Origin of the sequence: Pasteurella dagmatis (assembly GCF_900186835.1) — a bacterium.
GTDB lineage: Bacteria > Pseudomonadota > Gammaproteobacteria > Enterobacterales > Pasteurellaceae > Pasteurella > Pasteurella dagmatis.
Map to the genome: position 1 here is coordinate 1,578,186 of NZ_LT906448.1, position 57,671 is coordinate 1,635,856.

The 57,671-nt window shown below is 38.4% G+C and carries 51 protein-coding genes (2 of these 51 cut by a window edge); 27 read left to right on the forward strand and 24 right to left on the reverse strand.

Going from position 1 to position 57,671, the window contains the following annotated elements:
• The 4 genes from hemW to CKV78_RS10635 all read left to right on the forward strand — a co-directional run.
• Window positions 1-681, forward strand: partial view of a radical SAM family heme chaperone HemW gene (gene hemW / locus CKV78_RS07110; protein ID WP_005763367.1) — the 3' portion only. It extends 474 nt beyond the left edge of the window; 681 of the gene's 1,155 nt are visible here — the last part of the coding sequence; the start codon falls outside the window, past its left edge; it ends in the stop codon at window positions 679-681.
• Window positions 682-809: 128 nt separating this feature from the next.
• Window positions 810-1,469: a ribose-5-phosphate isomerase RpiA gene (gene rpiA, locus CKV78_RS07115; RefSeq protein WP_005763369.1), complete on the forward strand. Its 660-nt coding sequence runs from the start codon at window positions 810-812 to the stop codon at window positions 1,467-1,469.
• Window positions 1,470-1,487: 18 nt separating this feature from the next.
• The gene (gene serA / locus CKV78_RS07120) at window positions 1,488-2,720 is read left to right on the forward strand and encodes a phosphoglycerate dehydrogenase (protein ID WP_005763370.1); all 1,233 of its coding nucleotides are present in this window, start codon (window positions 1,488-1,490) and stop codon (window positions 2,718-2,720) included.
• Window positions 2,721-2,822: 102 nt separating this feature from the next.
• Window positions 2,823-3,011 (forward strand): hypothetical protein, encoded by a 189-nt coding sequence (locus CKV78_RS10635; protein ID WP_005763371.1) that lies wholly within the window; start codon window positions 2,823-2,825, stop codon window positions 3,009-3,011.
• 705 nt (window positions 3,012-3,716) lie between these two features.
• Here the strand turns inward: CKV78_RS10635 and CKV78_RS07130 are convergent.
• The 5 genes from CKV78_RS07130 to CKV78_RS07150 form a co-directional block, all read right to left on the reverse strand.
• Window positions 3,717-5,330, reverse strand: coding sequence for a type I restriction-modification system subunit M (locus tag CKV78_RS07130; RefSeq protein WP_005763375.1), 1,614 nt, complete (start codon window positions 5,328-5,330; stop codon window positions 3,717-3,719).
• Window positions 5,327-6,523: an AAA family ATPase gene (locus CKV78_RS07135; RefSeq protein WP_005763376.1), complete on the reverse strand. Its 1,197-nt coding sequence runs from the start codon at window positions 6,521-6,523 to the stop codon at window positions 5,327-5,329. The genes CKV78_RS07130 and CKV78_RS07135 overlap by 4 nt, the downstream gene beginning before the upstream one ends.
• Window positions 6,524-6,530: 7 nt before the next feature.
• Window positions 6,531-7,151: a restriction endonuclease subunit S gene (locus CKV78_RS07140; RefSeq protein ID WP_005763377.1), complete on the reverse strand. Its 621-nt coding sequence runs from the start codon at window positions 7,149-7,151 to the stop codon at window positions 6,531-6,533.
• Window positions 7,120-7,863 carry a restriction endonuclease subunit S gene (locus tag CKV78_RS10675; RefSeq protein ID WP_095075297.1) on the reverse strand — a complete coding sequence of 248 codons (744 nt, stop codon included), beginning with the start codon at window positions 7,861-7,863 and terminating at the stop codon, window positions 7,120-7,122. The genes CKV78_RS07140 and CKV78_RS10675 overlap by 32 nt, the downstream gene beginning before the upstream one ends.
• Window positions 7,864-7,927: 64 nt before the next feature.
• Complete coding sequence (locus CKV78_RS07150; RefSeq protein WP_032855374.1) at window positions 7,928-10,888, reverse strand: type I restriction endonuclease subunit R; 2,961 nt, start codon at window positions 10,886-10,888, stop codon at window positions 7,928-7,930.
• Between the two features lie 562 nt (window positions 10,889-11,450).
• Between CKV78_RS07150 and CKV78_RS07160 the strand changes: the two genes are divergently transcribed.
• From CKV78_RS07160 to hemB, 17 genes are all read left to right on the forward strand, one after another.
• Complete coding sequence (locus CKV78_RS07160; RefSeq protein ID WP_005763381.1) at window positions 11,451-11,735, forward strand: hypothetical protein; 285 nt, start codon at window positions 11,451-11,453, stop codon at window positions 11,733-11,735.
• Window positions 11,736-11,993: 258 nt separating this feature from the next.
• On the forward strand, window positions 11,994-13,040 hold the full coding sequence (gene mltG / locus CKV78_RS07165) for an endolytic transglycosylase MltG (protein ID WP_005763382.1): 1,047 nt from the start codon (window positions 11,994-11,996) through the stop codon (window positions 13,038-13,040).
• A gap of 1 nt (window position 13,041) precedes the next feature.
• Complete coding sequence (gene tmk / locus CKV78_RS07170) at window positions 13,042-13,677, forward strand: dTMP kinase (RefSeq protein WP_032855375.1); 636 nt, start codon at window positions 13,042-13,044, stop codon at window positions 13,675-13,677.
• A 2-nt stretch (window positions 13,678-13,679) separates the two neighbouring features.
• Complete coding sequence (locus CKV78_RS07175) at window positions 13,680-14,660, forward strand: DNA polymerase III subunit delta' (RefSeq protein ID WP_005763384.1); 981 nt, start codon at window positions 13,680-13,682, stop codon at window positions 14,658-14,660.
• 2 nt (window positions 14,661-14,662) lie between these two features.
• Window positions 14,663-15,445 carry a YchF/TatD family DNA exonuclease gene (locus tag CKV78_RS07180; RefSeq protein WP_005763385.1) on the forward strand — a complete coding sequence of 261 codons (783 nt, stop codon included), beginning with the start codon at window positions 14,663-14,665 and terminating at the stop codon, window positions 15,443-15,445.
• A gap of 44 nt (window positions 15,446-15,489) precedes the next feature.
• Window positions 15,490-16,014, forward strand: coding sequence for a DUF1523 family protein (locus CKV78_RS07185; protein WP_005763386.1), 525 nt, complete (start codon window positions 15,490-15,492; stop codon window positions 16,012-16,014).
• 81 nt (window positions 16,015-16,095) lie between these two features.
• Window positions 16,096-17,403 carry a hemolysin family protein gene (locus CKV78_RS07190; RefSeq protein ID WP_005763387.1) on the forward strand — a complete coding sequence of 436 codons (1,308 nt, stop codon included), beginning with the start codon at window positions 16,096-16,098 and terminating at the stop codon, window positions 17,401-17,403.
• A gap of 162 nt (window positions 17,404-17,565) precedes the next feature.
• Entirely contained in the window at window positions 17,566-19,515 is a 1,950-nt protein-coding gene (locus CKV78_RS07195; protein WP_005763388.1) for an LTA synthase family protein, read from the forward strand.
• A gap of 174 nt (window positions 19,516-19,689) precedes the next feature.
• Window positions 19,690-20,877: a Na+/H+ antiporter NhaA gene (nhaA, locus tag CKV78_RS07200; protein WP_005763389.1), complete on the forward strand. Its 1,188-nt coding sequence runs from the start codon at window positions 19,690-19,692 to the stop codon at window positions 20,875-20,877.
• A gap of 205 nt (window positions 20,878-21,082) precedes the next feature.
• Complete coding sequence (ubiE, locus tag CKV78_RS07205) at window positions 21,083-21,898, forward strand: bifunctional demethylmenaquinone methyltransferase/2-methoxy-6-polyprenyl-1,4-benzoquinol methylase UbiE (RefSeq protein ID WP_005763390.1); 816 nt, start codon at window positions 21,083-21,085, stop codon at window positions 21,896-21,898.
• A 16-nt stretch (window positions 21,899-21,914) separates the two neighbouring features.
• Window positions 21,915-22,613, forward strand: coding sequence for a DUF4328 domain-containing protein (locus CKV78_RS07210; RefSeq protein ID WP_005763391.1), 699 nt, complete (start codon window positions 21,915-21,917; stop codon window positions 22,611-22,613).
• Window positions 22,613-23,251, forward strand: coding sequence for a ubiquinone biosynthesis accessory factor UbiJ (locus tag CKV78_RS07215; protein ID WP_005763393.1), 639 nt, complete (start codon window positions 22,613-22,615; stop codon window positions 23,249-23,251). The genes CKV78_RS07210 and CKV78_RS07215 overlap by 1 nt, the downstream gene beginning before the upstream one ends.
• A 24-nt stretch (window positions 23,252-23,275) precedes the next feature.
• A complete protein-coding gene (gene ubiB / locus CKV78_RS07220; protein ID WP_005763395.1) occupies window positions 23,276-24,871 on the forward strand; it encodes a ubiquinone biosynthesis regulatory protein kinase UbiB in 1,596 nt (531 codons plus the stop codon).
• A 103-nt stretch (window positions 24,872-24,974) separates the two neighbouring features.
• Complete coding sequence (tatA, locus tag CKV78_RS07225; protein ID WP_005763396.1) at window positions 24,975-25,199, forward strand: Sec-independent protein translocase subunit TatA; 225 nt, start codon at window positions 24,975-24,977, stop codon at window positions 25,197-25,199.
• Complete coding sequence (gene tatB, locus CKV78_RS07230; protein ID WP_005763397.1) at window positions 25,199-25,792, forward strand: Sec-independent protein translocase protein TatB; 594 nt, start codon at window positions 25,199-25,201, stop codon at window positions 25,790-25,792. Before tatA ends, tatB begins: the two co-directional genes overlap by 1 nt.
• Entirely contained in the window at window positions 25,792-26,532 is a 741-nt protein-coding gene (gene tatC, locus CKV78_RS07235; protein WP_005763399.1) for a twin-arginine translocase subunit TatC, read from the forward strand. The genes tatB and tatC overlap by 1 nt, the downstream gene beginning before the upstream one ends.
• Window positions 26,533-26,617: 85 nt before the next feature.
• Window positions 26,618-27,646, forward strand: coding sequence for a porphobilinogen synthase (gene hemB / locus CKV78_RS07240; protein ID WP_005763401.1), 1,029 nt, complete (start codon window positions 26,618-26,620; stop codon window positions 27,644-27,646).
• Window positions 27,647-27,742: 96 nt separating this feature from the next.
• On the opposite strand, the gene ruvX is transcribed toward hemB, so the two are convergent.
• Genes ruvX through rsmE form a run of 3 tightly spaced genes read right to left on the reverse strand, consistent with a single transcriptional unit; the run spans window position 27,743 to window position 29,477 of the window.
• A complete protein-coding gene (gene ruvX / locus CKV78_RS07245; RefSeq protein ID WP_005763402.1) occupies window positions 27,743-28,165 on the reverse strand; it encodes a Holliday junction resolvase RuvX in 423 nt (140 codons plus the stop codon).
• Window positions 28,165-28,722 (reverse strand): YqgE/AlgH family protein, encoded by a 558-nt coding sequence (locus CKV78_RS07250; protein ID WP_032855376.1) that lies wholly within the window; start codon window positions 28,720-28,722, stop codon window positions 28,165-28,167. Before CKV78_RS07250 ends, ruvX begins: the two co-directional genes overlap by 1 nt.
• A gap of 20 nt (window positions 28,723-28,742) precedes the next feature.
• The gene (gene rsmE / locus CKV78_RS07255; RefSeq protein WP_005763406.1) at window positions 28,743-29,477 is read right to left on the reverse strand and encodes a 16S rRNA (uracil(1498)-N(3))-methyltransferase; all 735 of its coding nucleotides are present in this window, start codon (window positions 29,475-29,477) and stop codon (window positions 28,743-28,745) included.
• Between the two features lie 215 nt (window positions 29,478-29,692).
• Between rsmE and CKV78_RS07260 the strand changes: the two genes are divergently transcribed.
• From CKV78_RS07260 to CKV78_RS07280, 5 genes are all read left to right on the forward strand, one after another.
• Complete coding sequence (locus tag CKV78_RS07260) at window positions 29,693-30,568, forward strand: pirin family protein (RefSeq protein WP_005763408.1); 876 nt, start codon at window positions 29,693-29,695, stop codon at window positions 30,566-30,568.
• A gap of 144 nt (window positions 30,569-30,712) precedes the next feature.
• Window positions 30,713-31,426: a DNA repair protein RecO gene (gene recO / locus CKV78_RS07265; protein ID WP_005763410.1), complete on the forward strand. Its 714-nt coding sequence runs from the start codon at window positions 30,713-30,715 to the stop codon at window positions 31,424-31,426.
• Between the two features lie 3 nt (window positions 31,427-31,429).
• Window positions 31,430-32,740, forward strand: a complete 1,311-nt coding sequence (rlmD, locus tag CKV78_RS07270; RefSeq protein ID WP_005763412.1) for a 23S rRNA (uracil(1939)-C(5))-methyltransferase RlmD — start codon at window positions 31,430-31,432, stop codon at window positions 32,738-32,740.
• Between the two features lie 8 nt (window positions 32,741-32,748).
• A complete protein-coding gene (gene relA, locus CKV78_RS07275; RefSeq protein WP_005763414.1) occupies window positions 32,749-34,971 on the forward strand; it encodes a GTP diphosphokinase in 2,223 nt (740 codons plus the stop codon).
• 24 nt (window positions 34,972-34,995) lie between these two features.
• A complete protein-coding gene (locus CKV78_RS07280) occupies window positions 34,996-35,352 on the forward strand; it encodes a diacylglycerol kinase (RefSeq protein ID WP_005763416.1) in 357 nt (118 codons plus the stop codon).
• Window positions 35,353-35,504: 152 nt separating this feature from the next.
• On the opposite strand, the gene glmS is transcribed toward CKV78_RS07280, so the two are convergent.
• From glmS to rplJ, 10 genes are all read right to left on the reverse strand, one after another.
• On the reverse strand, window positions 35,505-37,337 hold the full coding sequence (gene glmS, locus CKV78_RS07285) for a glutamine--fructose-6-phosphate transaminase (isomerizing) (protein ID WP_032855377.1): 1,833 nt from the start codon (window positions 37,335-37,337) through the stop codon (window positions 35,505-35,507).
• A gap of 212 nt (window positions 37,338-37,549) precedes the next feature.
• Window positions 37,550-37,822 carry an HU family DNA-binding protein gene (locus CKV78_RS07290; RefSeq protein ID WP_005763419.1) on the reverse strand — a complete coding sequence of 91 codons (273 nt, stop codon included), beginning with the start codon at window positions 37,820-37,822 and terminating at the stop codon, window positions 37,550-37,552.
• A gap of 150 nt (window positions 37,823-37,972) precedes the next feature.
• Window positions 37,973-38,563 (reverse strand): YjaG family protein, encoded by a 591-nt coding sequence (locus CKV78_RS07295; protein WP_005763421.1) that lies wholly within the window; start codon window positions 38,561-38,563, stop codon window positions 37,973-37,975.
• Window positions 38,564-38,576: 13 nt separating this feature from the next.
• Complete coding sequence (gene hemE / locus CKV78_RS07300) at window positions 38,577-39,641, reverse strand: uroporphyrinogen decarboxylase (protein ID WP_005763423.1); 1,065 nt, start codon at window positions 39,639-39,641, stop codon at window positions 38,577-38,579.
• Window positions 39,638-40,432: an NAD(+) diphosphatase gene (nudC, locus tag CKV78_RS07305; RefSeq protein ID WP_005763425.1), complete on the reverse strand. Its 795-nt coding sequence runs from the start codon at window positions 40,430-40,432 to the stop codon at window positions 39,638-39,640. The genes hemE and nudC overlap by 4 nt, the downstream gene beginning before the upstream one ends.
• 95 nt (window positions 40,433-40,527) lie before the next feature.
• On the reverse strand, window positions 40,528-42,483 hold the full coding sequence (locus CKV78_RS07310; protein ID WP_005763427.1) for an acyltransferase family protein: 1,956 nt from the start codon (window positions 42,481-42,483) through the stop codon (window positions 40,528-40,530).
• 103 nt (window positions 42,484-42,586) lie between these two features.
• A complete protein-coding gene (gene rpoC / locus CKV78_RS07315) occupies window positions 42,587-46,840 on the reverse strand; it encodes a DNA-directed RNA polymerase subunit beta' (protein WP_005763429.1) in 4,254 nt (1,417 codons plus the stop codon).
• Window positions 46,841-46,950: 110 nt separating this feature from the next.
• On the reverse strand, window positions 46,951-50,979 hold the full coding sequence (rpoB, locus tag CKV78_RS07320; protein ID WP_005763431.1) for a DNA-directed RNA polymerase subunit beta: 4,029 nt from the start codon (window positions 50,977-50,979) through the stop codon (window positions 46,951-46,953).
• A 269-nt stretch (window positions 50,980-51,248) separates the two neighbouring features.
• Window positions 51,249-51,617: a 50S ribosomal protein L7/L12 gene (gene rplL / locus CKV78_RS07325; RefSeq protein ID WP_005763432.1), complete on the reverse strand. Its 369-nt coding sequence runs from the start codon at window positions 51,615-51,617 to the stop codon at window positions 51,249-51,251.
• Window positions 51,618-51,668: 51 nt separating this feature from the next.
• Window positions 51,669-52,160 (reverse strand): 50S ribosomal protein L10, encoded by a 492-nt coding sequence (rplJ, locus tag CKV78_RS07330; RefSeq protein WP_005763434.1) that lies wholly within the window; start codon window positions 52,158-52,160, stop codon window positions 51,669-51,671.
• Window positions 52,161-52,640: 480 nt separating this feature from the next.
• Between rplJ and CKV78_RS07335 the strand changes: the two genes are divergently transcribed.
• Window positions 52,641-53,780 (forward strand): glycerate kinase, encoded by a 1,140-nt coding sequence (locus CKV78_RS07335; RefSeq protein WP_005763436.1) that lies wholly within the window; start codon window positions 52,641-52,643, stop codon window positions 53,778-53,780.
• 74 nt (window positions 53,781-53,854) lie between these two features.
• Here the strand turns inward: CKV78_RS07335 and rplA are convergent, their stop codons facing one another.
• The 6 genes from rplA to tuf all read right to left on the reverse strand — a co-directional run.
• The gene (rplA, locus tag CKV78_RS07340) at window positions 53,855-54,544 is read right to left on the reverse strand and encodes a 50S ribosomal protein L1 (RefSeq protein ID WP_005763438.1); all 690 of its coding nucleotides are present in this window, start codon (window positions 54,542-54,544) and stop codon (window positions 53,855-53,857) included.
• Window positions 54,545-54,548: 4 nt separating this feature from the next.
• Complete coding sequence (rplK, locus tag CKV78_RS07345; protein ID WP_005763439.1) at window positions 54,549-54,977, reverse strand: 50S ribosomal protein L11; 429 nt, start codon at window positions 54,975-54,977, stop codon at window positions 54,549-54,551.
• 164 nt (window positions 54,978-55,141) lie between these two features.
• Window positions 55,142-56,101 (reverse strand): DUF6892 domain-containing protein, encoded by a 960-nt coding sequence (locus tag CKV78_RS07350; protein ID WP_032855378.1) that lies wholly within the window; start codon window positions 56,099-56,101, stop codon window positions 55,142-55,144.
• Between the two features lie 124 nt (window positions 56,102-56,225).
• Window positions 56,226-56,780, reverse strand: coding sequence for a transcription termination/antitermination protein NusG (gene nusG / locus CKV78_RS07355; protein WP_005763443.1), 555 nt, complete (start codon window positions 56,778-56,780; stop codon window positions 56,226-56,228).
• 1 nt (window position 56,781) lies between these two features.
• Window positions 56,782-57,192, reverse strand: coding sequence for a preprotein translocase subunit SecE (gene secE / locus CKV78_RS07360; protein WP_005763445.1), 411 nt, complete (start codon window positions 57,190-57,192; stop codon window positions 56,782-56,784).
• A 234-nt stretch (window positions 57,193-57,426) separates the two neighbouring features.
• A protein-coding gene (gene tuf / locus CKV78_RS07365; protein ID WP_095075298.1) for an elongation factor Tu crosses the window boundary here: on the reverse strand, window positions 57,427-57,671 show its 3' end. It continues 940 nt past the right edge of the window; 245 of the gene's 1,185 nt are visible here — the last part of the coding sequence; the start codon falls outside the window, past its right edge; the stop codon is at window positions 57,427-57,429.

Genomic DNA, 57,671 nt, shown 5'->3' on the forward strand with positions numbered 1-57,671 from the left:
AAAGTTTCTGGGCTAAAAAGTTTTAACTTAGATCTAATGCACGGCTTACCTAATCAAACACTTACAGAAGCACTGGACGATTTAAAACAGGCGATTAAATTAGATCCGCCGCATTTGTCTTGGTATCAACTCACTATTGAGCCCAATACAATGTTTGCCTATCGTCCGCCTGTATTACCCGATGACGATGAACTTTGGGATATTTTTGAACAAGGTCATCAACTGCTCACCGATGCAGGCTATGTGCAATACGAAACTTCAGCTTACGCGAAGCCTGATTTTCAATGCCAACATAACTTAAATTATTGGCGATTTGGTGATTATCTTGCTATTGGTTGTGGTGCACACGGCAAAATGAGTTTTGAAAATGGCGATATTCTTCGCTATTCAAAAACTAAGCACCCTAAGGGCTATATGCGTGGTGAATATCTCTATGAAGAGAAGCACGTCGTCGCTGAGGATCGCCCTTTTGAATTTTTTATGAACCGTTTTCGCTTATTGGAAGCTGTGCCTAAAGCAGAGTTCATCCAATTTACTGGATTAAGAGAAAAAAATATCAGAGAACAAATTCAATGGGCATTGGGAAAAAATTATATCGTAGAAACTCACCACACTTGGCAAGTGACAAAAAAGGGCAAGTTTTTTTTGAATGAATTACTGGAAGAATTTTTACCTAAATAGGCTTGTTAATCGGAATAATTAAGATTAAAGTATTCCCTTATCATAATATACGCAAACGATTACGTGAATTTTGAAATAATAAAAATCAGTTAACAAATTTCACCAAAATACAAAATGAAGGAATCACAATGGATCAACTTGAAATGAAAAAACAAGCTGCTAAAGCTGCGCTTAAATATGTCAAACCAGACACCATTGTAGGTGTGGGCAGTGGCTCAACAGTGAATTGTTTCATTGAAGCACTTGGTGCAATGAAAAATGAAATTAAAGGGGCAGTTGCTGCATCAAAAGCCTCTGAAGAATTATTAAGAAAACAAGGCATTGAGGTCTTTAGTGCAAACGAAGTCTCAAGTTTAGATATTTATGTTGATGGCGCAGATGAAGTCAATCCACAAAAGATGATGATCAAAGGTGGCGGTGCAGCATTAACACGTGAAAAAATCGTAGCGGCATTAGCGAAAAAATTCATTTGTATCGTAGATAAAAGCAAACAAGTTGATGTGTTAGGTTCAACATTTGCTTTACCTGTTGAAGTCATTCCAATGGCTCGCTCACAAGTTGCACGCAAATTAGTGTCGTTAGGCGGTTCACCAGAATATCGAGAAGGCGTGGTCACTGATAACGGTAATGTCATTTTAGATGTTTACAATTTTGCTATTATGAACCCTGTTGAAATGGAAAAAGAATTAAATAACGTCGCAGGTGTCGTGACTAATGGTATTTTTGCCCTACGTGCTGCTGATATTATTATTGTTGGCACACCTGAAGGTGCAAAAATTATCGAATAACAACAAAGGAAAGCAAATATGACAACTAAAGTCTCACTCGACAAATCAAAAATTAAATTTTTACTTCTGGAAGGCGTTCACCAAAGCGCCTTAGAAGTATTGCAAAATGCGGGCTATACCAACATTGAGTATCACAAAAAAGCCCTTGATGATGAGGAATTAAAAGCAGCAATTAAAGACGCACACTTTGTGGGTATTCGCTCACGTACATTTTTAACGGCTGACGTGTTAGCACACGCACAAAAACTCATCGCAGTTGGCTGTTTCTGTATTGGCACTAACCAAGTAGATCTTAACGCTGCAAAATTGCTTGGGATTCCTGTATTCAATGCACCATTCTCAAACACACGTTCTGTGGCAGAATTAGTACTAGGTGAAATTCTCGTACTAATGCGTAACGTACCACAAGCGAATGCTGAAGTACATCGTGGTATTTGGAATAAATCAGCGGCAGGCTCACACGAAGTGCGTGGAAAAAAACTGGGGATCATTGGTTACGGTCATATTGGTTCACAATTAAGTATTATTGCCGAATCCCTTGGTATGCGTGTATTTTTCTATGATATTGAAAACAAATTACCACTTGGTAATGCTCAGCAAGTACGTTCTTTAGATGAATTATTAGCAATGAGCGATGTAGTGTCTTTACACGTACCAGAAAATGCCTCAACTAAAAACCTAATCAATGCAACACGTATAGCACAATTAAAAGAGGGGGCAATTTTAATTAATGCGGCACGTGGAACAGTCGTAGACATTGATGCATTAGCACAAGCCCTTGAAAGTGGTAAAGTACGTGGTGCTGCGTTAGACGTATTCCCTGAAGAACCTGCATCTATTCAAGAAGAATTTGTTTCACCATTACGTGCATTTGATAATGTGATCCTAACGCCACACATTGGTGGTTCAACATCAGAAGCACAGGAAAATATCGGTTCAGAAGTTTCTGGCAAATTCGTGAAATATTCAGATAACGGTTCTACCCTTTCTGCGGTAAACTTCCCTGAAGTATCATTACCAGAACACAGTGGTACAAAACGTTTATTACACATTCACCACAACAAACCGGGTGTGTTAAACCAAATCAACCAAGTATTTGTGAACGCTAACGTGAATATTGCTGCACAATATTTACAAACTGACCCTAGTATTGGTTATGTGGTAATTGATGTTGAAACAGAAGAAACCTCATCATTATTAACGCAATTAAAAGAGATCGACGGCACAATCCGTGCACGCGTGTTGTACTAATCAGTCAGGTAATCCCGCTATTATGTAGCAGTTGCACAAAGATTTAACTCAATGTTTCTGCTACATTTTTCTTACTCCATTGTAATTTAAAGGTAAGAAAAAATGAATGCATTAGAAAAGTTATTGATTGAAGAAATTTCACTTGCAGAACAAGAAAGAGCTGAATTTGAAGCAAAGATAAAGGGATTAAATCAGAAAATTTTAAACTATCGAGCTGCCCTGAACCACGCAAGGGATTCAGATTTTTCATTAAGTAAGAAATCCGCTTTCAGTCATCACCACGTCAATTAGTGGAGCATATTCTTAAAAAGCAACCTGAAAAATGGTTTCATACGAATGAAATTACTCTCCAAGCACTGAAATTCGATAATCAGTCTATTGATAACGGTGTGCCACGTTTACATTTACAAACCTAAATCATCTTGTTAAACATTCATTGGTTGAGAAAAAGCTAGAAAGGAAAACGTGTTACTGGCGTTTAAAGGCAAGATAGTTCCTTCAATTTCCATCGTATATCAGTAATTCTTGTAATATCCTCTACTACGCCTTATTAAGCCAATGCTTCGCACCAAGCACTGAAACAGTATGTTGTGGTTAAATGATTGGTTCGTACATATCACCTAATAAAAGATAAGTATTTCTCAACAGTAAAACCACTTATTACTATCAAACACTTTTATTCATTAGTAATGAATAGTTTTATTTTTTGGTATAGCAAAGAATATGATTTTATCGTTTACCCTAGTGTTGCCGACTTATAATGAAGCCAAGTGAACCTTACAATCGCTAAAAAATTAAATCCACCCTGAAACAAAAAAGATGCCTTGATTCGCTTTGTGATGTATAGGCTCAAACAAGCCAACCAAGCAAACCGTCTGAGATAGAAGTTGATAGTATGCTTTCTTCATTTTGCAAATTTTCAGATAAATGTGGTTGCTTGCAGATTGGAAATGCCGTTTGAAAACCAAATTCAGACGGCATTCAAACCCCCTTTTATCACGGCAAAAGCGGTAATCCCAATTCGCTTAAAAACGCATTATGTTTCGCTGTTGCCGCTTTGATTTTTTCGTCCAATGCCGTTAAGTTTTGGTGGTTGGCGGTCAAATCAATTTCGGGTTCTGCCACAACATTGCTGACATAACGGGCGATATTCAAATTGCCGCCGTTGTCTTCAATTTCCTGCATAGAAACCCGTCTGGCGTAGCCTTGTTCCTCTTTGCGGAATTGGTAGCAATCAACGATTTTATCAATATGCTCATCGGTTAAACGGTTTTGCCGTTTGCCTTTTTCAAAATCATCAGCCGCGTTGATAAACAAGACATCATCATCTTTCTTGCATTTTTTCAACACCAAAACACACACAGGAATGCCTGTAGAATAAAACAGATTGGCAGGTAGCCCGATAATAGTGTCAATATGCCCGTCTTTCAGCAATTTTTTGCGGATTTTTTCTTCTGCACCGCTGCGGAACAATACGCCGTGCGGCAGGATAATCGCCATTGTGCCGTTATCGCTTAAAAAGTGGAAACCGTGCAGCAAAAAAGCGAAATCCGCTGCCGATTTTGGTGCAAGACCGTAATTTTTAAAACGAAAATCGTTCGCCAACTCTTCTTTGGGCTCCCAGCGGTAGCTGAATGGAGGGTTGGCAATGACGGCATCAAATGTCAATTTTTTAGCAGGATTGGTTTCGTTCAATATATCCCAATCATTAAGCAGGGAATCGCCATGATGGATCGAAAATTCCGTGTCTTTTACCCCGTGCAACAACATATTCATTCGTGCCAAGTTGTAAGTGGTGATGTTTTTTTCCTGCCCATAAATTTTGCCGATATGTCCGTTGTTTTGTGCCATTTGATGACGCACATTCAACAGCAAAGAACCTGAGCCACAGGCAAAATCCAGCACATTGTCCAGTTTTATCTTATTGCCGCTGGCGGGATTTTGGCTGTCCAGCGTAACAATACGGGATAAAACGGTAGAAACTTGTTGTGGCGTATAAAACTCGCCTGCTTTTTTGCCTGAACCCGAAGCAAATTGGGCAATCAAATATTCGTAAGCATCGCCCAATGCGTCACTGTCGGTGGAAAATTCGCTGATGCCCTCGGCAATGCATTTCACGATTTCAACTAATCTGTCGTTACGCTTATCATAGTTTTTTCCCAGTTTTTCCGAGTTGAGATTGATTTCGGAAAACAATCCGCCAAAAGTGCTTTCAAAAGATTCGTTTTCAATATATTTAAAGCCTTGCTGCAAAGTATTGAGCAGTTGATCGCTTTGAATTCGTGCCAATTCGGCAACGCTGCCCCATAAAAATTCGGGTTTAATCACATAATGTACCTTGCGGCGCATCTGTTTTTCAAAATCGGCGACAAAATCGGCGTTTTCGCCATACCACACCGAAAGCGGCGTGCGTCTGTCGTCATCCGCCAACTGCGGATAATCTTTGCCCAGCTCTTTTTGGGCGGCTAGCTCGTAGTTATCGGACAGATAACGTAAAAATAAAAACGACAGCATATAATCGCGGAAATCGTCGGCATTCATCGCACCGCGGAGCTGGTCGGCAATCGCCCACAGGGTTTTGCCTAACTGGTTGAGTTGTTCTTGGGTCATGAGTGTGTTTCTCTAAATGAATCAGGCGTTAAATCTGAATGAAACGGATAAGTTTCCAACAAAGTTTTTAAAACGGTTTTAAATTTTTCTTTATTGTCAGGCAGCATTTCTTTGGGTTCAAAAACAGAATAACCGCCGTGATTTAATACAGGAATCAGGCGTTCGTAAAATTCGGCATCTTCAAGCTGAATACATTTTTTAAAACCTGCCAAACCGTGAAAATTTGCCGTTTTCTCCATAATATTCCGCAAAATGTTGAAATGATACGGATATATCGGCTCATCTTTATCCAATGTATCTTTTAATATTTTCAGCATCGCAACGTGATACAGGCTGGCCGTATCGCCTTCCAGTTTGAGGAAAGCGTATTGGTCGGAATCGTTTTTGGACAATAAATATTTGGGTGCTTTATTCAACTCGTTACACAGCACATTGAAAAATAAACCATGATGGGTAGAAATAATGAACCGAATATCTTGTCCTACTTTGTAATCTTCTGTTTTATAACTTTTCAGCATTATTGCCAAATTGTGTGCGACAGACACCGCATAATTATCGTCCAGCGATGAAATCGGGTCGTCAATATAAACATATTTGACCCATTCATAAGGCGAACCTTCTTGTTTGTCCAAACTCAATTGCAAGATTGCCAAGAAAAAGCACCAAATAAATATATGCTCTTCGCCTCGGGAAACCTTGATATTGTCATCAGAATTTTCAGGGCGGAAAAAGGCAACTTCCCAACGTTCTATTTGTTCTTGATTCCCTTTTTTGCAGTTTTCTTTGCTAATCCGAAAATCAAAATCCACATATTTTTGCAGCAACGGACGGATTCGGGTATCCAGTTCCAATTCCCACATACCGGCAAAAAAGCGGGACGAATCGTTTAACACCAATACACGATCGGTATCGTTTTCCAAATCATTGTCCCAAAAGAACAAATCCTCGGTAAACGCATTAAAATACAGCGTATCCCGCTGCTCATCTTGTTTGCCAATATCTTTAAATGCCATTGATAAGCGAGTCTTGCCCGTACCGTTATGGGCAAAAATCAACTGGCATTTGGATTGTTGGTTTCTCAGGCGTCTTGCCAAATCATTTAAATCGACCAAATCCTTAAACGGATCGTCTTTGGGTGCGTTATTCTTAGCCATAGTTATTTTTATTTTTGCAAAATTTTGTTGAAATTCCACCGCTTGTTTATTGCAGGGTCGGGAACAACTGCTGCATCAAGCCTTTTTTATGGGTTTTCAGACGGCATATCTGCTGGTTTTGTTCGCTGATAAGGCTGTCTAAGGATGACAGGCAATTGGCGATGGCTTGTTGTTCTTCGGGGGGTGGGAGTGCAATTATATAGTTCTCAAAAAATTGAGCTGGCACACGTTGCTGACCAGCAGAACCTGTCATTGATTTTTTCCCTTTAATCAATAATGTATCTGAATAAAGATAAGAAAATAAGAAATTCGGGTTACAGTTATTTTGAGATCTAATTACATGAAATTCCGTACTACCAAAACCATAACCATTTTCTAAATCATTAAGTAATGCAGCTTTACCATTTTCAAAGCACGGTGTTATTTTGGCAAATATAATGTCTTTATTTTTGAATGCAGTATAGCCTTTTTTTACTTTATAAACTTTTCTAGTTTCAAAGCCAATTACTTGCCCATATTCAGAAACTAATGACATTGGAAGAAAACTAATATCTAAATCATCAGGCAAATTTTCTTTCTTCGGATTAACTAACGCAATATCCTTCAACTCAGCAACCTCCCAACCTTTACAATCCTTAAATTGTGGAAATCTCAGTTTCGGATACACTATTGCTTGCTTGCTTGCTTGCTTGCTTGCTTGCTTGCTTGCTTGCTTGCTTGCTTGCTTGCTTGCTTGCTTGCTTGCTTGCTTGCAGGTCATTGTGGCTTGGGAATAATTGCTGCATCAAGCCTTTTTTATGCTGTTTTAGGGCGGCAAGTTTTTGCTCCTGCAATTCAATCAGTTCGTCAAGTGATGACAGGCAATCGGCGATTTTTTGTTGTTCTGTGATTTCAGGTAATGCAATAGATAACGTAGATGCTTGCTTATATGAAATAGACTTTCCATCCCTCAAACTATTATTCAAACTATTTTGAATCTGTTGAATAAAACGTTCTTGCTTAAAATAAATTCGGAAAAAGTAATTGCAAATTTTAATTTTAGGATATAAAACAACATATGCAGGCGATATAATTCCTTCATACTCTGAATATTCGAATCCACCTTCAAATGAACGTAAACTAATAACAAAATCTTTTGGCAATACTAATTTATATCCACTTAAGTTTTTTCTATCACGAATAACAGACTTTTCCATTAATTCATAAGGAATAACGCCTCTATCTTGTGTTGCTGCTAAAACTGTTTTTTCAGGAGTATTTTTCTTACTTCTTTCAGAAAATAATTCTCCTAAGATTTTTTTATCCCACCCCGATGCCATATGAAACTCAGGAAAACGCAACTTGGGTGTGATTTTTTGGCTGTCTTCTTGTTTGTTCATTAATTCTACTCTTTAAATTTGTTTGATTCTAAAAATAACACAAGCCCTTATTTCGAGAAAAGCCTTATTCATAGGCTTTCAATCCTGAAATTTCTTTGCCTTTTGCCATATTTTTAAGCAACGGTACAAGGTCTTCCATTAGTGCCAATTCTTTGATGCGGCGGTCTTTCCAGCCAAGCTCCAAAGGCTCGAGCAGGTCGGTGAGTTTTTCACCGTCAAAAATCATTCGGTTCAGAATCTCGGCAACAAAATCAGACAGTGCTTCACCTGCGATGCCGTGCTTTTCTGAAAGTGCGGCCAGTTTTTCATTGTTTTTTGCCTGTCTGAATGCCTGATAACCTGCTTTGACTTCTTTTTCATTCAGGGCTTCGCCTGCTTTCAGGCTGTCGATATAGGCGATGATGTCGTCTTTTTCTTCCATTAAATCGCTGCTGGCGGCAATCAATTCAACCAGTTGGGTACGGCTCATTTGCTGTTTTTTCGGCTTGCTGCTGTTTTCGGCAATCAGCTTCATAATGTAGTCGTAATCAATAATCGCGGAGGAGAACAGTACAAATTCAAAATCCAGTTGTGCTAATTCAGGGGTAAGCGGTGATTTTTCTTGTACTATTTGCGATTTGATTTTTTGTGCCATATCCAAATACACGCCTTTGAAAGCGCGCTGGGCATCGTTCGGTAAAACGGCTTCAATGGTTTGCTGTTGTTTTTCGCTTAAATCGGTGTATTGCCCCAATTGTGTTTTGAAGCGTTGTACTTCTTTAAACAGGTTGATAAAACCTGCCCGTGCTGTATCACCTTTGAGATTGTAGGCTTCAGATGGTTCGCAAGCTAATCCTTGCGAAGACATAAAATCTTGCAATTGTGTCATCGCATTTTGTAGTTTAGTTATTACGATTTCGGCAGGATCGACAATCCAGATTTCTTTGGCACGGTCTTGGTCTTGCCCCGAAAAGCGTTTGATGGCTTCGTCCACTTGCTCTTGCTGCCCACGAAAGTCCAAAATATTGCCGTAGGGTTTTGCCGCATTCAAAACGCGGTTGGTGCGGGAGAATGCCTGAATCAAGCCGTGATATTTCAGGTTTTTATCCACATACAGCGTGTTTAGGTATTTGCTGTCAAAGCCTGTTAAAAGCATATCCACCACAATTGTGATGTCAATTTTGTCTTGGTGGGGATAGTCTTTGTCAGGGTATTGGTGGTCTTTAATCCGTTTTTGAACATCCTGATAATACAGGTCGAATTCGCCGATACTGTGGTTGGTGCTGTATTGGCGGTTGTAGTCGTCGATAATGGATTTTAATGCGGCTTTTTTGCCATTTGGATCATTTTTGTTGTCCTGCTCTTCTTGCGGTAAATCCGCTTGAATTTGGACAATGTCTTTATTGCCTTCGGCTGGTGGAGAGAAAACGCAGGCGATATTAAGCGGCACGAAATCGGGATTTTCCGCCTGCCGTTTTTCTTGTGTTTCTTTAAACAAACGCTGATATTCCACCGCATCATTGATGGAGGCGGTGGCGAAAACAGCATTAAAACGCCGATGGTCTGTGGCTGCATCGTGTTTGCTTAAAATGGAATCTACAATCGCCTGCTTGGTTACGGGGTGATTTGCAGATACGCCTGCATTGCCTTCGGCTTTGTAATAATCAATGTGGAATTTCAATACATTGCCGTCATCAATGGCGTTGGTAATGGTATAGGCATGAAGCTGTTTTTCAAAAATATCTTCTGTGGTTTGATAAGAAGCGTCTGTGCCGTCAATGCGTTTGTAGCTGGCGTTTTCTTCAAAAATAGGCGTTCCCGTAAAGCCGAACAGTTGGACATTGGGGAAAAAGTTTTTAATCGCTTGATGGTTTTCGCCGAATTGGCTGCGGTGGCATTCGTCAAAAATAAAGACCATGCGTTTGTTTTTCAGGCTGCCTAATTGTGAGCGGTACACCCCGTTTTCTTTGAGTGCCAAGCCTAATTTTTGAATGGTGGTTACAATGACTTTATCCGCATAGTCGTCGGACAACAGGCGGTTTACCAAAGTATGAGTATGGGTGTTTTCTTCTACGCAGCCTTGCTGGAAGCGGTTGAATTCTTCTCTGGTTTGGCGGTCAAGATCTTTTCTGTCCACCACAAACAGGCATTTGTCAATATCGGGATTGTCTTTGAGCAAAGTAGAGGCTTTAAACGAAGTCAGTGTTTTGCCCGAGCCTGTGGTATGCCAGATATAGCCGTTGCCGCGGTTTTCGTGAATACAGTCCACAATCGCTTTGACCGCATAAATCTGATACGGGCGCATCATTAACAGTTTCTGTTCGCTTGCCACCAGCACCATATAGCGGCTAATCATTCTGCCCAAAGTACATTTTTCCAAAAATTTATCGGCAAAATCATTTAAATGGTTGATTTTTCGGTTAGCTTCGTCAGCAAAATGGTACACGGGCAAAAAACGTTCATCGGCGGCAAAGGCAAAATGCTTGTTTTGATTGTTGGCAAAATAGTAGGTGCTGCTTTCGTTGCTGACGATAAAAAGCTGTATAAAACACAGCAGGCTGTTGCCATAGCCGTTGCCTGTGTCGTTTTTGTATTCGATGATTTGCTCGATGGCTTTTTTGGGCGGAATTTGCAGGGTTTTGAGTTCAACCTGCACCACGGGAATGCCGTTAATCAGCAAAATCACGTCATAACGGTGATGGCTGTTTTCAGTATTGATGCGCAGTTGGCTGATGACTTCGTAATCGTTTTTACACCAGTCTTTGATATTGACCAGCGTGTAATTAAGTGGCGTATCGTCTTCGCGGATAAAGGTGTTGGTTTCGCGTAGAATTTTGGCGGCGGCAAACACATCGGGGGTGATGATTTCCAGTTTCAAACGTTCAAATTCACTGTAGGTTAAACGAACACGGTTGAGCTTCTCAAATTTCTCGCGGAAATTCTTTTCCAAGGTCTCTTTGTCATGAATATCATCGCGGTAGGTGTATTTCAAATCGATCAGTTTTTGGATGAATTTTTGTTCTATCGCAGCTTCGGTATAGTTCATAATGTAAATGTAAGGTTAAGAAATATTTCGATAATTTTAGCATAAATCCAATGGGCTAATATAGAAGCAGAAAAATATTCAATACTGTCTGAAAAACTTTTCAGATAGCATTTGCTTTATAAGTAATCGTAAATTCACAACATTTACGACCGCTTGTATTTTAAAATCGACTCAAGTCCAATCCTCCTGCCGTTTTTTCATTGGCTTTGAAATAAGCTAGGTGAGTTTCGATTTGTTCGAGGTAACTCACGATATTTGGATAATCCGCTTTGTTCACATAGTTTAAACCTCATTGTAGTGGGAAACTTAACGCAAAATCTGAGCCCGTGAGCTGTTCGCTCACGATCTAAATTTTACCTTCCAGCGATTGTTCTACATGATTGAAATATAAACCGACTTGCGCAAGGGGGTATTGTGCAAAGTCACCTAAATCGCCTTTCTTCGACACTAGCGCCAGTAAGTTTACCGACAACATAGAAACTGAAATAGCTAACCAATACCTTCAGACTTCTTCACTTTCTATGGGGCGTATGAAATTGCGGATAATCAAGTTGTACTTGCCGTGTTCAGAATTAACCTTGATGAATCAGAGAGCGATGAAAGTCCAAACATCGCTGATGTTGAAGTGAGCTTTGCAGAAAGTGAACGTAATCTACAATGTCCTGCACGCATTAGAAAACACCTTACACAAGCCGATTTTGTCGCAAGAGCAAATATCGCTTATCCGCCAGTAATGGAAGACTTGTTGTGGGAAAAGGATTCTATCAATAAAAAATCACCTAAAAAGACCATTTCTACTGAAAAAGCAAATCCTAGTTGGGATTTTGATGACGACGTTGAATTTTAAGTGATCGATTCAATATTCTTTAAATTACAAAGCCTTGAACTTATCATTAAGCTAAAGGCTTTCTTTTTGGCGGTCAATTGTTCAAGTTTTGGTTTTGTGCAACTGCTACATAATACCGGGTAATCCCTAAAAGTGCGGTCAATTTAGCCGCACTTTTCTTTTTAATTAGCGAGATATAGCCTTTTCTAATATCCTCTTTTCTTATGCTATAATCAGGCCAACTTGTATTTTTAATTTGTTCAAATTCCTTTTGTCTTTATGAAAAAATTGCTTACTTTATTGTTATTGCTTGTGTTTCTTGCTGCTGTTGCACTCTTTTTTGGTTATCAACATCTACAAGGATTTACTAGCCAACCAGTCAATGTCAAACCTAATCAGCTGTTAACGATTGAACGTGGCACAACTGGCAATAAATTAGCAAAGTTATTAGAACAGGAACAATTAATCAATGATGCTACCCTGCTGCCTTATTTGCTCAAGCTGAATCCACAATTAAATAAAATTAAAGCTGGTACTTATTCCCTCAATAACATCAAAACAATGGGGGATTTGTTGAATGTAGTTAACGAAGGAAAAGAAGTGCAATTAACTATTCAATTTATTGAAGGAGATACGTTTAGCACATGGCGAAAAGTTTGGGAAAATGCACCGCACTTAACTCAAACGCTGAAAGGCAAAAGTGAAGCAGAAATTTTTGCATTACTTGATTTACCCAACAATGTTAAAGCTATTCAAGAATGGAAAAAAGTGGAGGGTTGGCTTGCACCAGATACTTATCATTACACGCCGAATTCTACCGATCTTGCCTTGTTAAAACGTGCCGCAGAACGTACTAAAAAAACATTAACTCAAGCTTGGGAAAAACGGGATAAAGATCTTCCGTTAAATAATCAATATGAAATGTTGATCTTAGCTTCAATTGTAGAAAAAGAAACTGCGATTGAATCGGAACGCAAACGTGTTGCTTCAGTTTTTATCAATCGTCTCAATAAAAAAATGAAATTACAAACTGACCCAACAGTGATTTACGGAATGGGCGACAGTTATAAAGGCAACATTCGTAAAAAAGATTTAGAAACACCAACCGCATATAACACCTATGTAATTGATGGTTTACCACCAACCCCGATTGCAATGCCAAGTGAAAGTGCTATTTTTGCGGTCGCTAACCCAGAAAAAACCGACTATCTTTACTTTGTAGCTGATGGCACTGGTGGACATAAATTTAGCAAAACACTTGCAGAACATAATCGTGCAGTACAGGAATATTTGCGTTGGTATCGCAGTCAACAAAATGGAAAATAATATGAAAACAGGCAAATTTATTGTGCTTGAAGGAATTGAAGGTGCAGGCAAAACCACTGCTCGTGACAGCATTGTACGTGCTTTAAACGCATATGGCATTCAAGATATTGTGTTTACTCGTGAGCCCGGTGGCACGCCATTGGCTGAAAAATTACGCCACCTAATAAAACACGAAACAGAAGAGCCCGTTACAGACAAAGCAGAATTGTTAATGCTTTATGCGGCACGTATTCAACTCGTCGAAAATGTCATTAAACCAGCACTTGCCGAAGGAAAATGGGTAATTGGAGATCGCCACGATATGTCTTCACAAGCATACCAAGGTGGAGGACGTCAATTAGACAAAACCTTACTTTTAACACTGAAAGAAACAGTGCTTGGTGATTTCGAACCTGACTTAACGTTGTATTTAGATATTGATCCTGTATTGGGTTTAACTCGTGCACGTGGACGTGGAGCGTTGGATCGTATTGAACAACAAAATATTGATTTTTTTCAGCGTACTCGTCAGCGTTATTTAGAATTAGTACAAGATAATCCTAAAGCTTGTTGTATTGATGCATCACACGAAATTGATAAAGTAAGTGCTGACGTACAAAGTGCGGTCGAAAATTGGTTAATTTCACTTAAAGCATAAGAATGAATTTATATCCTTGGTTACAACCCTATTATCAACAAAGTATCTCAGCATTTCAGCAAGGGCATGGGCATCACGCACTGCTGTTTAAAGCAGATCAGGGCTTAGGTACCGATCAACTGTTAGATGCATTAGGGCACTGGTTAATGTGTCAAAATCCTCAAGATCAACAACCTTGTGGACAATGTCATCATTGCCATTTAACACAAGCCCATAATCATCCCGATATTTATCAATTAGCACCGATTGAAAATAAAGATATTGGCGTTGACCAAGTACGTGAAATCAATGAAAAAATTAACCAACACGCACAACAAGGTGGCAATAAAATTATTTATGTGCGAGGCGTTGATCGTTTAACTGAGGCGGCAGCAAATGCAATGCTTAAAACCCTAGAAGAGCCTCGCCCCAATACCTATTTTTTATTGCAAACGGATATATCATCGCCGGTAATGCCAACAATTTATAGTCGCTGCCAAGCGCAAACAATCAATCCACCAGCAATGGCAATAGCAAGTATTTGGCTGCAACAACAAAGTGCGGTCGAAATTTCAGAAATTCAGACCGCTCTTCGTATTAGTTATGGTCGCCCGTTAACTGCACTTTCTGTGTTAGAACAAGGTTTGCTAGAAAAACGTCGTGAGTTTTTACGCCAATTTTGGTTGTTCTATCGTAAATGCTCACCATTAGAATTAATGCCCCTTTTTGATAAGGCGATTGTCTTCCATCAGCTTGATTGGATTATTGCATTTCTTGCAGATGCCTTAAAAGCGAAATTACACATTCGTGAAAATTGGATTTGTGAAGATTTAGCTGCGGGCATTCAACAATTTAGCGCTCAGCAAAACGCACAAGGCTTGCTAAAAGCCACGCAAATTATGCAACAAGTGCGTGCTGATTTGCTGCAAATAAATGCCGTCAACCAAGAATTAATATTATTAGACGGCTTAACTCGATTAATTACTGAAGTATTTGAAGGATAAAAATGTTTATTGTAGATTCACACTGCCATCTTGATGCACTTGATTATGAAAACTTACACCAAAGTGTTGATGATGTGGTTAATAAAGCACTAGCACGTGATGTAAAACATATGCTGGCAGTCGGCGTAACATTAAGCCGTTTTGAAAAGATTTACCCAACATTAGCGAAATTTGATAATGTCTCTTTAGCTTGTGGCGTACACCCATTGGATATTGAGGATGAGCCCTTTGATTATGAGCGTTTATCGAAATTAGCAAACAATCCAAAAGTAGTAGCAATTGGCGAAACCGGCTTAGATTATTATTACAGTGCGGATAATAAAACGCTACAACAAACCCTTTTTGCACAACAAATTCAACTAGCAAATTCACTAAATAAACCAGTAATTGTGCATACACGCAGTGCACGAGAAGATACAATTCGTATTTTAGCTGAAAATCACGCAGAGAAGTGCGGTGGCGTTCTGCATTGTTTTACTGAAAACCTCGAAATGGCAAAACAAGGCTTGGATTTAGGCTTATACATTTCACTTTCAGGTATTATTACCTTTAAAAATGCCGAAGAAATCCGAGAGGTAGCACGTCAAGTGCCACTTGATCGCTTATTAGTGGAAACTGACTCGCCTTATTTAGCGCCAGTGCCTTATCGTGGCAAACAAAACCAACCGGCTTATGTCCGTGAAGTCTGTGAATACGTAGCAACGTTAAAAGGTGTATCTTTTGAAGAGTTTGCCCAAATAACCACACAAAACTTTGAACGTTTATTCAAAATTAATGTACAATAATTAAACTACACTCTCTTGGATAACATTTGGCTAAAGGATATACAATGCGAAAATTTTTTAAATTCTTTTTTCTTACGGTGATTTTTCTATTTCACGCGGTCTTATTCGCAACTGTGAATTTTGTGACTCCAAGTTATGAAGTAACGCGTGTTACTGGTGTTGAAGTAAAACGTGTGGATAAAGACGGCCCTATTACCAAAGCTAACCCCGCGGATGGTCCAACACGTGATGTATATTTTATTAACACGCAAAATTCGGAAGGTAAGATTATGGTGTATCGCAATGAAGATACCCGCTGGGGATTTCCGTTTTACTTTAAATTTGGTTCAGCAAATTTACACGCTGAGGCTGAAGCATTAATGCACGATCATCCAAAAGTACAAATCAAATACTATGGTTGGCGTTTAGTAATGTTTGATGAATTCCGCAATGCAGTGAGTATTAAAGCAGCAGAAGAAAATGAATCAGCAGGCTATCCAATTCTGTCTTATGTACTTTATTTTATCTTATTGATTACCTTATTCTTTTCAATCCAGTTCGTACGTGGCTGGTTCGACAGCGAAAACTAACAACCTCCTATCTTTGTTGCGGTTTAATCAAAAATTAAACCGCACTTTCTTTTTCTTATAGCAATCAACACGAGAGAATTTATGAGTTTATTTGAGGCAATTTTAAGTCTAGCAGTATTGATCATTATCAGTGCTGTGGTGTCAGCTGCCGAAATGTCTTTAGCAGGGGCTCGCAAGCTTAAATTACAAAGTTTAGTCAACGAAGGGGATAAACGTGCTGAATTAGTTCTTAATTTACAAAGCAAGCCGGGGCGTTTTATTACTGTTGTTCAAATAGGGCTTAATATGGTAGCAATTCTTGGGGGGATTATTGGTGAAAGTGCAATACGCCCTTATTTATCTATTGCATTGACCAACCACATCAGCGCTGAATGGTTAGACAGTACTGCATCTTGGTTAGCTTTCGCCTTAGTGACTAGCTCATTTATTTTACTGGCTGATTTAGTACCAAAACGTTTAGCAATGATCAATCCAGAAAAAGTAGCATTAAGTACCGTACACATTATGTCATTCTGTATTTTTGTGCTGAAACCACTGGTACTGATTTTTGATTCTATTGCGAACGGATTTTTCAAACTATTCCATATTTCTACGGTACGTGAAGAAAATATGACGCCAGAAGATATTGTGGCCATCGTTGGTGCTGGTGCAGAGGCTGGTGTTGTAAAAGCACAGGAGCATTACTTAATTGAAAATATTTTCGATATGCAAGAAAGAACAGTCACATCAACAATGACTACTCGTGAAAATATTGTCTTTTTAGACCGCTCTTTTGATCGCCAAGCAGTCTTAGATACACTTACCAAAAACTCACATTCTAAGTTACTCATTTGTGATAACGGCTTAGATCGCATTTTAGGTTATGTGGAATCGCATACTTTACTTACGATGTATTTACAAGTGGAAAAAGGTGTTTCACTCACAGACAGTAGACTATTGCGTAAAAGTTTATTTGTCCCAGATACGCTTTCTTTATTTGAAGTGTTAGAATTATTCAAATCCACAGGTGAAGATTTTGCTGTAATTGTCAATGAATATGCACTTGTCGTAGGCATTATCACCTTAAATGATGTAATGAGTATTGTAATGGGTGAGCTTGTATCGAACGAAGAAGAACAAATTGTGCGTCGAGATGAAGACTCTTGGCTAATTGAAGGTGCGACACCATTAGAAGACGTGATGCGTGCATTAAATTTAAGTAGTTTTCCGGGAGAGGAAAATTATGAAACTATCAGTGGTTTTATGATGTATATGTTGCGTAAAATCCCGAAAAAAACCGATTTTGTTCTGTACGATAAATACAAATTTGAAATTATTGATACCGAGCATTTCAAAATTGATCAATTATTGGTGTCTTTACGCAAAGATCTTGATCGCACATCTGGATAGTCTAAGAAGGAATATCCCCTCTTTTAAATTAAAACTGCGCTTTCTATTTTCTCATCAATTAATATATAGCTAAATAGCTAAAAAATTAGACAATAAGGAAATTATTCTGTAAAAATACGGTCTAATTATTGTCAATTTTTCTATTAACTTATTGGACTAGCCATGCATTCAAATGTATCAAAAAACAACCGCACATTGTTATTCCCTATTTTTTTCTTTGTCGCAGTTAACTTATTGGTATTTAGCTTATCTCGTTTAGGGCTCTCACTTTGGCAAGCAGAACGTATAAACGCCGTTGACGGCTGGGCTGAATTATTCTTACAAGGGGTACGAATTGATATCGTATCCCTTTGTTATCTATTTGGTTTGCCAGCATTACTAACCGTATTGCTCTATCACCACAATCAATTAGGTTATATTTGGCAAAAAATTTTGAGAGTATGGCTGACAGCTGGTAGTGTATTTATTCTCTTTATGGAAATTTCTACCCCTGCATTTATTGAAACCTATGATTTCCGCCCAAATCGCCTTTTTATTGAATATCTTATCTATCCAAAAGAAGTATTCACGATGTTATTTGAAGGGCATTTACTGTCAATGGTGACAAGCTTAGTCGTTACAATCCTTGCAACAATTTTCTACTGGAAATTAGCCGGATGGTCGGTCAGAAATTTATCCTCAATGAGCTGGAAATTTCGCCCCCTCGTTTCAATTTTAGTTATTGCTATAGCTTTCATTGGGGCACGCTCAACTTTAGCTCATCGTGGTATCAACCCTGCGATGGTCGCTTTTTCCTCTGATGGTTTAGTAAATTCACTTGTACTCAACTCCGGTTATTCAGTGATTTATGCTGCACAACAGTTTAAAGATGAAGACAATGCAGCTGCACTTTATGGAAAAATGTCCACAGAAGAAATTCTACAAATCGTGAAACAAGCACGTGGGCGCCCCAATAGTGATTATATTTCAGAAACTATTCCCACACTCACGAAAAACCAAGCCACTTATCAAGGCAAACCGAAAAATATTGTTATCGTATTAGAAGAAAGCCTTGGTGCACAATTTATTGGCTCATTAGGTGGTTTACCACTGTCACCTGAATTTGACAAACTGGCTCAAGAAGGTTGGTTATTTGAAAATCTGTATGCCACAGGTACACGTTCTGTGCGTGGTATCGAAGCGGTAACTGCTGGCTTCACACCAACACCGGCACGCGCTGTTGTTAAACTCAGTAATAGCCAAAACGGTTTCTTCACAATTGCAGACTTGTTAAGCAAACAAGGTTATCACACATCTTTTATTTATGGTGGTGAGAAACATTTTGACAATATGGCAAGCTTCTTCTACGGCAATGGTTTCCAAGAAATTATTGATGAAAAAGATTATGTGAATCCGAAATTCCAAGCAACCTGGGGGATGAGTGATGAAGATCTTTTTGACAAAGCACACGAAACTTTCACGAAATTACACAAAGAAGGAAAACCATTCTTTAGCTTAGTATTCAGCTCAAGTAACCACGATCCATTTGAATTTCCAGACGGTAAAATCGAGTTATACGAGCAACCTAAACAAACCCGCAACAACGCAGCCAAATATGCTGATTACGCAATTGGTCACTTCTTTAAATTAGCGAAACAATCTGATTATTGGAAAGATACCGTATTCTTAGTCATAGCAGACCACGACTCACGTGTGTCTGGTGCAGCACTCGTACCAATTAAACATTTCCATATTCCTGCATTATTATTAGGTGAACATATTGAGCCAAAACGTGACCCACGTTTAGTGAGCCAAATTGATATGCCAACTACGCTACTTTCCATTGCAGGCATTAGTGGTGAATACCCAATGATTGGTTATGACTTAACCCAACAAAACGATCCTAATCGTGCATTCATGCAATATGACCAAACATTAGCGATGATGAAAGGCAACGAAGTAGTTATCCTCGCACCGAAAATACCGGCGAAAACTTATCTATACGATAAACAATCACATAAATTCATCGATGCAGAACTGCCAGAAAGTTTGAAGAAAGAAGCATTAGCACATTCATTGTTAGGCAGTTATTTATATAAACATCGGTTATATAAATCAGAGGATAAAAAATAACCTCACTCAGTATTAAGTTAAGGCGAATTTTTATATTCGCCTTAATTTTATTCAATAACCATAGTTTATTTTTAAATTTTTTTTAACATTTTCACAAAAAAGAATAAAGTTTATAATTTTTCTTGCTAAAAAATGTTATAAAGGAAAAGATACTAACACAAAAAGAGGGGAAAAATGTTAACACCTATTCAAAACTTTTTAAAACAAGAGGCCGCTGGTGGTATCTTGCTCTTTATTTTTGCAATTCTCGCAATTGTCTTAGCGAATACACCGTTAAGCACATTTTATTTTGATTTTTTACAAACACCCGGAGTGGTTCAAATTGGTTCATTCAGTATTAACAAACCATTATTAATGTGGGTAAATGATGGTTTAATGGCTGTTTTCTTTATGCTTGTTGGAATGGAAGTAAAACGTGAATTACTTGAAGGTTCATTATCAAGTTATCAACGTGCTATTTTCCCTGCGATTGCCGCAATTGGCGGTATGGTTGTACCAGCACTTATTTTCATTTTATTAAATTCAACTCATCCTGAATACCAACAAGGTTGGGCAATTCCAATGGCAACTGATATTGCCTTTGCCTTAGGGGTTGTTGCATTGCTAGGAAAGCGTGTTCCATTACCATTAAAAATCTTCTTACTTGCATTAGCGATCATTGATGACTTAGGTGCGATAGTCGTTATTGCTCTATTTTTCTCTCACGATTTAAGTCCACAAGCATTTTTATTTGCTGGCTTTGCTGTGTCAGTATTATTTATTATGAACCGCTTAAAAATCACAGCATTATCAGCTTATGGTATCGTCGGAATTATCTTATGGGCATCAGTACTTAAATCTGGCGTTCATGCCACCTTAGCTGGCGTAATTATTGGCTTTTGTATTCCATTAAACGGTAAAAAGGGTGAACGTCCATTAGATGAATTTGAACATACCCTTTCACCATGGAGTGCATTTGCTATCCTTCCATTATTTGCATTCTGTAATGCTGGTGTATCTTTATTTGGCTTAGGCGAAAATGCATTTACATCCACACTATCATTAGGTATCACCTTCGGTTTATTAGTGGGTAAACCATTAGGTATTTTTGCATTCTCATTTATTGCAGTGAAATTAAAAATCGCAAAATTATCAAAAGGGATTAACTTTAAACAAATTTTTGCTGTTTCTGTGCTTTGTGGTATCGGTTTTACCATGTCGATGTTCCTTGCAGGGCTTGCCTTTGGAGGTGAAAGCGATGGCGAAAATGTAACCGCACTAGCACGTCTAGGAATCTTACTTGGTTCAGGTGTTTCCGCTATATTAGGTTACCTATTATTAAAATTATCTACACGCAATCAATCTATTAGTGATACAGAATAACCAATATAAAGATGCCACCTACAAGCTGTAGGTGGTATTTTATCATTAGCCGACTAAATTTTGCCTCAATCAAGAGATAATACATTTATATGTGAGACAGTTGAGTATTATTCTTTGATTAAGTATAAATATAGAAAAATAGCGGAATTTCCCGCTATTTTTTGTTATCCTTAAAACAAATTTTACGTTTTATGGATAAACATTTATGTCAAACCACGAAAATCTTGCTGAAAATCAACCGCACTTAACACAACCAACCGCCCATACTCACAATAAAGTAGAAGAAACAACGCATTTCGGCTTCAAAACTGTCGCTAAATCTGAAAAGCAAAAAATGGTGGCTAATGTATTCCATTCAGTCGCAGGTAAATATGATTTGATGAATGATTTGCTATCATTTGGTATTCACCGCATTTGGAAGCGTTTCACTATTGATTGTAGTGGTGTTCGCAAAGGGCATAAGGTATTAGATCTTGCTGGAGGTACAGGTGATTTCACTGCAAAATTTTCTCGTATTGTAGGTTCAGAAGGTGAAGTGGTACTAGCAGACATTAACGATTCAATGCTACGTGTAGGACGAGAGAAATTGCGTAACCTTGGTGTCGTAGGTAATGTTAATTATGTGCAAGCCAATGCAGAAGCATTGCCTTTCCCTGATAATACTTTTGATTGTGTGATTATCAGCTTTGGATTACGTAATGTAACTGATAAAGATAAAGCATTGCGTTCAATGTTCCGTGTATTAAAACCGGGTGGTCGTTTATTAGTGCTTGAGTTCTCAAAACCGATTCTAGATCCATTGAGCAAAATCTATAATTTTTACTCTTTCAATATTTTGCCCAAAATTGGTGAAGTCGTTGTCAATGATGCGGATAGCTATCGTTATCTTGCCGAATCTATCCGTATGCATCCAGAACAAGATATTTTAAAACAAATGATGGTTGATGCAGGCTTTGAACAAGTCAACTACTATAATTTAAGTGCGGGGATTGTTGCATTACACCGGGGTTATAAATTCTGACTGTGAGGATACAACAATGAATTATCGAGTAGGTAATCATTCAATTCTAGTCTGTGTTTTATTAGGACTCGATATTCTTCTCCATGCTATACAAATATGGTTAAGCGTACCAATTTTCTTTGATACGATGGATTATAGTGGTACCATGATAACACCACTAACCGTGCTCAATCCAGAAACCGTTGAGCGAATAGCACTTAACCTCAATTTCTCTTATATAAAGTTATCAATCCATTTCATCATTGGGTTTATTATATTAGCTTGGATTTACCGAGCACACCATTTTACAAGTACAGTCATCAAGGCTAAAAATCTTCGATTTACTGATGGAGCTTGTATAGTTTACTTTTTTATTCCCTTTGCAAACCTCTTTATGCCTTATCGAGCAATAAAAGAAACTTGGCTTGCAAGTGAGAACCCAACGCAATGGCAAAATGAGCCAACTCCAGCTGTTCTGATTGTTTGGTGGTTACTATTTCTACTACAAATCCCACTCTGCCTTCTGTCATTTACTGTCTTTGCCCCCGATATGGATGCGGCTTTAGCAAATGGCATTGCGTTATTTGCAATAGTTGGAAGTGTGATTGCCATCATTCAAACGCTAGCTTTTGTGCTCATCGTCTTACAAATACAAAACATTCAAAATAAGTATAAACCTAAGATATCATCACAGACTAAACCAAAAGATGTACCTAAGAATCCTTTAGTGAGTTAATGACCATCATGAAACCATTAAATATTTTTCAGCAATTAATGTTGCCACAATTTATTACAGCAGGCTTAGAAACCTTGCTAAACAAACTAATTGCACACACGGAATATTGCGAACCTTATCTTCGTAAATTAGATAACAAAGTACTGACAGTGAAACCACAAAAATTGCATTTTCCGTTGTATTTTGTATTTTCTCAACAGGGTATTGATTTATTTACTCAATATGAAGGTGAGCCAGATTGCTCGGTAGAAATTACGCCAAATTTGCTCTTCCAGATGCCTAAAAAAGCAGAATTAAGCCAATTTATCAATGATAAATCCATTTTGCTACAAGGCGATCTACAAGTATTGCAAGAGTTTGTAGCACTGATCGAATTTATAGAGAAAGATCCCGCAGAATTGCTATCTCATTATATTGGTGATGTCTCTGCACAAAGTGCGGTGGATTTTTTACGAAAATTGAATCAGATTTTAAAATACAAAATAAGTCAAAGCCAACAATTTTGGGGCGAGCGTTTAACGGAAGAATGGCAAGTTGTGACACCAAGTTTAGCCATTGCAGACTTTTGTGATCAAGTCAAAATTCTCGAAAAAGACACCGCACTTTTAGAACAAAAAGTTACCAAGCTCTTGCGATAAATTACTCAGCAATACGGATACATAATGCAGTTAAAAGATATTAAGCACCTTTACACCATCATCAAAACCTTCCTTATTTATGGCATAGATGAGGCACTTCCACATAATCAATATACACGCCCCATTCGTTGCTGGCGTAAAATACTGTTTTGGCTACATCACCAACACAAAGACAAATCTTTTGGATTACGCCTTCGTTTAGCATTACAAGAATTAGGGCCTGTATGGATTAAACTTGGCCAAATGTTATCGACACGCCGTGATTTATTCCCCCTTGAAATTGCAGATGAATTGGCATTATTACAAGATCAAGTGGAACCTTTTGACGGCAAAATTGCACGTCAACAAATTGAAAAAGCATTAGGTGCGCCATTAGAAACCTGGTTTGATGAGTTTGATGAAAATGCCCTCGCCTCTGCTTCAATCGCACAAGTGCATACCGCAAAATTTAAACAAAATCTACCGCACTTGAATGTCAATTCAGAAGACAATTTAGCTAATAAAGAGGTTGTTTTCAAAGTCCTGCGCCCAAACATTCAACAAATGATTGATGCAGATTTAAGTTTAATGTACAAACTTGCTAGCTGGCTCCCTCGCTTAAAAGCAGAAGGTCGTCGCTTACGTCCAGTGGAAGTTGTGCGTGAATATGAAAAAACCTTACGTGATGAACTTGATTTACGTCGAGAAATGGCAAATGCTATTCAGTTACGCGCCAATTTTGAAAACAGCCCAATGTTGTATATACCTAAAATGTACAAGCAATTCTGTCATCAAAATGTGATCGTAATGGAGCGTATTTATGGTATTCCGGTATCAAATGTATCAGAACTAGAGGCCAACGGTACCAACATGAAGTTATTGGCAGAACGTGGTGTACAAGTATTCTTCACTCAGGTTTTCCGAGACAGTTTCTTCCACGCAGATATGCACCCCGGTAATATCTTTGTCAGCCGTGAACATCCTGAAAATCCACAGTACATTGGCATTGATTGCGGTATCATCGGCCGTTTAAATGAACACGATAAACGCTATTTAGCTGAAAGTTTCGTTGCATTTTTTAATCGTGATTATCGTCGTGTAGCAGAAATGCACGTTGCATCAGGTTGGACACCAAAAGATACTAATATTGATGATTTTGAACAAGCATTTCGTGAAGTATGTGAACCAATTTTCGCTAAACCACTTTCGGAAATTTCATTTGGTCATGTTTTATTTAATTTGTTCAATGTTGCTCGTGAATACAATATGGAAGTGCAGCCTCAATTAGTGCTATTACAAAAAACACTACTCTATATTGAAGGTTTAGGCAGACAGCTTTATCCACAACTTGATTTATGGGATACTGCAAAACCATTCTTACAAGACTGGCTTGATGAACAAATGGGCGTAAAAGCATTTGTGAGAACGGTGAAACACAAATTCCCTTATTGGCGTGAGCATTTTGTCGATTTACCCGAAAATCTCATGACAGCAATTCAACAGCAAGAGCTCATTACACAAGAATTAGCAAAAATGAACAGCACTTTACTCAGTAAGCAGAGCAAAGGTAAAATCAGTGGATTCTGTTTGGGCTTAATCAGTGGCTTACTGATCTGGGTAATCTCAAGTTATTTATTCTGATCTATTTCAACAAAATAGAAAATATTGCGAATTAGCTATTGTTCAGGAAACCTAAAAAAGCTATATTCATCAACATCATTTTTTAAACAAAGAAGGAAAAATTATGGGCGGTATCAGCATTTGGCAACTACTTATTATTGTCGCAATTGTTGTTTTATTATTCGGAACAAAAAAATTAAGAACTTTAGGCTCAGATTTGGGAGAGTCTGTTAAAGGTTTCAAAAAAGCAATGTCTGATGAGTCAAAAGATGCAGAATTCAAAGCATTAAATGACGAAAGTGAAACAACCGCAAAATCTGAAAAAGCGAAGGATAAAGAACAAGCATAATGTTTGATATTGGTTTTTCAGAATTAGTTCTGATTTTTATTATTGGTCTGCTCGTTCTTGGACCAAAACGTTTACCTGTAGCGATCCGTACTGTAATGGGCTGGGTTGCTACGGTGCGAGGGCTTGCGAATAACGTTCAGAATGAATTAAAACAAGAACTCAAATTGCAAGAGTTACAAGAAAGTATAAAAAAGGCAGAACAGTTCAATTTACAGCAACTTTCTCCTGAATTTAGTAAAACCGTAGAAGAACTCAAAGCTTCTGCAGATAAATTACGAACTGAATTAGAAGAAAAAGCTGCTGCAACAAATACGACTTTAACAGAGCAAATCCAAGAAATGAAGGATTCGGTTAAACCAACTGCACAAGACGAGCAACTCACTCAAGCTCAAACAGTGGCAGATCAGCAATCTACCGAAGAAACTTCTGTAGAAATAACCGCACTTTCACCTGCGGAGCAAGCTGAATTAGCCGAAGAAAATGATGAAATGGCACATATTCAGCAATATTATTCTGATGACGATATGATGGATGAACCTGTTCTTGCTCCTGAACTCCACTCACAGCCACAAACACAAGATAAGAAAGCATAATGAGCGTTGAAGAATCTCAACCCCTAATTAGCCATTTGATGGAACTTCGCAATCGCTTACTTAAAGCGATTACTTTTATTGCGATAGTCTTCTGTGGATTAGTTTACTTTGCGAATGATATTTATAATTTTGTCGCATCACCTTTAATCGAACATCTACCCACCGGCGCAAGTATGATCGCAACCAATATTGCGACACCTTTTTTTACGCCAATTAAATTAACCGCGGTTGTAGCTGTATTTATTTCGGTACCTTATTTACTCTACCAAATTTGGGCATTTGTTGCGCCTGCGTTATACCAACATGAAAAACGCTTAATTTACCCACTATTATTCTCAAGTACTATTCTCTTTTATTTAGGAGTAGCATTTGCCTATTATGTAGTGTTCCCTTTGGTATTTGGTTTTCTAACGAAAACGGCACCTGAAGGTGTCGCCATCGCAACAGATATTAGTAGCTACTTAGATTTTGTCTTAACTATCTTTTTAGCCTTTGGCGTGTGCTTTGAAGTACCCGTTGCTATTATTCTACTTTGCTGGACAGGCGTAACAACACCTGATGATTTAAAAGCGAAACGACCTTACATTATCGTAGCCGCTTTCGTGATCGGTATGTTACTTACCCCACCTGACATTTTCTCGCAAACTCTATTGGCAATTCCAATGTGGTTATTGTTTGAAATTGGTGTCGTCGTTGCACGCTTCTATCGTCCAAGAGAGCAGGATGAGAAAACAGAATAAGAAACGGGCGGGATTTTTTCCGCCCTTTTTATATTGTTTTCCAAAATCCAAATTGTCATAAGACATTAGAAAATAAGGAGTTAATATGGCTCAGCAAATTTTTACAGGTTTCCCTCATCGTCGTTTACGCCGTATGCGTAAACACGATTTTAGCCGTCGTTTAATGGCAGAAAACAAACTGACTACAGATGATTTAATTTATCCTGTTTTTATTCTAGACGGAGAAAATTACCGTGAGCCTGTGCCTTCAATGCCTGGAGTTGAACGTTTGACAGTTGATCAACTTTTAATTGAAGCAGGCTTATTAGTGAAATACGGGGTACCTGTGATCGCACTATTCCCCGTTATTGAACAAGATAAAAAATCATTAATGGCAGAAGAAGCATACAACCCTAATGGTTTAGTGCAACGTGCAGTAAAAGCATTGAAGAATGCTTATCCGCAATTAGGTGTGCTTACAGACATAGCACTGGATCCTTACACTGTACACGGTCAAGATGGCATTATTGATGACGAAAGTTATGTACTTAATGACATCACCACTGATATTCTAGTAAAACAAGCACTGTCTCATGCTGAAGCAGGTGCTGATATTGTCGCTCCAAGCGATATGATGGACGGTAGAATTGGTAAAATTCGTACCGCACTTGAAGAAAAAGGTTTTGTAAATACGCTGATCATGGCTTACTCCGCTAAATATGCTTCAAATTATTATGGTCCCTTCCGCAACGCTGTCGGCTCTGCATCTAATTTAAAAGGTGGTGATAAAAAAACCTATCAGCTTGACCCAGCCAATAGCGACGAAGGCTTGCAAGAAGTAGCACTCGACTTACAAGAAGGTGCAGATATGGTGATGGTAAAACCGGGTATGCCCTATCTTGATTTAGTGTATAGAGTGAAAACCCATTTTGGTGTCCCTACTTTTGCCTACCAAGTGTCTGGTGAATACGCAATGCACCAAGCCGCAATACAAAATGGTTGGTTAAAAGAAAAAGAATGTATTATAGAATCTTTGCTATGCTTTAAACGTGCAGGTGCTGATGGTATTCTCACATATTACGCCAAACAAGTTGCCGAATGGCTCTATGAAGAAAAACAACAAAACTCAATATAAATGAAGGTTAGCTAAAAATAACTGTTTTTAAAAAATTGCCTCAGATAATTAAGCAAGAAATCGTTAATTTTCTGAGGCGTGTGTCATTATGTGAATTTATTTGCCTGTTTGCTTCTCAAACCAACTTTCTAAAATTAAGCAGGCTGAGATGCCATCTACTTTACTTTTATTCAATGCCTTATAACCACCACGCTCAAAAATTTCTGCACGTGCTTCCGTAGTGGTTAAACGCTCATCTTGTAATTCGACTTGAACACCAAAACGGCCATTTAATCGGTTAGCAAATTTTCTAGCTCTTGTAGTCAACTCTTGTTCTGTGCCGTCCATATTCAGCGGCAAACCCACTACCACCAAATCTGGCCGCCATTCATTTAAACATTTTTCGATGGCATCCCAATTTGGGATACCATCTTGTGCTTTAAACGCAGGTAAAGCTTGTGCTGTTCTTGTAATACTCTGTCCAACGGCACAGCCAATGCTTTTTGTGCCAAAGTCAAAGGCTAATACTGTGATGCACATTAGCAATGTCCCGCTTGGTGTGCAAAATTATGATGTTGAATACCAAGCAATAAATTCGCCTCTAACCAACGTTCTTCATAAGGCACATCAAATAAAATGCGATTATTAGCAGGCACAACTAGCCAATCGTTATTCACAATTTCATCTTCAAGCTGATTAGGCGACCAACTCGCACAACCCAATGTAACCAAATATTTCTCAGGGGCTTGCTTTGTACCAAAAGTATCAATAACATCTGCCGAAGTAGTTAAAGTAAGCTGATCTGTAACTTTATAGCTATGTTTAAAATCTTGTTCTGTTTTGGTATGCAAAATAAAGCCACGTTCAACATTAGTTGGGCCACCTGCAAGCACTAAGTCATTACTATAAGTGCGGTCAGTTTTCATCATAAAATTCATTTTTGCACACAATTCAGCGATACTTAAATCTGTCGGCTGATTAAGTACTAAACCCATTGAGCCTTGATCGTTATGTTCGCAAATATAAACCACTGAACGAGAAAAATAATCATCTTCCATTTGTGGCATTGCAATTAAAAAATGATCTTGTAATTCCATCATTATCTCTCTTATTTGCGTTAACCTAGATCCCCAAAACAAATTTGTAATGCGCTAATCGCCGCTAGTGAGGCTGTTTCAGTGCGTAGCACTCGTTTGCCAAGCAACACTTCGGTAAAGCCTTGTTGCTCTGTTTGAGAAATCTCTTGTGGTGATAAGCCCCCTTCCGAGCCTATCAGTAAACGTACCCCTTCCTCTGGAATTGCTGGTAAGGTACGAATAGAATATTGGGCTTTTGGATGCAAATTCAACTTCAATGCCCCATCTTTTTCTGCACACCAATCTTGTAATCTCATCAGAGGACGAATTTCAGGGATCACATTGCGTCCACATTGTTCACAAGCGGCAATTGCTATTTTTTGCCATTGTTGGATCTTTTTCTCCATTCGATCCGCATCCAACTTGACCCCACAGCGTTCCGACCATAATGGAGTAATTACACTCACTCCAAGCTCAACGGATTTTTGTATCGTAAATTCCATTCGCTCACCGCGTGATATCACTTGACCCAAATGAATTTTTAGATGGCTCTCGCGGTCGTCTAATTGCTGGCTGAGGATTTCTACCGTAACGGCTTTTTTACTCACTTGCGTAATGGTTGCTGCGTAAGTATGGTTGCTACCATCAAATAATTCTAATTGTTCACCAACCTGCATACGTAACACACGTCCAACGTGGTTGGCCGCGTCTTCACTTAATTCACAAAATGTTATTCCTTGTAAGGAAGTAGGATGATAAATTCGAGGTATTCTCATAGTTCTGCTTGATTGTTTCCTTAATTTTTTATTATATCAGAAAAGCATATTTTCAGAGAGAAATTCATTTTTTCCCCAAAACATTATTAATAAATAATTAACAATATTTCAATATCAGACACATTTATCAAAAATAGTGAAAATATATAATATATCCCAAATTATACAAACATTGTTACGAAAATAAATAAATTAACCAACTAAGAGAGGACACTATGAAAAAAGTCGCAAAAGTTCACTATGCACCAGCAAAACACTGGGTTGGCAATGGTTTCCATGTCCAATCTATGTTTAGCTATCAAGACAAAGACAAAAATTTAGATCCATTTTTATTAATGGATTATAACCCTCCACGCCATTTTGACGGTGGACGTAAACATGATTTTAGAGGTGTTGGTGAGCATCCACATCGTGGCTTTGAAACAGTTACTATAGCTTATCAAGGTGAAGTACAACACGCAGACTCCACAGGAGGTGGTGGTATAATTGGTACTGGCGATGTGCAATGGATGACAGCTGGTGCAGGGATTATGCACGAAGAATTTCATTCTGAAAAATTCTCTAAAGAAGGAGGCATGTTTGAAATGGTGCAATTGTGGGTGAATTTACCTGCCAAAGACAAAATGACACCACCAAAATATCAAGCCATTACATCGGCAGATATTCCCGTAGTAGAATTGGAAAATAATGCAGGCTCTGCTCGCATTATCGCAGGTGTTTTCAATAGCACCAAGGGAGCAGCTAGCACATTCAGTCCAATTAATATGTGGGACGTCAAAATGAATGCGGGCAAAGAGCATACATTTGCAGTACCTGAAAGCCATAATCTCATCATTTTGGTATTGGATGGAACGTTACAAATCAATGGTAGTGAGATCGCTCGTCGTGGTGAATTAGTCACCTTCGAAACAGGTGGTGAGAATGTGCATATTGAGACAAATAATGAAGTGAAATTACTTATTTTAACAGGTGAACCAATTAACGAACCCATTGTTGGTTACGGTCCGTTTGTAATGAATACACAAGATGAAATTTTGCAAGCAATGCATGATGTGCAAAGCGGAAAATTCGGAAAAATTGCAGCTCACTAAACTCAAAAAGTGCGGTTAATTTGACCGCACTTTTCCTTTCTATTTTCCTATCTTGCCCTATTAAAAAATAAATTATAAAGAGTAAAAAGTATGCTCAAAAATCTGTTAAAATATAATTGATTTAATACATAAAAATAAAGGCATATGATCGAAAATTGGCAACGTGGTTTTGTGCTACATCGCAAAGCATACAGTGAAACGAGCTTATTAGTGGATTTATTTACTGAAGAGTCAGGTCGTTTGACAGTGATTGCCAAAGGAGCACGTGCCAAACGTTCCAGCTTAAAAAGTGTTTTACAGCCATTTACTCCATTATTACTCCGTTGGACAGGTAAGGGAGAACTCAAAACGCTCACTAAAGCAGAGCCTGCAGCCATTGCACTACCTTTACAACATACCGCATTGTACAGTGGCTTTTATGTCAATGAATTACTTAGCAGAGTACTAGAACCAGAAACTGCATATCCGCAACTTTTCCAAAATTATTTACGCTGTTTAACTGGGCTTGCTAGCAACACACAACAAGTCGAGCCTTATTTACGCCATTTTGAGTTCGAGCTGTTACACACGCTCGGTTATGGCGTCGATTTTTGTCATTGTGCAGGTTCGGGGAAAATTGTTGATGAAAATATGACTTATCGTTATCGAGAAGAAAAAGGCTTTATCGCCTCATTAATTAAAGATAACCTCACCTTTTATGGAAGGGATTTACTCGCTTTTGAAGCACGTGAATTTCACGATCCCGCTACTTTACAAGCGGCAAAGCGCTTTACAAGAATGGCATTGAAACCCTATTTAGGGAATAAACCATTGAAAAGTCGAGAATTATTTACACAATATGTTTTATATCAGAAATAACTTATGGTTTTACATTACGCACCACCAAAAAAAACACAAAAGGCACCGCACTTTCGCACTGAAATTCTTGATTTAGACTATCAAGGCTTAGGTGTGGCAAAAATTCAAGGCAAAACGTGGTTTATTGAAAATGCCTTGCCTAGTGAAACCGTTGAAGTACAACCTATTGAAGAAAAGCGCCAATACAGTCGTGGGGTAGCTCATAAGATTTTAAAACAAAGCACTGAACGTCAAGTACCACCATGCAAGTATTACCAACAATGCGGTGGCTGCCAAACCCAGCATATATCTATTCACTTACAACGTGCTACCAAACAAAAAGCTCTTTTACAACGTTTGTCTAAACTACAACCTGATGTGCAATTAATGCCAATGCTTACAGGCGAAGCTTGGCATTATCGTCGACGGGTGCGTTTAAGTATGCTGTTTAACTTAAAAACAAAGAAACTGGATATAGGCTTTCGCCAAAAAAAATCCCAACAGATCGTTAATATTCAACATTGTAATATTTTAGAACCTAAATTAAGCCAAATTTTACCTAAATTGACCGCACTTTTTACACAGTGGTCAACGCCCAAGCAACTCGGGCATATTGAATTAGTCAAAGTGGATAATGGCATTGCAATGTTGCTCCGCCATATCGGAAATTTAACAGACAATGACCGCACTTTATTGCTAGAGTTTGCCCTGCAAGAAAAGCTAATGCTGTTTTTACAGCAACAAGATGAGATTATTCAGTTAAGTGGTGAAGCCCCATTTTATCAAATTGGGGATCTAAAATTACAATTTGATATTCGTGATTTTATTCAGGTGAACGCTGATTTAAACCTGAAAATGATCGCAACAGCATTAGACTGGTTGGAACTGAACTCTACGGATAATGTGCTAGATTTATTCTGCGGAATGGGGAATTTTACTCTACCATTAAGTCGCAAAGTGAAAAGTGTGATTGGCATTGAAGGTGTACAAGAAATGGTACAAAAAGCACAGAAGAACGCGGAACAAAATCAATGTGCTAATGTCCAATTTTACCAAACGAACCTTGATCAACGCTTTTCCGATCAAGCGTGGGCAAAGCTACCTTTTGACAAAATTTTATTGGATCCACCACGCACAGGTGCTGCTTTTGCATTAAACGCCTTGTGTGAATTAGGTGCTCAAAAAATATTATATGTGTCTTGTAATCCTGCTACTTTGATTCGAGATACAGAAATCTTAGCCGACTTCGGCTATCGCTTAAGCAAAGTAGCAATGATCGATATGTTTCCACATACGGGGCATTTAGAATCTATAAGTTTATTTGAGAAAGTATAGGATAAATTATGGTTGCAGTACGAAGTTCTCATTTGGTCAATCCCAACGAATTTGTGATTGAAAAATGGTGCGAAAATTTAGACCTACCTTCAGCAGTAAAAAGTACATTAATTGAAGCTTGGTATTATTCGCATCAAACGATCCTCGAACAACAACCAGTTCCCGCTACTTGTTCCACCTCATCGGGCGTTGAAATGGTGGAAATTCTGCACAGTTTAAATATGGATGCAGACACCTTACTTACTGCAATGCTTTATCCTATTATTAATCATAAGCTCGTTGCACTTGACCAAATTGCAGAAAAATTTGGAACCAATATCAGCAAACTTGCCAAAGGCGTTATGGAAATGGATAACATTCGCCAACTTAACGCTAGCCAATCTGCCAATAGCTCTCAAGTAGACAACATTCGACGAATGCTACTTGCAATGGTCGATGATTTCCGTTGTGTGATCATCAAACTTGCAGAACGAATTACCTTTCTACGTGATGCGGAAAATCATTGTTCAGAAGAAGATAAAGTATTAGCAGCTAAAGAATGCGCAAATATTTATGCACCGCTCGCTAACCGTTTAGGGATCGGGCAACTCAAATGGGAGCTTGAAGATTATTGTTTCCGTTATTTACACCCGACTCAATATCGTAGCATCGCAAAACTGTTGCAAGAACGTCGTTTAGACCGTGAGCAATATATCGCTGATTTTGTGGCAGAATTAAATGGCTATCTCAATGAGAATTTAGAGAAAGCCGAAGTGTATGGTCGCCCAAAACATATTTACAGTATCTGGCGAAAAATGCAGAAAAAACATCTTGAATTCAGTGATTTATACGATGTTCGAGCAGTCCGAATTATCGTACAAAAACTGCAAGATTGTTATTCTGCATTGGGGATTGTGCACACCCACTTTAAACATATCCCAAAAGAATTTGATGACTATGTAGCGAACCCCAAACCCAATGGTTACCAATCTATCCACACTGTTGTATTAGGCAAAGGTGGTAAACCAATTGAGGTTCAAATCCGTACTCAACAAATGCATGATGATGCAGAATTAGGCGTAGCAGCTCACTGGAAATACAAAGAAGGTGAGATAAGCGGGCGTTCAGGCTACGAAGAAAAAATCACTTGGCTACGTAAATTGTTAGCGTGGCAAGATGATATTACAGATTCTGGCGAAGTGATGGCGGAAATGCGTAGCCAAGTTTTCGATGATCGTGTTTACGTATTTACGCCAAAAGGGGAAGTGATAGATTTACCTACTGGCTCAACCCCATTGGATTTTGCTTATGCAATCCACAGCGAAATTGGTCACCGCTGTATTGGTGCAAAAGTTGGTGGACGAATTGTACCATTTACCTATCAGCTACAAATGGGCGATCAGGTGGATATTATCACTCAGAAAAATCCAAACCCAAGCCGAGACTGGTTAAACCCAAATTTAGGCTTTACACACACGGCTAAAGCGAGAGCTAAAATCCATGCTTGGTTTAGGAAACAAGATCGCGATAAGAATATTCCTGCGGGTAAGGAAATGCTCGAAAACGAGATTACTCGTTTGAATATTACATTAAAACAGGTGGAGCAACACGGTTTACCACGCTATAACCTTAAAAATCTGGATGATTTATATTCAGGTTTGGGCGGTGGTGATATTCGCCTCAATCACCTAATCAACTATTTACAAAACAAGCTCATCAAGGTGAGTGCGCAAGAAGCTGACGAAGAAATTTTACGCCATGTAGCCAGTAAAAGTGCAGTCAATTCACAGCATAAAGCGGATAAAAAAGGATTTGTAATTGTAGAAGGTGTTGGCAATTTAATGCACCATATTGCACGTTGCTGTCAGCCGATTCCAGGTGACGACATTGTTGGTTATATTACAATGGGCAGAGGGATTTCAATTCACCGTAGTGACTGCGAACAATTTCTTGAGCTACAAAATGCACATCCAGAACGAGTCGTTGACTCCGTATGGGGAGAAAATTATTCTAGTGGTTTCAGACTGAATATTCGTATTATTGCGAGTGACCGAAATGGTTTATTACGTGATATTACGACAATATTAGCCAATGATAAAATCAGCGTATCTGGTGTTTCCAGCCGTATCGATCAGAAAAAGCAGCTTGCTACTATTGATATGGAAATTGAGCTGAATAATGTTCAAATTTTAAGTAAAATTTTAGCACGTCTTTCTAAACTAGAAGATGTGATTGAAGCAAAACGTCTATAACATCGCTAATAATTAGGATTATTTATGTATAAAACAACGGGTTTAACGCATTTAATTAAAGCAACAGGCTACTCATTGAAAGGACTCAAATTTGCGATACGCCACGAAACCGCTTTTCGTCACGAATTACTTTGTTGTATTTTCCTTGTACCACTGGCTTTTTGGTTAGGTGATAATGGTGCTGAAATTGCGTTACTGCTTGGATCATTATTGCTTGTACTTGCATTAGAATTAATTAATAGCGCTATTGAGTCCGTTGTCGATCGTGTTGGATTAGAACACCACGAATTATCTGGACGTGCAAAAGATCTTGGCTCAGCTGCTGTCTTTGTCGCAATGGTAGCGGTTGCCGTTGTTTGGGGATGTATTATTTTTTATTAAGCTATCCAAATAGAAATAGGGATAACTAACTATCCCTATTTTTTATGTCTATTGTACAACTACTCCAAAATAAAAAACCTTTTCTAGTAGTAAGAGTAGTGCGAAGACTTTCTAAAACCGTCAGAAAATACACCGCACTTTCCGTTCAAAAGTTATTCCACAGTAACCGCTTTCGCTAAATTACGTGGCTGATCTACATCAGTACCTTTAATTAAAGCAACGTGATAAGACAAGAGTTGCATTGGAACCGTATAGAAAATTGGCGCAACCAATGGATTTACTGTTGGCATCGTAATGATCTTCATACCATCACTTTCTACAAAGCCTGCTTCTTTATCTGCAAAGACATATAATTGACCACCACGCGCACGCACTTCTTCAATATTCGACTTCACTTTTTCAAGCAAATCATTGGTTGGAGCAACAACTATCACAGGCATATCCGCATCGATCAAGGCTAAAGGGCCATGTTTCAACTCACCTGCCGCATAAGCTTCTGCGTGAATATAAGAAATTTCTTTTAACTTCAATGAAGCTTCCATTGCGATTGGATAATATTCTCCACGACCTAAAAATAGTGCGTGATGTTTCTCCGCAAAGTCTTCTGCTAAACTTTCAATGCTTGAGTCAAATGCCAGAGCTTTTTCGATATCCGCAGGTAATGAATGTAAGGCTTTAATAATTTCAGACTCTTTTTCTGCTGAAATAGTACCTTTTAATTTACCTAATGCAGTAACTAACATTAACAAGGTCACTAATTGCGTCGTAAATGCTTTGGTGGATGCCACACCAATTTCGACACCTGCACGAGTCATAAAAGCAAGATCAGATTCACGCACAAGCGATGAACCTGCAACGTTACAAATAGTCATTGCACCCATATAGCCTTTTTCTTTAGCTAAACGCAACGCTGCGAGCGTATCTGCTGTTTCACCTGATTGTGAAAGTGTGATAAGTAAACTATTTGGACGCGTCACAAATTTACGGTAGCGGAATTCTGATGCAATTTCAACATCACAGCTTACTCCTGCCAGATCTTCAAACCAATAGCGTGCTACCATACCTGCATTATATGATGTGCCACAAGCCACAATTTGAATATGATCCACTTGCGAAAGTAATTCTTTTGCACCGTTACCAATACTTTCTACCACCACAGAATTGTGCAGAATTCGCCCTTCCATCGTGTTGATAAGTGCGGTAGGTTGTTCAAAAATTTCTTTTTGCATAAAGTGGCGGAATTTACCTTTTTCTGCGGAATCATTCGCTAATTGTGAGTCAAGCACTTCACGCTCAACTTTTTTCCCACTCATATCATAAATATCAACAGAGCGGCGTGTAATTTCAGCGATATCCCCTTCTTCAAGAAACATAAAACGACGAGTGACACTTAAGAGTGCTAACTGATCTGAGGCGAGGAAGTTTTCACCGATACCTAAACCGATGACAAGCGGGCTACCTGATCGTGCTGCAACAAGGTGTTGAGGAGTTTCACGATCCATCACCACCATACCATAAGCCCCTTTGAGCTGTTTTACGACTTTTTGTACGGCTTCTAATAAGTTGCTAGCCGTACGCATTTCCCATTCCACTAAATGGGCAATCACTTCAGTATCAGTTTGAGACAAGAAGACATAGCCTTTAGCTTGTAACTCTGAACGAAGTTCTTCATAATTTTCAATAATACCATTGTGAACAACAGCAAAATTGCCCGATGTATGAGGATGTGCATTATCTTCAGAAGGCTGACCGTGTGTTGCCCATCGGGTGTGTGCAATACCGGTTCCCCCAATTAATGGGTTCTCCATAACTGCATCATCTAACGCTTTTACTTTCCCTAAACAACGAATTCGTTGTAATTCCTGTTTATCATTAACAACAGCTACACCTGCTGAGTCATAACCACGGTACTCTAAACGGTGTAACCCATTAATCAAAATTTCAGCAACATCACGCTGTGCAACAGCACCAACAATACCACACATAAACGTTCCTTTTTCTAAAAGTAATGGAAAATTGACCGCACTTTCGTCTCTTGAGTAAAGCTCAAAGAAAATAAAAGGCATCAGAAAGAATAATTGCAAAACATTATAGAGGTGACAGAAAGAATGTAAATAGAAAAATCATTTGGAGTATAAAGAGAAAATAAAAAGCCCCGCCTAAATACGGAGCTTTAGATATTTTTGATCTATGAAAATTATTTTACTGCGTCTTTTAATGCTTTACCGGCAACGAACGCTGGAACTTTAGATGCTGCAATTTTGATCTCTGCACCAGTTTGTGGATTACGACCAGTACGTGCTTTACGCTCATTCACTTTGAATGTACCGAAACCGATTAGTTGCACAGGTTGACCCGCTTTTAAACTACCTGAAATCGCTTCTAAAGTTGCTTCTAAAGCAGCTTTAGCTTGTTTTTTATTTAATTCAGCTGCACTAGCGATTGCATCGATTAAATCCGTTTTATTCATAAATTAATACCTTCTACTTTATTCAAATATGTATGGAAAAATACTACGTTTTCCGATAAATGCCATTACTGTAATAACAGTATTACCAAGCTTAATCTAACTTTACGATAAAAAAAAGAAAGATTTTTTAAAATTGCTATAAATATCACATTATTGCACAAATTCTATACCGATATTTGAAACTTTAGCCTCTCTAAGCTCATTTTTTAGGCTTAAAATTACTTCGACATCACGTTCTTCACAATCCTTAAGAGTACGGTAAATTAGCCACTGCACATCTAATTCCTGCTGAATTTCCTCACTTTCTTTCAGTTCTTTTTCGGATAATTCGTGTTCTGATTGTGTCTCTAAAAAAGTCGCCACTGTTTGTAGTGATAATTGGCTCATTTTGACAGCTTGTTCTAAACTGGAGCCTGCAATAATCGTATGTAAAAGCTCTGATAATGCTTCACACGCATCCACTGCTGGTAAAACACCATAAAATTGATAGTCATTCACATCTGGAATAATATCTTCTAATTTTTCCAACTGCCCTTCAAAATTAATTTTTGCACCCTTAATTGTCAAATGCTCCCATACTAAATTCAAAATATTTTGATAGGTTCTGGCTGATTGTTCTTGTTCTGTTACCTGACAAAATAATTGAAAATTCGGGAGCATGCGCTCACATAAGCACGTCATAAACGTCAGGTGCTGCCAAGTTTCAAAGTTTTCTAATCGTTTCTGAATTGGGTTTCGCATAATTTACTGCTCTTTATTTATGATATTGTTTGGAATATTGATGAATTGCATCAACAAAAATTTTAGGGCTACTTGCTAACACATCTTGATGGATACCGTGCCCTAAATTAAATACGTGTCCGCTACCTTGACCAAAATCCGCCAAAATTGACCGCACTTCTTGTTCAATTCGATCTGGTGATGCATATAATACTGAAGGATCCATATTGCCTTGTAAAGCTACTTTATGCCCCACTCGTGCTTTCGCCTCCCCAAGATTGACCGTCCAGTCAATTCCTAATGCATCACAGCCTGTTTCTGCCATTGCTTCTAACCATAAGCCACCACCTTTAGTAAATAATGTGACAGGCACTTTTCTTCCCTCATTTTCACGAATAAGTGCATCAACAATTTTGTGCATATACTGTAATGAAAAATCTACAAACTCACGATGTCCAAGCACCCCACCCCAAGTATCAAAAATCATCACTGACTGCGCACCGGCTTTAATTTGTGCATTGAGATATAAGGTCACAGAGTCCGCTAACTTATCTAATAATTGATGCAGTAATTGTGGATCTGCATACAGCATTCTTTTAATTTTTGTGAAGGCTTTGCTACTGCAACCTTCCACCATATAAGTCGCCAATGTCCAAGGACTACCAGAAAATCCAATTAAAGGCACATCACCTTTTAATTCAAGGCGAATCGTACGCACCGCATTCATCACATACTGTAATTCACTTTCAGGATCTGGAATTGGCAAATTTTGTACCGCACTTTTGCTATCAATTGGATGAGCAAATTTAGGCCCCTCACCTACACCGAAACTTAAACCTAATCCCATCGCATCTGGAATCGTTAAAATATCGGAAAATAAAATTGCAGCATCTAAATCGTAACGACGTAAAGGCTGTAAAGTCACTTCACAAGCTAGTTCAGCATTGCGGCACAATGACATAAAATCCCCTGCTACTGTACGTGTTGCACGGTATTCTGGCAAATAGCGACCTGCTTGACGCATCATCCAAACTGGAGTCATATCAACGGGCTCACGCAATAACGCTCTTAAATAACGATCATTTTTTAATGCTGTCATTTTACTTTCCTTTCTTCATCAGCACACAATTGTAATGTATGCTTTATTAGTTTCAGTGCTATCGTCCCTTTTGGTGGAAGCTCCGGCAACATAGCACTGTAATGAAACCATTTCGCATCACAAATTTCATCTTCTTGTAAGTTAATTTCACCACTTTCATAATCCGCTAAAAATCCGACCATTGCAGAATTTGGGAATGCCCAAGGCTGGCTACCAAAATAACGCAAGTTCTGAACCTTAATGCCTGTTTCTTCAAATACTTCACGATGAACCGCCTGTTCAAACGTTTCTCCAACCTCAACAAAACCAGCCAATGTGGTATAAATCCCACCTTTATGGCGTTGATGATTAGCGAGTAAGATCTGATTCTCTTTGCGTACAGCAACAATGATACAAGGACAAATAACAGGATAAGTACGATACGAACATTTAGTATTTGCACATTCAATCGCACATTCATCTGCAGCAATATGTGTTGGATGCCCACATTTGCCACAAAAGCGGTGAGTTTTAAAAAAATGATTTAGTTCAACACCACGATTAAGTAAATTGAAATGGGTTTCAGGCAAAAATAACAAACTGCGTAAAGAGACATATTCGCGAGTATCATCCGCAATTTCCTCAACTAACCATAGCGGCAAACCATCAATCTGCCCTATCTTCATCGCTTTCAACCCCAACAGCTGAAAATCAGATGCTTTGCCTTGAGGCAATTCACCGTCAATCAAATATAACGTAGAGTCTTGAGTGAGTAACCAATAACCATAGTCATCAGATTGAATCGCATTCATAGAAGCTCACAAAATTTCACAAAAAATGACCGCACTTTTTGCCTATCAAAAATGGAATAAAATGTCTTTATTATAAAAGTAATTTTTAAATTTAGCTAATGCGAAGCAGATTCTTTAATGAACAGATGCTCAAACAGAGGATATACCTTACGGCTTCCCCACAAATTTAAATGATCATCATCTGCATAATAAATATCTTTTTCATTTGAGGTATAACAAAATTCTGAATCGCATAACGCACTAGAAACATCAATGATCTTAACACCACAGTCTTTTTTCGCAGTTTCATGAATCCGAGATGCTAACCGATTTCTGTCAAGATAACTTTGTTTATCAAGCTTAATTTCTATTCTTTCATTTTTTATAAACATATTTTTAGCTATTAGCATTGGTACATTTTTCCCTATTTCTGGTATCGAATTCACCAAATAAGTCATATTTTTTTCTGAAATTTTACATATTGAATCTAAAAAACCTGTACTAAGTTCTTCCCTTACTTTTTTTAGACTATATGAATCACTCATATCTAATTCTGTTTCCAAATAATATGAAGAAATAAATTCATCCTCATTATGTCCCAATAAATATTCATTATAACGATTCACAATAACAACTGGGATATTAGGATAATTTTCCAATAGTGAAAGAATGTTATTATTTCTTTCTAAACATTTTTGCAAGTTATGCTCTTTATTTTTCACATTAAATATCATCGGGCAACCAAGTAGCGCAGAACTTAAAAAAGAACTCTGATACCTGTTTGCAAGCTCCTCCAATCCAGGTATAAGTGCAACTGCGTGGCTATCGCCAATTAGAATAAATTTTGGTGAACTTTTCTCTTTCCCAAACTGACAAAATCCTGTCTTTTGAGTACATTTAAGCGCAGCATCCGTAGGGAAATCCATATAGGGAATAATATTTTGGTATTTAGAATGTATAAAGAAATAGCTAAACAACAAACTTTCTTTTTTCTCGAGTACAGAAACCAAACAATATAAATATATGCTTATTCCTAATAATATGCATCCTTGTTTTTTCAGGGATATACTCCAATTTTTTACAGTTTTTTCAATAGAATAATAGCTGATTAATCCAATTAAGATAGACACCACACTAGCAATTAATACTTCCCAATAAGAATCATAGTCAAATAAAACACAAAACACATGAACAGGCCAATGCCATAAATAAATAGAATAGGAAGCATCTCCTAATTTTTGTACACAAGGATGACAAGTGAAAAAAGTATTATGATTAAAAAATAATATCAGTGAAGTCGCAATTACAGGAATGAGAGCATGCCAATTTGGCCATATTGTCTTTTCATAGAATAAGAAAAAAGTAATTAAGGCTATCCAACTTAAATAGCTAATAAATATTCTATATACATCTTTTATCCTTGTAGTTTTATTGTATTGAAACACAAAAACAAGTGCACCTAATAGAAATTCCCATAAACGGTAATGTAATAAAAAGAAAATATTACTTTTTTGTTCAGAAGAATATAGCATCATTAGAAATGATGAGGCAGCTATAACAGATAAACAACATATTATTTTTCCACTAGAAAATCCTCTAAATAATAAAAGTAAAAGTGGAAATAAAAGATAAAATTGAAATTCAACTCCTAATGTCCAAGTATGCATTAACCAACGTTCATTAACACTAGTTGAAAAATAATCCACTTTTGCAGCCGTTATATTATAAATAAATATTGTGGAATTTTTAATTTCACTTAAAACAGATGAAATATTGATAATAATTATTAGGTAGAAAGACAAAAATAATATTACTAACAATAAAACAAATAATACTGGAGCAACTCGCTTAAACCTTCTAATGTAGAAATTAACTAAATCAACTTTTCTATTTTCTACTATTTGAGGGTATAAAATCATAGCCATTAAATAGCCAGAAATAACAAAGAAGATATCTACACCAATAAATCCGCCATTAAAATGCAATATCTTGAAATGAAAAAATAATACAGCCAGTGCCGCCCAAGCTCTTAAACCATTAATATCAAGTCTGAAATTAAACTGTTTATCCATATCTATAAATTATCTGTCCATTAGATTAATCTGATACATTATATGCTTATCAAATAAAATAAAAAACCCGAGTCAATGCTCGGGTTTTTTTGTTTAATGTAGATTATTCTGCATCATCAGCCATATTTAACATTTCTGCTAAACTTGCTGTTGCATCTTCTGCAGTAACAGTAAATTCTGCTGCAATTTCTTCTTCATCTGCTGCTGATAATTTAACTGGCATTTCATCTCTCATCATCACTTTCTTCTGACGATTTTGGTGATATGCGAAACCTGTACCAGCAGGGATTAAGCGACCGACGATTACATTCTCTTTCAAGCCACGCAATTCATCACGTTTACCCGCAACTGCAGCTTCAGTTAACACACGTGTTGTTTCTTGGAATGATGCTGCAGAGATAAATGACTCAGTTGCAAGAGATGCTTTGGTAATACCAAGTAACTCACGTTCAAATTCAACTAATGGCTTGCCTTCAGCTTCACGCTTACGGTTCACGATCTTAATACGTGCAACCTCAACTTGCTCACCCTCTAAGAATTCAGAGTCATAAGCTTTAGTGATGATTGCTTTACGTAACATCTGACGTACGATGACTTCGATGTGTTTATCGTTAATTTTTACCCCTTGTAAGCGGTAAACTTCTTGTACTTCATTAACGATATAATCAGTTACAGCATGAACACCACGTAAACGTAAAATATCATGTGGCGTTTCTGCACCATCAGAGATTAAATCACCACGTTCGACCATCTCACCTTCAAATACGTTGAGTTGACGCCATTTTGGAATCATTTCTTCGTAAGTTTCGCCTTCAGCTGGTGTGATTAATAAGCGTCGTTTACCTTTTGTTTCTTTACCGAATGACACGATACCAGAAATTTCAGCCAAGATTGCTGGCTCTTTCGGTTTACGCGCTTCAAATAAGTCCGCAACGCGCGGAAGACCACCAGTAATATCTTTTGTACCAACAGATTCTTGTGGAATACGTGCTAATGGGTCACCGATATGAACTTCTGCGTTATCGTCTAATGTTACGATCGCTTTACCTGGTAAGAAGTATTGCGCAACAACGTCTGTACCTGGGATTAAGATATCGTTACCTTTCGCATCAACAAGTTTGATTGCTGGACGTAAATCTTTACCTGCTGTTGCACGCTCCCCGACATCTTGAACTACGATTGATGATAAACCTGTTAATTCATCAGTTTGACGAGTGACAGTTAAACCATCAACGATGTCAACGAATTTAACAAAACCGCTCACCTCAGATACAACTGGCATTGTATGTGGATCCCAGTTTGCAACGGTCTCACCTGCCGTAACATCTTGACCATCAGCTTTGCTTAAGACTGCACCGTAAGGCACTTTATAGTGTTCTTTAGTACGACCGAATGCATCAATAATAGTTAATTCAGTGTTACGTGAAGTTAATACTAATTTACCTTCGTTGTTAGTAACGAATTTTACGTTCGCTAAGCGTAATGTACCCGTATTTTTCACTTGGATACTTGACTCTTTCGCAGCTGCAGACGCAGCACCACCGATATGGAACGTACGCATCGTTAACTGTGTACCCGGTTCACCAATTGATTGTGCTGCAATAACACCAACTGCCTCACCTTGGTTAATCAAGTGACCACGTGCAAGATCACGTCCGTAGCATTTCGCACACACACCAAAGTCTGTGTTACAAGTTACTACTGAACGTACTTTGATACTATCAACAGAATTTGCATCGATCACATCACACAATTTCTCATCTAATAAGGTATTACGTGCAATTAATACTTCTTCTGTACCTGGTTTTAATACGTCTTCTGCAACTACACGACCTAATACGCGATCACGTAATGCTTCTTTAACGTCACCACCCTCAATTAATGGGGTCATCACGATACCTTCGTGTGTACCACAATCATCTTCGATGATAACTAAGTCTTGTGCCACATCAACTAAACGACGGGTTAAGTAACCTGAGTTTGCTGTTTTCAATGCAGTATCCGCAAGACCTTTACGTGCACCATGGGTTGAAATAAAGTACTGTAATACGTTTAGACCTTCACGGAAGTTTGCCGTAATTGGCGTTTCGATGATCGAACCATCTGGACGAGCCATTAGACCACGCATACCTGCTAACTGACGAATCTGTGCCGCAGAACCACGAGCACCAGAGTCCGCCATCATGAAGATGCTATTAAAGGATGCCTGCTTCTCTGGATTGCCTTCACGGTTAATTACTTCTTCTGTAGACAAGTTTTCCATCATCGCTTTAGCAACACGTTCGTTTGCAGCAGCCCAAATATCGATCACTTTGTTATAACGTTCACCAGCAGTAACTAAACCTGATTGGAACTGCTCTTGGATTTCAGCAACTTCCTCTTCTGCCGCAGAAATAATTTCGTATTTCTTCGCAGGAATGACCATATCATCAATACCTACTGATGAGCCAGAACGTGCTGCATATGCAAAACCGGTATACATAATTTGGTCAGCAAATAGTACGCTTGGTTTCATACCTAAACGACGATAGCTCTCGTTGATTAACTTAGAAATTGCTTTTTTACCTAATGTTTGGTTAAACAAGCTAAATGGCATACCTTTTGGTGCAATCATCCAAAGAATCGCGCGACCAATCGTAGTATCTACTAAGTTAGTATGAGGCTCAAACTCACCTGCTACGTTTTTCACATATTCAGTGATACGCACTTTCACACGAGAATGTAATTCAGCTTGACCTGTACGATACGCTTTTTCAGCTTCACGAGGGTCCTGTAACAACATTCCTTCGCCTTTACCGTTAACTTTATCACGTGTCATATAGTAAAGACCTAATACAACGTCTTGTGATGGAACGATAATAGGCTCACCATTTGCTGGTGATAAAATGTTGTTGGTTGACATCATTAATGCACGTGCTTCTAACTGAGCTTCTAATGTCAATGGTACGTGGACCGCCATTTGGTCACCATCAAAGTCAGCATTAAACGCCGCACAAACAAGTGGGTGTAATTGGATTGCTTTACCTTCGATCAATAATGGTTCAAATGCCTGAATACCCAAACGGTGCAATGTTGGTGCACGGTTTAATAAAATTGGATGTTCGCGAATAACTTCCGCTAAAATATCCCATACGATCGCATCTTCACGCTCGACCATTTTCTTCGCAGCTTTAATCGTTGAAGCGAAGCCACGGCTTTCTAATTTTGCATAGATAAACGGACGGAATAACTCCAATGCCATTTTCTTCGGTAAACCACATTGGTGTAGGTGTAAGTATGGACCTACAGTGATTACAGAACGGCCTGAATAGTCAACACGTTTACCTAATAGGTTTTGACGGAAACGACCTTGTTTACCTTTAATCATATCCGCAAGTGATTTTAATGGACGGCGGTTAGAGCCAGTAATAGCACGACCACGACGACCATTATCTAATAACGCATCAACAGATTCTTGTAACATACGTTTTTCGTTACGCACAATGATATCAGGTGCGATTAAGTCTAAAAGACGTTTTAAACGGTTATTACGGTTGATTACACGACGGTATAAATCGTTCAAATCTGAAGTAGCGAAACGACCGCCATCAAGTGGCACTAACGGACGTAAATCTGGTGGTAATACTGGTAATACAGTCATCACCATCCATTCTGGCTTGTTACCAGATTGAATAAACGCTTCTAATAATTTTAAACGTTTAGTGATTTTCTTACGTTTTGTTTCTGAGTTAGTTTCTTGTAATTCTTCACGTAAGTTTTCACATTCAAGTGCTAAATCCATATCACGCAATAAAGCTTGGATGGCTTCCGCACCCATTTTTGCATCGAACTCATCACCCCAACGATCTTCTGCGTCTAAATATTGCTCTTCCGTTAATAACTGACCTTTATCTAAATCAGTCATACCCGGTTCGATCACAATGTATGATTCAAAATATAAAACACGTTCAATGTCACGTAATGGCATATCAAGCAATAAACCAATACGGGATGGTAGTGATTTCAAAAACCAAATATGTGCAACAGGTGAAGCAAGCTCAATATGCCCCATACGCTCACGACGTACTTTGGTTTGTGTTACTTCAACGCCACATTTTTCACAGATTACACCACGGTGTTTTAAGCGTTTGTATTTACCACATAAACATTCGTAATCTTTTACTGGTCCAAAAATACGTGCACAGAAAAGACCGTCACGTTCTGGTTTAAATGTGCGGTAGTTAATGGTTTCAGGTTTTTTAACTTCACCAAATGACCAAGAACGGATCATATCCGGTGATGCTAAACCAATTTTGATCACATCAAAATCTTCACTCGTTTTTGATTGTGCTTTTAAAAACTTAACTAAGTCTTTCACAGATTTGCTCCTGTCGGAGTTAAACTTATTCAAGTGCGGTTGAAATTTTTAAAATTTTCACCGCACTTGAGCGTACATTGCTTTACACCAAGCTTGGTTATGATGTCAGATTAATCTTCATCTAAATCAATGTTGATACCAAGCGAGCGAATTTCTTTCATAATTACATTGAAAGATTCTGGTGTACCCGGGTCCATTTGATGTGTTCCACCAACGATGTTTTTATACATCTTCGTACGACCATTTACGTCATCAGATTTCACGGTTAACATTTCTTGTAAAGTATATGCTGCGCCGTATGCTTCAAGCGCCCATACCTCCATTTCACCGAAACGCTGACCACCGAATTGTGCTTTACCACCTAACGGCTGTTGTGTAACCAAGCTATAAGAACCGGTTGAACGTGCGTGCATTTTGTCATCAACTAAGTGGTTCAACTTGAGCATATACATGTAACCTACTGTTACTGGACGCTCAAATTTCTCACCAGTACGACCATCGAATAAAGTGATTTGACCTGAAGTTGGTAAACCACCTAACTCTAATAAGCCTTTGATTTCGCTTTCATGAGCACCATCAAATACTGGGGTTGCAAGCGGTAAACCTTTACGTAAGTTTTGTGCTAAACGCATCACTTCTTCATCAGTGAAGGTACTTAAATCCACTTTTTGTGAACCATGACCCAAGTCATATGCTTTTTGCATATACTCACGTAATTTCGCTACTTCTTGTTGTTGTTTGATCATCGCATTGATCTTGTCACCGATACCTTTCGCAGCTAAACCTAAGTGAGTTTCTAAGATCTGACCGATGTTCATACGTGATGGAACGCCCAGAGGGTTCAACACAATATCTACTGGCTGACCATTTTCATCGTATGGCATATCTTCCACAGGGTTGATTTTTGAGATAACCCCTTTGTTACCGTGACGACCCGCCATTTTATCACCCGGTTGGATATGACGTTTAACTGCAAGATATACTTTAACTACTTTCAACACGCCCGGTGCTAAATCATCACCTTGGATAATCTTACCACGTTGAATCTCTAACTTACGCTCGAATTCCTTACGTAATTCTTCGTATTGCTCAGCAAGTTGCTCTAATTGGTTTTGTTGTGCTTCATCGCTTAATGATTGCTCTAACCATTTAGTGCGGTCTAATTTATCTAAGTTTTTCGCTTCAAAACCACCTGCAATCAGAAGACTACGAACACGCGTAAATAAACCTGCCTCAAGGATTTCTAATTCTTCCACCAGGTCTTTTTTCGCTTGTTTTAATTGCATTTCTTCAATTTCAAGCGCACGTTTGTCTTTTTCTACACCATCACGGGTAAAGACTTGCACGTCGATAACGGTACCAGAAACACTGTTTGGTACACGTAATGAAGAATCTTTCACATCAGAGGCTTTTTCACCGAAGATCGCACGTAATAATTTTTCTTCTGGGGTTAATTGAGTTTCACCTTTTGGTGTTACTTTACCCACAAGAATATCACCACCTTTTACTTCCGCACCGATGTAAACAATACCAGATTCATCAAGTTTACTTAATGCTGCTTCACCTACGTTTGGAATATCCGCTGTGATTTCTTCTGAACCTAATTTGGTGTCACGTGCCACACAAGAAAGTTCTTGAATGTGAATCGTTGTGAAACGATCTTCTTGTACAACACGCTCAGAAACTAACATCGAGTCTTCGAAGTTATAACCATTCCAAGGCATGAATGCTACACGCATATTTTGACCAAGCGCTAACTCACCTAAGTCTGTTGAAGGACCGTCTGCTAACACTTCACCACGACCAATAGGCTCACCTAATGACACACAAGGAATTTGGTTAATACATGTATTTTGGTTTGAACGGGTGTATTTCACTAAGTTATAGATATCAATACCTGCTTCACCTGGAACGGTTTCATCTTCGTTTACTTTCACAACGATACGTGAAGCGTCAACGTATTGAACCACACCACCACGTTTTGCAATCACAGTTACACCTGAGTCAACTGCTACTGCTTTCTCGATACCTGTACCTACTAATGGTTTATCCGCACGTAATGTTGGAACTGCTTGACGTTGCATGTTTGCACCCATCAATGCACGGTTCGCATCGTCGTGCTCAAGGAACGGAATTAACGCAGCCGCCACCGATACAACTTGTTGGGTTGAAACGTCCATATAGTGGATTTCATCTGGACGATATAAACCAGATTCACCGTGTTCACCACGACAAGTTACGAACGCATCAGTAAAGCGTAACTCTTCATCAAGATTTGAGTTCGCCTGAGCGATAACATATTTACCTTCTTCAATCGCAGATAAATATTCAATTTCTTCAGTCACTTGACCGTTTACTACTTTACGGTATGGCGTTTCTAAGAAACCGTAGTCGTTAGTACGTGCGTAAACAGAAAGTGAGTTGATCAAACCGATATTTGGACCCTCAGGGGTTTCGATTGGACACACACGGCCATAGTGAGTAGCGTGAACATCTCGAACCTCGAAGCCTGCACGTTCACGAGTCAAACCACCTGGACCTAATGCAGAAATACGACGTTTGTGCGTGACTTCTGATAACGGGTTGTTTTGATCCATAAACTGTGAAAGTTGTGAAGAACCAAAGAATTCTTTTACTGCCGCAGAAATTGGTTTTGCATTGATTAAATCCTGTGGTGTTACTGCATCTAAATCACCTAAAGATAAGCGTTCTTTCACCGCTCTTTCAACACGTACTAAACCAATACGGAATTGGTTTTCTGCCATTTCACCCACTGAACGGATACGACGGTTACCTAAGTGGTCGATATCATCAACTTCGCCACGACCATTACGGATCTCGATCAGTTTTTTCATCACACCGATGATGTCTTCATTGCTTAAAATGCCGCTACCAGTCTCTTCATCAATACCTAAAGAGCGGTTAAATTTCATACGACCTACTGCAGATAAATCATAACGATCTGATGAGAAAAATAAGTTGTCAAATAAACCTTCAGCAGCTTCTTTTGTTGGTGGCTCACCTGGACGCATCATACGGTAAATTTCAACTAACGCACTTAAACGATCGTTGGATGGATCAACGCGTAACGTTTCTGAAATATAAGGACCATAATCTAAGTCATTAGTGAATAGAGTTTCAATTGTTGTATAACCAGCCTGCGCTAATTTAGCTAACATCTCTAATGAGATTTCCATATTAGCAGGACAAACAATTTCACCAGACTCCAAATCCACATAGTCTTTTGCCGCAACTTTACCCACGATATATTCAGTTGGTACTTCAACTTGTGTCACATTATCTTTTTCTAATGCTTTAATGTGACGTGCGGTAATACGACGACCACGTTCAACATATACTTTACCATTCGCTTCAATATCAAATGTTGCAGTTTCACCACGTAATCTTTCTGGCACTAATGTCATCAATAATTTGTTATTGCTAATTTCAAAAACAACTTTATCGAAGAAAATATCTAAAATTTGCTCAGTGGTGTAATTCAACGCACGTAAAATGATAGTTGCAGGTAATTTACGGCGACGGTCGATACGTGCATATAAGTTATCTTTTGGATCGAACTCAAAGTCTAACCATGAACCACGGTAAGGGATAATTCTTGCGTTATATAAAACTTTACCTGAAGAGTGTGTTTTACCTTTATCAGAATCAAAGAATACGCCTGGGCTACGATGTAATTGCGACACGATAACACGCTCAGTACCATTGATTACAAAGGTACCATTGTCGGTCATTAATGGGATCTCCCCCATATAAACTTCTTGTTCTTTAATATCTTTGATCGTACCTGGAGCTGCGTCTTTATCATAGCTAACTAAACGCAATTTCACACGTAATGGTGCAGCATAAGTGGTACCACGAATTTGACATTCTCTCACGTCAAATACTGGCTCACCCAATTGATAGCTTACATATTGTAATTCTGTGTTGCCGTTATTGCTAACAATTGGAAATACTGAGCGGAATGCCGCTTCTAAGCCTTGCTGACCTTCAGGATCTCTTTGAATAAATTTATCGAAAGAATCGAGTTGGATAGTTAATAAATAAGGTACATTTAAAACTTGCGGGCGTTTGCCGAAGTCTTTACGAATTCGTTTTTTCTCTGTGTAGGAGTAAACCATAGGGTTCCTCTGCTCGTGTTTCAGTGAACCAAATACATAATGCTACTTGTTAATCAGTAAGTTATGTATGCGTGTAAAGATACCGTTTCCAGATGCCGCACTCTGAACCTTACTTCTGATGAGCGGAATTCCCAAATTACGTGAACTAATTAACTTGAGAAAAACAGAAAAACTAAACGGAAAAATTTATTCTGTTTTGATAGCACAAAATGGCTGATGGAAAAACCACCAGCCATCGAGCCTTAGAAGGGCTAACAAGTCAGTTAAAATTATTTAACTTCTACTTGTGCGCCAGCTTCTTCTAATTCTTTCTTAAGTGCTTCAGCTTCAGCTTTAGAGATACCTTCTTTCAATACTGCTGGAGCAGATTCTACTAAGTCTTTAGCTTCTTTTAAGCCTAAACCAGTTGCACCACGTACTGCTTTGATAACTGCTACTTTGTTAGCACCTGCGCCTGCAAGAACTACGTCAAATTCAGTTTTCTCTTCAGCCGCTTCTGCTGGACCAGCTGCTACTGCTACTGCTGCTGCCGCTGCAGAAACACCAAATTTTTCTTCCATCGCAGTGATTAATTCTACGATTTCAGTTACAGATTTAGAAGCGATCGCTTCAATGATTTGTTCGTTAGTTAATGACATAACAATCAATTCCTAAAGTAAAAAAGTTAAACGAGTTAAGAAACGGCTGGATTAAGCAGCTTCTTGTAATTTGTCGCGTAATGCCGCAAGAGTGCGAACAAGTTTGCCTGCCGCAGCTTCTTTCATTGTGCCCATTAAACGTGCAATTGCTTCGTCGTAAGTTGGTAATGTTGCTAAGAATTCAACATCTTGAATCTTACCTTCAAAGGCTGCACCTTTAATTTCAAACTTATCATTTGCTTTAGCAAAGTCCTTGAACAAACGTGCAGCTGCACCTGGATGTTCAGTAGAGAATGCGATAAGTGTTGGACCTACAAACGTATCTTTTAAGCACTCAAATTCAGTACCTTCAACTGCGCGACGTAATAAAGTATTACGAACAACACGCATTGAAACACCGTTTTCACGAGCTGCTTTACGTAATTCAGTCATTTTATCTACTGTTACGCCGCGAGAATCCGCGATAACAGCTGATAGGGCACCTTTGGCTGCTTCGTTTACTTCAGCAACAATTGCTTGTTTGTCTTGAAGATTTAATGCCATTGGCTTTTAGCTCCTGAATACACTCCGCCGGAGCGGAATTTACAAAAAATCTCAAAAAATGACCGCACTTTGGTACGACTATTTTGTGAGGCTAAGGTGTCCAGAAGCAGAAAATTCTGTCTGTTCACCATCTACGTAGGATTAATTAAGAGATGATATCCATCATTTCACCTACGGTCTCGGACGGGGCTTGAATTTGGTCAAGCACCATCAATAATTTCATCATCTAGAATGATAAAATTCAGGAGCAAAATTCTAATAGAATTGCCCCCACTTGTAAAGTTTTTTATTAAAAAATATACGAAAATCGCACCGCACTTCGACGACGCCATACACAAATTTAAAAACAAGTGCAGAACAGTCTGTGTACAAAATATTTTACTTACTCATACTCATAAATATGGTATATAAGAGAAACTTGATGCCTATTTTACATCCTCCAAGAGGAATATTTTTATCCCATTGAAAGAGTAAATATTTATGCGAATAGTCATTGCACCTGATTCTTTTAAAGAAAGTTTAACCGCACTTGAAGTGGCAAATGCAATTGAAGTGGGGCTCAAGAAAATTTGGCCAACTGCTGACTATATCAAAGTGCCAATGGCGGACGGAGGTGAAGGCACTGTGCAATCACTTGTAGATGCAACAGGGGGCAAATTAGTCCAAGCTTCGGTGACTGCACCGTTAGGCAACACAATTAATGCACCGTTTGGTGTTTTTGGCAACGGCAAAACGGCAATTATTGAAATGGCTGCTGCATCGGACCTACATCTTGTGCCTTTTAAACAACGAAATCCACTAAAAACCACAAGTTTCGGTACTGGGCAATTAATTAAAAATGCGCTAGATCTAGGTGTGGAAAAAATTATTTTAGGGATTGGCGGCAGTGCAACTAATGATGCAGGTGTTGGGATGTTGCAAGCCTTGGGTTGCCAATTTCTGAATCAAAATAATCAGCCTATTCAGTGGGGCGGTGAATATTTAAAAGACATCGTGCATATTGATTTGTCTGACCTCGATCCTCGCTTAAATCACACTGAAATTGAAGTGGCTTGTGATGTGAATAATCCACTTTGTGGCCCGAAAGGTGCTTCTTCAATTTTTGGTCCACAAAAAGGGGCTACGCCAGAAATGGTCACCCAATTAGATAAAGCACTGCTACACTTTTCTCTTCTTGTCAAACAGCAACATAAGATCAACATTCGTGATGTTGCTGGAGCTGGAGCTGCTGGTGGAATGGGAGGTGGTTTGTTGCTTCTACCGAATGTGACACTACGTTCAGGGGTGGATATCGTCATAAGTGCGGTCAATCTTGTGGAAATTTTACAAGATGCCGATTTAGTGATTACAGGCGAAGGTCGAATGGATAGCCAAACTGCACAGGGTAAAACTCCGATTGGTGTGGCTAAAACAGCTAAGCTTTTCAATAAGCCAGTGATTGCAATCGTCGGCAGTCTCAGAGAGGATTATGAAGTCGTTTATCAAGCGGGTATTGATGCCGTATTCCCGATTATTCATCAAGTTGATGGCTTGGAAGAGACCTTAAAGAGCGGTCAAAAAAATCTGATTTCTACTGCACAGAATGTTGCCCGACTTTATCAGCTAAGTCATAACAGGTAACGATTCGCTTTCTTTCGAACATAAAAAAAGTGCAACCATAAGATTGCGCTTTTTTTCGTATTCAATTGAGTGAATTATAATGTAGCTTGATCTACTGCTACGCCAGCACCCATTGTAGTAGAAATACTTACTTTCTTGATGAATACACCTTTAGATGTAGTCGGTTTCGCTTTAGCTAAAGCAGCTAATAACGCTTGTAAGTTTTCTTTTAATTGTTCTTCGCTAAAGTTAACTTTACCGATTGTGGTGTGGATGATACCGTTTTTATCATTACGGTAACGAACCTGACCAGATTTCGCATTTTTAACTGCATCAGCAACATTTGGTGTTACAGTACCAACTTTAGGGTTTGGCATTAAACCACGTGGACCTAAAATTTGACCTAATTGACCAACAACACGCATCGCATCTGGAGAAGCGATAACTACGTCGAAGTTCATTTCACCTTTTTTCACTAATTCAGCTAAATCTTCCATACCTACTAAATCAGCACCAGCTTCTTTAGCAGCTTCTGCGTTAGCACCTTGAGTGAACACAGCAACACGTACAGAACGACCAGTACCGTGTGGTAATACAGTTGCACCACGTACGTTTTGGTCAGATTTACGAGGATCAATACCTAAGTTAACAGCAACGTCAACGCTCTCAACGAATTTAGCAGTAGCAAATTGTTTTAATACTGCGATTGCTTCATTGATTTCATATGCTTTTGTAGAGTCTACGCCAGCTTTGATTGCTTTCATTTTTTTAGTCAATTTAGCCATCGTATTATTCCTCCACCACTAAGCCCATTGAACGAGCTGTACCAGCGATTGATTTCATTTTAGTCTCAATAGAAGCACCAGTCATATCTGCTGCTTTAGTTTCAGCGATTTGACGGATTTGTTCTAAAGTTACTTTACCCACTTTATCTTTGTTTGGTTTACCAGAACCAGACTTGATACCTGCAGCTTTTTTCAATAATACTGCTGCTGGAGGAGTTTTAGTAATGAAAGTGAATGAACGGTCTGCATATACAGTGATAACAACTGGAATTGGTAAACCTTTTTCTAAGCTCTCAGTACGAGCGTTGAATGCTTTACAGAATTCCATAATGTTCACACCTTGTTGACCTAATGCAGGACCAACTGGTGGTGAAGGGTTAGCCATACCAGCTGCAACTTGCAACTTAACATAGGCTTGTACTTTTTTTGCCATTTTTAGCTTCCTCTAGAATGGGTAATAACGCTATTGCTAGCTCCCCTGTTTACACAAAATACGAACGAAAAAACTCGCTCATAAATAGACTGCGGATTCTACTGAAATTTAGATCGATTTTCAAGCGACTTTCACTATTTTAGGAAAATTAATCTTCCATTTTGCTAGATAATCGCTTTCTCTAAGACAACGGGCTTGCCACCTTGCAATAACTGAATTTTTTGCTTTTCCAATGCTTGAATAAAAGCAGCTGATATTGGCGTTCCATTACGTGCCTCATTCGGGCTGATAATAAAATCACAACCCCGAGGCATTTCATCTAGTTCAACAAACTTGTCATCAGAACCAATATGGACTTTAGATAAATTAGGTAAAAGTGCTAAATCTTCGACCGCACTATCACAAATAGGAACATACCGGCCTCGTTGAGGCATTTTCATTCCCAACAACATATTGGTCGGAGAAAAGAAACAAATCTTCCCATAAAGCGCGGCTTTACTATCTAAATAGAGATCTTCAATACTATTTAACAAATCACTAGGAATATCTAAGTTCAACAGATATTGCATACCCTCTGCACTCGCTTGGTGATATTCCATATCAATGAAATATTTAGAAAACTCTTCAGCAAAAAGCATAGGATCAAATTGCGGTTTCAGTAAATTTTCTTTAAACATCAACTGATTGATAACCGCCAATTTAAAACCGGGATCTTTGAAAATAGCTTTGGGCTTTTGATGTAAATTGTAAATCGGATTACGCTGACGCTGCTTAATTCGCTCAACTTCAGACAAAATATACAAAAGTCTTTTTGTATTTTTTGTATCAGGAAACCGCTCAGCGACAAGCTCTAAACAAGCTAATGTATAACCTTCTGCCTGTGTCAATGAAAAAATGCGTTGTGGACTTTCTGCGGCAATAAAATCCCAACTCGCCACGCCTTCAAATATGGATAAAGTGGCTGCAACAAAGTCATTTTTTAGTCGTGTAGACCAAGTGCTTGATGAGGCGGTTAACTCTTTTAATTGAAGATAAAAACTTTCTTCTTCTAAAGATTCCTCTGTCGCATTACGCATCAGGCGAATTAATTTATGATGACGTAATCGGTCAAATAATCCAAACATCGTTTTTTCCTCTTATTTATAATTTCCCGCAATCATAAAAGAAAAAACGACAAAAGATGTCGTTCTGAAATAAAAACTAAAAAATAAGGGCAATTTTTTGCCCTTATTTTGATAATCTAATGAATTATGCGCTTTGTTTTTCTACTTGGCTAAATTCAAGTTCAACTGGTGTTGCACGACCAAAGATGGAAACAGATACTTTCAAGCGACCTTTTTCGTAGTCAACTTCTTCAACTGTACCACTAAAGTCTGCAAAAGGTCCTTCTGTCACACGAACTTCTTCACCTGGTTGGAATTCTTTTCTGTGACGAGGTTTTTCTGAACTTTCTTGTAAACGATTTAAAATACGATCTGCTTCACGCTGTGAAATTGGCGCTGGCTTGTCCGCTGTACCACCGATGAATCCCATTACACGTGGAACACTACGAACCAAGTGCCAAGTTTCATCGTTCATTTCCATTTGTACTAATACATAGCCAGGAAAAAATTTACGTTCACTTTTTCGTCTTTTTCCCGCTACGTTTTCTACAACTTCTTCTGTCGGAACAAGCACTTCACCAAATTGTTCTTCCATATGGTGCAATTTAATATATTCACGTAATGTTGTTGCTACACGGCCTTCAAAACCAGAAAAAGCCTGTAATACATACCAGCGTTTTTTGCTTGCTGCTTCTGTCATTTTAGAACCTCAAATCTGTTAAGAAAGTAATTAATGCAACAATAATTGAATCTAACCCCCATAAGATTAAAGAAACAACAATTGTTACACCAGCTACGATCAATGTAGTTTGCATTGCTTCTGGACGTGTTGGCCATACAATTTTTCTTAATTCAACTCTTGAATCACTGAAAAAGTGACGTGCTTTTGTACCTTGATTTGTCAAGGTTGCAATACCTAATGCAATAAGCAATAAAACAACTACACCAACAACACGGATTGGGGTAGAAAATTGTTCTACAAGATAAATATTACCTAACGCAGCTGCTGTGATCACAACAAAAACGAGTAACCATAAGAAAGTATTTAAACCTTTTGATTTTTGGTTCTCGACTTCATGCGTATTTTTCTTTTTCTCGATTTCTAACGCCATAATTTATTTAATCCATTACTTAACTTAAATAGGGATTCGTTTCTGAACGCGTGATTGTAGCATTTTATTTAAAAAATGCATATTAAAATTACAGAAGTAGCATTAATTTTTTCCCTAAGACTTTTCAAAAGAAAATGACAAATAGACTGAAAAGTAGTGTCAACATTTGAAAAGCTATCAGATAACAAAAAAGGCGTACCTTTAGATACGCCTTTTTCAGCAAGTTATACCAAATTATTTGATAATTTTAGCAACAACACCCGCACCTACTGTACGACCACCTTCACGAATCGCAAAGCGTAAACCTTCATCCATCGCAATTGGGTGAATCAAGCTTACAGTCATCTTGATGTTATCACCTGGCATTACCATCTCTACGCCTTCTGGTAATTCAATTGTACCTGTCACGTCAGTTGTACGGAAATAGAACTGTGGACGGTAACCTTTGAAGAATGGAGTGTGACGACCACCTTCTTCTT

Coding starts and splice junctions, on each gene's coding strand:
- rpiA (WP_005763369.1), top strand. CDS start 810: ATGGATCAACTTGAAATGAAAAAACAAGCTGCTAAAGCTGCGCTTAAA.
- serA (WP_005763370.1), top strand. CDS start 1,488: ATGACAACTAAAGTCTCACTCGACAAATCAAAAATTAAATTTTTACTT.
- CKV78_RS10635 (WP_005763371.1), top strand. CDS start 2,823: ATGAATGCATTAGAAAAGTTATTGATTGAAGAAATTTCACTTGCAGAA.
- CKV78_RS07130 (WP_005763375.1), bottom strand. CDS start 5,330: ATGACCCAAGAACAACTCAACCAGTTAGGCAAAACCCTGTGGGCGATT.
- CKV78_RS10675 (WP_095075297.1), bottom strand. CDS start 7,863: ATGAACAAACAAGAAGACAGCCAAAAAATCACACCCAAGTTGCGTTTT.
- CKV78_RS07150 (WP_032855374.1), bottom strand. CDS start 10,888: ATGAACTATACCGAAGCTGCGATAGAACAAAAATTCATCCAAAAACTG.
- mltG (WP_005763382.1), top strand. CDS start 11,994: ATGAAAAAATTGCTTACTTTATTGTTATTGCTTGTGTTTCTTGCTGCT.
- tmk (WP_032855375.1), top strand. CDS start 13,042: ATGAAAACAGGCAAATTTATTGTGCTTGAAGGAATTGAAGGTGCAGGC.
- CKV78_RS07175 (WP_005763384.1), top strand. CDS start 13,680: ATGAATTTATATCCTTGGTTACAACCCTATTATCAACAAAGTATCTCA.
- CKV78_RS07180 (WP_005763385.1), top strand. CDS start 14,663: ATGTTTATTGTAGATTCACACTGCCATCTTGATGCACTTGATTATGAA.
- CKV78_RS07185 (WP_005763386.1), top strand. CDS start 15,490: ATGCGAAAATTTTTTAAATTCTTTTTTCTTACGGTGATTTTTCTATTT.
- CKV78_RS07190 (WP_005763387.1), top strand. CDS start 16,096: ATGAGTTTATTTGAGGCAATTTTAAGTCTAGCAGTATTGATCATTATC.
- CKV78_RS07195 (WP_005763388.1), top strand. CDS start 17,566: ATGCATTCAAATGTATCAAAAAACAACCGCACATTGTTATTCCCTATT.
- nhaA (WP_005763389.1), top strand. CDS start 19,690: ATGTTAACACCTATTCAAAACTTTTTAAAACAAGAGGCCGCTGGTGGT.
- ubiE (WP_005763390.1), top strand. CDS start 21,083: ATGTCAAACCACGAAAATCTTGCTGAAAATCAACCGCACTTAACACAA.
- CKV78_RS07210 (WP_005763391.1), top strand. CDS start 21,915: ATGAATTATCGAGTAGGTAATCATTCAATTCTAGTCTGTGTTTTATTA.
- CKV78_RS07215 (WP_005763393.1), top strand. CDS start 22,613: ATGACCATCATGAAACCATTAAATATTTTTCAGCAATTAATGTTGCCA.
- ubiB (WP_005763395.1), top strand. CDS start 23,276: ATGCAGTTAAAAGATATTAAGCACCTTTACACCATCATCAAAACCTTC.
- tatA (WP_005763396.1), top strand. CDS start 24,975: ATGGGCGGTATCAGCATTTGGCAACTACTTATTATTGTCGCAATTGTT.
- tatB (WP_005763397.1), top strand. CDS start 25,199: ATGTTTGATATTGGTTTTTCAGAATTAGTTCTGATTTTTATTATTGGT.
- tatC (WP_005763399.1), top strand. CDS start 25,792: ATGAGCGTTGAAGAATCTCAACCCCTAATTAGCCATTTGATGGAACTT.
- hemB (WP_005763401.1), top strand. CDS start 26,618: ATGGCTCAGCAAATTTTTACAGGTTTCCCTCATCGTCGTTTACGCCGT.
- ruvX (WP_005763402.1), bottom strand. CDS start 28,165: ATGTGCATCACAGTATTAGCCTTTGACTTTGGCACAAAAAGCATTGGC.
- CKV78_RS07250 (WP_032855376.1), bottom strand. CDS start 28,722: ATGGAATTACAAGATCATTTTTTAATTGCAATGCCACAAATGGAAGAT.
- rsmE (WP_005763406.1), bottom strand. CDS start 29,477: ATGAGAATACCTCGAATTTATCATCCTACTTCCTTACAAGGAATAACA.
- CKV78_RS07260 (WP_005763408.1), top strand. CDS start 29,693: ATGAAAAAAGTCGCAAAAGTTCACTATGCACCAGCAAAACACTGGGTT.
- recO (WP_005763410.1), top strand. CDS start 30,713: ATGATCGAAAATTGGCAACGTGGTTTTGTGCTACATCGCAAAGCATAC.
- rlmD (WP_005763412.1), top strand. CDS start 31,430: ATGGTTTTACATTACGCACCACCAAAAAAAACACAAAAGGCACCGCAC.
- relA (WP_005763414.1), top strand. CDS start 32,749: ATGGTTGCAGTACGAAGTTCTCATTTGGTCAATCCCAACGAATTTGTG.
- CKV78_RS07280 (WP_005763416.1), top strand. CDS start 34,996: ATGTATAAAACAACGGGTTTAACGCATTTAATTAAAGCAACAGGCTAC.
- glmS (WP_032855377.1), bottom strand. CDS start 37,337: ATGTGTGGTATTGTTGGTGCTGTTGCACAGCGTGATGTTGCTGAAATT.
- CKV78_RS07290 (WP_005763419.1), bottom strand. CDS start 37,822: ATGAATAAAACGGATTTAATCGATGCAATCGCTAGTGCAGCTGAATTA.
- CKV78_RS07295 (WP_005763421.1), bottom strand. CDS start 38,563: ATGCGAAACCCAATTCAGAAACGATTAGAAAACTTTGAAACTTGGCAG.
- hemE (WP_005763423.1), bottom strand. CDS start 39,641: ATGACAGCATTAAAAAATGATCGTTATTTAAGAGCGTTATTGCGTGAG.
- nudC (WP_005763425.1), bottom strand. CDS start 40,432: ATGAATGCGATTCAATCTGATGACTATGGTTATTGGTTACTCACTCAA.
- CKV78_RS07310 (WP_005763427.1), bottom strand. CDS start 42,483: ATGGATAAACAGTTTAATTTCAGACTTGATATTAATGGTTTAAGAGCT.
- rpoB (WP_005763431.1), bottom strand. CDS start 50,979: ATGGTTTACTCCTACACAGAGAAAAAACGAATTCGTAAAGACTTCGGC.
- rplL (WP_005763432.1), bottom strand. CDS start 51,617: ATGTCATTAACTAACGAACAAATCATTGAAGCGATCGCTTCTAAATCT.
- rplJ (WP_005763434.1), bottom strand. CDS start 52,160: ATGGCATTAAATCTTCAAGACAAACAAGCAATTGTTGCTGAAGTAAAC.
- CKV78_RS07335 (WP_005763436.1), top strand. CDS start 52,641: ATGCGAATAGTCATTGCACCTGATTCTTTTAAAGAAAGTTTAACCGCA.
- rplA (WP_005763438.1), bottom strand. CDS start 54,544: ATGGCTAAATTGACTAAAAAAATGAAAGCAATCAAAGCTGGCGTAGAC.
- rplK (WP_005763439.1), bottom strand. CDS start 54,977: ATGGCAAAAAAAGTACAAGCCTATGTTAAGTTGCAAGTTGCAGCTGGT.
- CKV78_RS07350 (WP_032855378.1), bottom strand. CDS start 56,101: ATGTTTGGATTATTTGACCGATTACGTCATCATAAATTAATTCGCCTG.
- nusG (WP_005763443.1), bottom strand. CDS start 56,780: ATGACAGAAGCAGCAAGCAAAAAACGCTGGTATGTATTACAGGCTTTT.
- secE (WP_005763445.1), bottom strand. CDS start 57,192: ATGGCGTTAGAAATCGAGAAAAAGAAAAATACGCATGAAGTCGAGAAC.